General features: G+C 39.5%; 39 protein-coding genes, 1 tRNA gene and 2 pseudogenes. 33 read left to right on the top strand and 9 right to left on the bottom strand.

Annotated elements, in window-relative coordinates; genetic code table 11:
* Positions 1-43: 43 nt before the first annotated feature.
* The 6 genes from I4V44_RS04460 (at position 44) to I4V44_RS04435 (ending at position 8,617) form a co-directional block, all read left to right on the top strand.
* The gene (locus tag I4V44_RS04460) at positions 44-946 is read left to right on the top strand and encodes a carbohydrate ABC transporter permease (RefSeq protein ID WP_118338708.1); all 903 of its coding nucleotides are present in this window, start codon (positions 44-46) and stop codon (positions 944-946) included.
* A 3-nt stretch (positions 947-949) separates the two neighbouring features.
* Positions 950-1,798: a carbohydrate ABC transporter permease gene (locus I4V44_RS04455; protein WP_118338709.1), complete on the top strand. Its 849-nt coding sequence runs from the start codon at positions 950-952 to the stop codon at positions 1,796-1,798.
* Positions 1,799-1,920: 122 nt separating this feature from the next.
* The gene (locus I4V44_RS04450; protein ID WP_196002394.1) at positions 1,921-3,708 is read left to right on the top strand and encodes a sensor histidine kinase; all 1,788 of its coding nucleotides are present in this window, start codon (positions 1,921-1,923) and stop codon (positions 3,706-3,708) included.
* A complete protein-coding gene (locus tag I4V44_RS04445) occupies positions 3,701-5,260 on the top strand; it encodes a response regulator (protein ID WP_118338711.1) in 1,560 nt (519 codons plus the stop codon). The genes I4V44_RS04450 and I4V44_RS04445 overlap by 8 nt, the downstream gene beginning before the upstream one ends.
* An 80-nt stretch (positions 5,261-5,340) precedes the next feature.
* Positions 5,341-7,461, top strand: coding sequence for a glycoside hydrolase family 3 C-terminal domain-containing protein (locus I4V44_RS04440; protein WP_062807252.1), 2,121 nt, complete (start codon positions 5,341-5,343; stop codon positions 7,459-7,461).
* 85 nt (positions 7,462-7,546) lie between these two features.
* Positions 7,547-8,617 carry a hypothetical protein gene (locus I4V44_RS04435; protein WP_196002393.1) on the top strand — a complete coding sequence of 357 codons (1,071 nt, stop codon included), beginning with the start codon at positions 7,547-7,549 and terminating at the stop codon, positions 8,615-8,617.
* A gap of 205 nt (positions 8,618-8,822) precedes the next feature.
* On the opposite strand, the gene I4V44_RS04430 is transcribed toward I4V44_RS04435, so the two are convergent.
* Positions 8,823-10,397 (bottom strand): glycoside hydrolase family 43 protein, encoded by a 1,575-nt coding sequence (locus I4V44_RS04430; protein ID WP_196002392.1) that lies wholly within the window; start codon positions 10,395-10,397, stop codon positions 8,823-8,825.
* Between the two features lie 312 nt (positions 10,398-10,709).
* Between I4V44_RS04430 and glyA the strand changes: the two genes are divergently transcribed.
* The 9 genes from glyA to ade all read left to right on the top strand — a co-directional run bounded on the left by glyA (position 10,710) and on the right by ade (position 21,365).
* Positions 10,710-11,948 (top strand): serine hydroxymethyltransferase, encoded by a 1,239-nt coding sequence (gene glyA / locus I4V44_RS04425; RefSeq protein ID WP_196002391.1) that lies wholly within the window; start codon positions 10,710-10,712, stop codon positions 11,946-11,948.
* Positions 11,949-12,272: 324 nt separating this feature from the next.
* Positions 12,273-13,181: an NAD(P)/FAD-dependent oxidoreductase gene (locus I4V44_RS04420; protein ID WP_022380391.1), complete on the top strand. Its 909-nt coding sequence runs from the start codon at positions 12,273-12,275 to the stop codon at positions 13,179-13,181.
* A 26-nt stretch (positions 13,182-13,207) separates the two neighbouring features.
* Positions 13,208-13,510 carry a thioredoxin gene (gene trxA, locus I4V44_RS04415; protein WP_008705666.1) on the top strand — a complete coding sequence of 101 codons (303 nt, stop codon included), beginning with the start codon at positions 13,208-13,210 and terminating at the stop codon, positions 13,508-13,510.
* Between the two features lie 6 nt (positions 13,511-13,516).
* Positions 13,517-15,193, top strand: a complete 1,677-nt coding sequence (locus I4V44_RS04410) for a B12-binding domain-containing radical SAM protein (RefSeq protein WP_196002390.1) — start codon at positions 13,517-13,519, stop codon at positions 15,191-15,193.
* Positions 15,194-15,332: 139 nt separating this feature from the next.
* The gene (locus I4V44_RS04405; protein ID WP_118592765.1) at positions 15,333-15,929 is read left to right on the top strand and encodes an AIR synthase-related protein; all 597 of its coding nucleotides are present in this window, start codon (positions 15,333-15,335) and stop codon (positions 15,927-15,929) included.
* A gap of 70 nt (positions 15,930-15,999) precedes the next feature.
* Positions 16,000-16,500, top strand: a complete 501-nt coding sequence (locus I4V44_RS04400) for a tRNA (cytidine(34)-2'-O)-methyltransferase (RefSeq protein ID WP_008705660.1) — start codon at positions 16,000-16,002, stop codon at positions 16,498-16,500.
* 27 nt (positions 16,501-16,527) lie between these two features.
* Positions 16,528-17,097 carry a TetR/AcrR family transcriptional regulator gene (locus I4V44_RS04395; protein ID WP_196002389.1) on the top strand — a complete coding sequence of 190 codons (570 nt, stop codon included), beginning with the start codon at positions 16,528-16,530 and terminating at the stop codon, positions 17,095-17,097.
* Between the two features lie 287 nt (positions 17,098-17,384).
* Positions 17,385-19,361 (top strand): oleate hydratase, encoded by a 1,977-nt coding sequence (locus I4V44_RS04390; RefSeq protein WP_182434432.1) that lies wholly within the window; start codon positions 17,385-17,387, stop codon positions 19,359-19,361.
* Positions 19,362-19,640: 279 nt separating this feature from the next.
* Positions 19,641-21,365 (top strand): adenine deaminase, encoded by a 1,725-nt coding sequence (ade, locus tag I4V44_RS04385; protein WP_196002388.1) that lies wholly within the window; start codon positions 19,641-19,643, stop codon positions 21,363-21,365.
* 184 nt (positions 21,366-21,549) lie between these two features.
* Here ade and I4V44_RS04380 read toward each other — a convergent pair whose 3' ends face one another.
* The 3 genes from I4V44_RS04380 to I4V44_RS04370 are packed head-to-tail and all read right to left on the bottom strand — an operon-like array spanning position 21,550 to position 26,053.
* Positions 21,550-22,962, bottom strand: a complete 1,413-nt coding sequence (locus I4V44_RS04380; protein ID WP_118338720.1) for a sensor histidine kinase — start codon at positions 22,960-22,962, stop codon at positions 21,550-21,552.
* On the bottom strand, positions 22,959-23,660 hold the full coding sequence (locus I4V44_RS04375) for a response regulator transcription factor (RefSeq protein ID WP_118592763.1): 702 nt from the start codon (positions 23,658-23,660) through the stop codon (positions 22,959-22,961). The genes I4V44_RS04380 and I4V44_RS04375 overlap by 4 nt, the downstream gene beginning before the upstream one ends.
* An 11-nt stretch (positions 23,661-23,671) precedes the next feature.
* Positions 23,672-26,053, bottom strand: a complete 2,382-nt coding sequence (locus tag I4V44_RS04370; protein ID WP_196002387.1) for an endonuclease MutS2 — start codon at positions 26,051-26,053, stop codon at positions 23,672-23,674.
* Between the two features lie 480 nt (positions 26,054-26,533).
* On the opposite strand from I4V44_RS04370, the gene I4V44_RS04365 reads away from it, so the two are divergent.
* From I4V44_RS04365 to I4V44_RS04330, 8 genes are all read left to right on the top strand, one after another.
* Positions 26,534-26,618, top strand: a tRNA-Leu gene (locus I4V44_RS04365).
* 312 nt (positions 26,619-26,930) lie between these two features.
* Positions 26,931-28,196, top strand: a complete 1,266-nt coding sequence (locus I4V44_RS04360; RefSeq protein ID WP_022380961.1) for a S1C family serine protease — start codon at positions 26,931-26,933, stop codon at positions 28,194-28,196.
* A gap of 84 nt (positions 28,197-28,280) precedes the next feature.
* Positions 28,281-29,228, top strand: coding sequence for a 3'-5' exoribonuclease YhaM family protein (locus I4V44_RS04355; RefSeq protein WP_026649704.1), 948 nt, complete (start codon positions 28,281-28,283; stop codon positions 29,226-29,228).
* Positions 29,229-29,233: 5 nt separating this feature from the next.
* Positions 29,234-30,871: a 23S rRNA (uracil(1939)-C(5))-methyltransferase RlmD gene (gene rlmD, locus I4V44_RS04350; protein ID WP_196002386.1), complete on the top strand. Its 1,638-nt coding sequence runs from the start codon at positions 29,234-29,236 to the stop codon at positions 30,869-30,871.
* 31 nt (positions 30,872-30,902) lie between these two features.
* On the top strand, positions 30,903-31,274 hold the full coding sequence (locus tag I4V44_RS04345) for a TnpV protein (RefSeq protein ID WP_118408759.1): 372 nt from the start codon (positions 30,903-30,905) through the stop codon (positions 31,272-31,274).
* Positions 31,275-31,598: 324 nt separating this feature from the next.
* Complete coding sequence (locus I4V44_RS04340; RefSeq protein ID WP_118408757.1) at positions 31,599-32,360, top strand: helix-turn-helix domain-containing protein; 762 nt, start codon at positions 31,599-31,601, stop codon at positions 32,358-32,360.
* A gap of 427 nt (positions 32,361-32,787) precedes the next feature.
* A complete protein-coding gene (locus I4V44_RS04335) occupies positions 32,788-33,204 on the top strand; it encodes a YjdF family protein (protein ID WP_118247210.1) in 417 nt (138 codons plus the stop codon).
* Between the two features lie 61 nt (positions 33,205-33,265).
* A complete protein-coding gene (locus tag I4V44_RS04330; RefSeq protein WP_019161000.1) occupies positions 33,266-33,646 on the top strand; it encodes a DUF4825 domain-containing protein in 381 nt (126 codons plus the stop codon).
* A 142-nt stretch (positions 33,647-33,788) separates the two neighbouring features.
* Here the strand turns inward: I4V44_RS04330 and I4V44_RS18110 are convergent.
* Positions 33,789-34,160 (bottom strand): annotated as a pseudogene (locus I4V44_RS18110) (MobQ family relaxase); the annotation flags it as partial.
* 526 nt (positions 34,161-34,686) lie between these two features.
* On the opposite strand from I4V44_RS18110, the gene I4V44_RS04315 reads away from it, so the two are divergent.
* The 5 genes from I4V44_RS04315 to I4V44_RS04295 all read left to right on the top strand — a co-directional run bounded on the left by I4V44_RS04315 (position 34,687) and on the right by I4V44_RS04295 (position 39,243).
* Complete coding sequence (locus I4V44_RS04315) at positions 34,687-35,361, top strand: response regulator transcription factor (protein ID WP_118247209.1); 675 nt, start codon at positions 34,687-34,689, stop codon at positions 35,359-35,361.
* On the top strand, positions 35,349-36,527 hold the full coding sequence (locus I4V44_RS04310) for a sensor histidine kinase (protein ID WP_118247208.1): 1,179 nt from the start codon (positions 35,349-35,351) through the stop codon (positions 36,525-36,527). Before I4V44_RS04315 ends, I4V44_RS04310 begins: the two co-directional genes overlap by 13 nt.
* A gap of 116 nt (positions 36,528-36,643) precedes the next feature.
* Positions 36,644-37,714, top strand: coding sequence for an ABC transporter permease subunit (locus tag I4V44_RS04305; RefSeq protein WP_009265790.1), 1,071 nt, complete (start codon positions 36,644-36,646; stop codon positions 37,712-37,714).
* On the top strand, positions 37,711-38,367 hold the full coding sequence (locus tag I4V44_RS04300) for a transporter (RefSeq protein ID WP_227194783.1): 657 nt from the start codon (positions 37,711-37,713) through the stop codon (positions 38,365-38,367). The genes I4V44_RS04305 and I4V44_RS04300 overlap by 4 nt, the downstream gene beginning before the upstream one ends.
* A 3-nt stretch (positions 38,368-38,370) precedes the next feature.
* On the top strand, positions 38,371-39,243 hold the full coding sequence (locus tag I4V44_RS04295; RefSeq protein WP_005362311.1) for an ATP-binding cassette domain-containing protein: 873 nt from the start codon (positions 38,371-38,373) through the stop codon (positions 39,241-39,243).
* Between the two features lie 192 nt (positions 39,244-39,435).
* On the opposite strand, the pseudogene I4V44_RS04290 reads toward I4V44_RS04295, so the two are convergent.
* Together I4V44_RS04290 and cptIN are read right to left on the bottom strand one after the other, a co-directional pair.
* A pseudogene (locus I4V44_RS04290) lies at positions 39,436-40,518 on the bottom strand (Archaeal ATPase); the annotation flags it as partial.
* A 426-nt stretch (positions 40,519-40,944) separates the two neighbouring features.
* Complete coding sequence (cptIN, locus tag I4V44_RS04285) at positions 40,945-41,433, bottom strand: type III toxin-antitoxin system CptIN family toxin (protein ID WP_118587004.1); 489 nt, start codon at positions 41,431-41,433, stop codon at positions 40,945-40,947.
* A 288-nt stretch (positions 41,434-41,721) separates the two neighbouring features.
* Here cptIN and I4V44_RS04280 point away from each other — a divergent pair, with 288 nt between their 5' ends.
* The 3 genes from I4V44_RS04280 to I4V44_RS04270 all read left to right on the top strand — a co-directional run bounded on the left by I4V44_RS04280 (position 41,722) and on the right by I4V44_RS04270 (position 47,385).
* The gene (locus I4V44_RS04280; protein ID WP_196002385.1) at positions 41,722-43,407 is read left to right on the top strand and encodes a recombinase family protein; all 1,686 of its coding nucleotides are present in this window, start codon (positions 41,722-41,724) and stop codon (positions 43,405-43,407) included.
* 236 nt (positions 43,408-43,643) lie between these two features.
* A complete protein-coding gene (locus I4V44_RS04275; protein WP_196002384.1) occupies positions 43,644-45,986 on the top strand; it encodes a DUF262 domain-containing protein in 2,343 nt (780 codons plus the stop codon).
* 457 nt (positions 45,987-46,443) lie between these two features.
* Complete coding sequence (locus I4V44_RS04270; protein ID WP_196002383.1) at positions 46,444-47,385, top strand: Abi family protein; 942 nt, start codon at positions 46,444-46,446, stop codon at positions 47,383-47,385.
* 935 nt (positions 47,386-48,320) lie between these two features.
* Here the strand turns inward: I4V44_RS04270 and I4V44_RS04265 are convergent.
* Together I4V44_RS04265 and I4V44_RS04260 are read right to left on the bottom strand one after the other, a co-directional pair.
* Positions 48,321-49,100: a transposase gene (locus I4V44_RS04265; protein WP_243280203.1), complete on the bottom strand. Its 780-nt coding sequence runs from the start codon at positions 49,098-49,100 to the stop codon at positions 48,321-48,323.
* Between the two features lie 320 nt (positions 49,101-49,420).
* Complete coding sequence (locus tag I4V44_RS04260; RefSeq protein ID WP_055059878.1) at positions 49,421-49,612, bottom strand: hypothetical protein; 192 nt, start codon at positions 49,610-49,612, stop codon at positions 49,421-49,423.
* Positions 49,613-49,780: 168 nt separating this feature from the next.
* On the opposite strand from I4V44_RS04260, the gene I4V44_RS04255 reads away from it, so the two are divergent.
* Positions 49,781-52,753, top strand: a complete 2,973-nt coding sequence (locus I4V44_RS04255) for a TOTE conflict system archaeo-eukaryotic primase domain-containing protein (protein WP_196002382.1) — start codon at positions 49,781-49,783, stop codon at positions 52,751-52,753.
* Positions 52,746-54,230, top strand: a 1,485-nt coding sequence (locus I4V44_RS04250; protein WP_271743601.1) for a recombinase family protein, incomplete at its 3' end; no start/stop codon positions are given. The genes I4V44_RS04255 and I4V44_RS04250, both read left to right, overlap by 8 nt.

Genomic DNA, 54,230 nt, shown 5'->3' with positions numbered 1-54,230 from the left:
CAGATGATCAAATCTCAGAAAGTATTAAAAAGGAGGCACCAAAATGAATGAAAAAGGGATATCTCTGGTTCAGTTAAGACAGAGAAAAACACGTCAGACAGCAGCACTTTTTCTGGCACCTGTTATCATTTTATTAGTAGTATTTATCGCGTATCCGATTATTGATACATTTATTACAAGCGGATACCAGTGGAATGGTATTTCCGCAGACAAGAAGATGGTAGGACTTGCAAACTGGGCAAAACTGATCAAAGATACAAAATTCTGGATAGCATTTAAGAACAACGTTATTATCATGATCGTATCTATCATTATCCAGATTCCGTTAGGACTTGCAATGGCAACATTCCTTGACTTTGGCGGTAAGAAACTTACAATTTTCAAGGTTATCTGGTTTATTCCAATGCTTATGTCTTCTGTTGCAATTGGTTTCCTTTTCACATACGCACTTGCAACAAACGGAGGTATTGTCAGCACAATTTCCGGATGGTTCGGAGGGGGCAACATTGACCTTCTTGGTAATCCGAAATTAGCATTGATCACAGTTATTCTTATCATTGCATGGCAGTTTACACCATTCTACATGGTTTACTTTATGGCTGGTTATACAAACATCCCATATGATGTATTTGAAGCAGCAAGAATTGATGGTGCTACAAGAGGACAGTATTTCTGGAAGATTGCACTTCCACTTCTTATTCCGTCAATTAAGAGTGCAGCTATCCTTTCAATGGTTGGATCTCTGAAATACTTCGATCTGATCTATGTTATGACAGGCGGCGGTCCTGGTACATCTACAGAGCTGATGGCAACCTATATGTACAAAGAATCATTCAAGAACTTTAACATGGGTTATGGTTCAGCCATTGCAGGAGGTATGTTTATCCTGATTACAATGGTATCTATGATTACTATGAAACTTATAAACGGAAAACAGGAGGATTAAGGGATGGACAGCTATAAGAAAAGTAGAAGAAAAAGCATCATAGCCTGGGTCATTGCTTTTGTTCTTGCTATCGGTGCAGCAATTGTATCATTTACACCTTTTATATTCATGGTGCTGAACTCATTCAAAGAGAAATTTGAGATGCTTACCAAGGGTGTATTCCAGCTTCCTGATCAACTGAACTGGTCCAATTACACTGAGGTACTTACAGGAGGGTTTGCAAATTACTTTAAGAACAGTGTGATCGTTCTTGCAATCTCCCTGATCCTGCTGCTGTTTATTTCAGCATGCGCTTCTTATCCTCTGGCAAGATTTAAGTTTAAAATGGCACAGCCGATTTATGCGATCATTGTAGCCTGTATGTCTATTCCTGTACATATTACATTGATCCCTGTATTCAAAATGTCAAAGTCAACAGGACTTTATGATACAATCTGGTCACTGATCGGACCGTATGTCGCATTCGCAGTTCCGATTTCCGTATTTATCCTGACCAGCTTTATGAAAGAGATTCCGAGAGAAATCGAAGAATCTGCTGAAATTGACGGATGTGGAAAGATTCAGATGTTCTTCTCCATGATCCTGCCGCTTTCCAAACCCGGAATGGCGACACTGGCAATTTACAATGGTGTAAATATGTGGAATGAATTCTCATTTGTAAATACACTGACACAGTCTGCCCAGAATCGTACCCTGCCGTTGGCAATCTGGGAATTTCAGGGACAGTATTCTATGAATACACCAATGATCATGGCGGTTCTTACATTAACACTTTTACCAATGGTTATCATGTTTATTATTTTCCAGGATAAACTGGTAAAAGGTATGACTGCAGGTGCTGTAAAGGGTTGATTCTTTCTGCGAAATCTGTTGTATCCATTTACCATTGAACATGGTATGATATTGGGGAGATAAAATCCCCCCCTGATCATGTGGGTATATGTGAAATTATGTGACAGATGAGGAAAGACAACATGAACAAATGGAAAACAAAATTCAGCCACTGGAAATTTGATAAAAAAATACTTTTACTTGTGACCGTCAGTATTCTTATTGTAACGCTGACGGTTGCAGGTGTTTCTCTGACTTTTTCTATAGCATCGATGAAAGAGCAGTCTGTAGAACTTCTGCAGATGCAGAATAATACAGTTGCGGAATCTTTTAAGGGATCAATGGATTCATATAAAGAAATCGTATTGGGTACGATCATGGATGATTCTGTGCAGAATTACTGCAGGCAGGTGCAGAAAAATGAGCTGAAGACAGCAGACATTGATGCAGTTTACAGCAAGCTGGAGAATCTGAATAATATGTATGAGAGTCTGAACTTTGCTGCCATTGTCAGTTCGGATTATAAGAGTTACTACTACAGAGGAAAGGGTTCTTTATCAGTTACGCAGTTTGAAGAAGTGTATCCCCAGGCATATGAGAGAAGCAAATATGCGCAGAAAGGAACGCTGAAAGTTTCCTATAACAACGATTATTATAAAGGGAACAGATATACATTGAGTCTGTATTATCCATTATATGATACCAGAAAAGTATTTGATGCAAGAGGGCTTCTGTGCATGAATTTCGATGATCCGGCAGTACAGAGGATGCTGGCCGTGGGAGATTCTTCAGCAGAAACAAGAGTAGTTGACACAGGTGGAATGATACTGCTTTCGAATGATAAAGAGGAGACAGGCCGTTACGTAAATTACATAGATGAGATGGAAAAAGGGATACAGATATTTACAAAGAATGGGAATATGTATGTATGCCAGAAGATTAAGAACTGGAATTATTATGTAGTCAGTTCGATTTCTTTTTATAAACTGATGGAATCAGGATTCCATATAATGGTTGTTGTGATTCTGGTTCTGATCATAGTGCTGATCATAGTAAGCATTATTATAAGAGCACTGGTCAGGAAAATGTATCAGCCCCTTAATAAGGTAGTATCTAATATGGATTATGTTGCGACAGGTTCCCTGAGAACAAGGATCAATGTTGACAATATGGGCGAGGATTTTGCCAAGCTTGCAATTGGTTTTAACTCTATGATGGATGAAATCGAGGTGTTGATGGAACAGGTAAAACTGGAACAGCATCAGCTGGAGCAGATTCGTTTTAATGCCCTTCAGTCGCAGATTCAGCCGCATTTTCTTTATAATACACTGGAATGTATCCACTGGCAGGCGATTGCCGAAGGAAATAAAGAGATTTCCACAATGGTAAAGGCGCTGGCGAAATATTACAGGATCTGTCTCAGCAAAGGGCATGATGTGATCACGATCAGAGAAGAAGTAGAGCACATCAGGAATTATATGATTATCCAGAACATGAGATACGACAACATTATCGGAAGTGAGATTGTTGTAGAATCTCAGGTGGAAGAAAGCCTGATACCGAAGCTGACCCTGCAGCCACTGGTAGAGAATTCCATTTATCATGGAATGAAAGTAAAAGAGGGAAAAACAGGTACACTTTATCTTACAGCATATAAAAATGAGGATGAAGTTATCATAAAGGTATCAGATACAGGCACAGGAATGAGTCAGGAACAGATAGATGAAATGAATGAACAGCTCTCCAGATACGAGGATTCCTTTGGATATGGAGTGCGAAACGTAAACAAGAGGATTGAACTTCTTTTTGGGGAGGGATATGGTCTTAATTACCAGAAGAATGATTCGGGTGGAGTAACTGTCGTGATCCATCTGCCATATCAGACAGAAATCAAAAAGAACACAGCAGGAGGCGAGCGGACGTGTGTATAGAGTACTGATTGTTGATGACGAAAAGATGATACGCATGGGTATGAAAAATGCCATAGACTGGAAGAAACTGGGAGTAGATGACGTATTTACTGCTGCGTCAGGAAACGAGGCTTTGAAGATTCTTAAAGAAGAAGGTCCTGAAATTATGGTTACAGATATCCAGATGACAGAAATGACAGGACTGGAACTGATTAAAGCGGCCAGAGAATCAGTACCTGAACTGCGTGTGATCGTGCTTACAGGCTTTGATAATTTTGAGTATGCAAGAGAGAGCCTGCGGCTTCAGGTGCAGGATTTCTTCCTGAAACCGATTGATGAAGATGATCTTTTCAATGCGATAGAAAAGCAGATAAAAGAACTGAAAGAGCAGGAAAACAAAGAGCAGAATCAGGCCAGAGTGTGGCGCTCTCAAGGCTCTGTAGTGCAGATGAGACTGGAGCAGTGCATGAGGAATTTGGTGCATACAAAAGCAGATAAAGAGATGCAGTTGTATATTCTCCAGAAAGATTTTCAGTTTGATATTAAGCAGAAAATGAGCCTGATTCTTCTGGAACAGGGAATGTATACAGAACAGCAGAATGACGGGAAATTCCGTGCAATGACTGTTAAAAATGTCTGCATGAGCATGGTGGATTCCCAAAACAGAGGAATCACATTTGTAGATGATGACGGTACGATTGCGATTGTCTGTTTTGAAAAGGATGATGACGACAGCGTTCTGGAACAGATTGAAGAATTGTCGGATGTACTGAAGGATGAATTTGAATATAAACCAAAGATTACGGTTGGAAGTGCTGTGCAAGGATTTGAAAATCTGGCAATTTCCTACAATGATGCCAGATATCTTCTGGAACATGAAAAAAAGAATATTCAGGACATTATACAGACGATGGGGGCTCAGAACAAGAAGAAAATCTTCTGGGAAACCTATGCAGAACTGCGAAATATCATGATTTCCAATATAGGAACTCCAGATTATGTACTAAAGGCATTTAATACCTTTACTAAGGCAACGGAATCCTATAATCTTTCTCCTTCTGCTGTGCGCAGATGTTGTTTCGAGATTGCCTCCTCTTTGATTTTTTCCTACATGGAAGAATCGTGTGAGGTGGAAGAAGGAAAGTTGGATGCACTCTCCAAGAGTCTGTCATCAGCAGGAAAAGAAGAGGCCTGTGAGATTACGAGAATGTTTATTGAGCAGCTTATTGAAAATGATGAAGAGGATGTACATTATACCATTTCCAATGCCAGACACTATATAGATGAGCATCTTGCAGAGGATATTTCGGTTTCCAGCATTGCGGAAAGTCTCTATATCACACCGAATTATTTCTCCAGATTATTTAAGCGGATTACAGGTGAAGGATGTAATGAATACATTGTCAGAAAGAGGATTGAGAAGGCGAAGAGCCTTCTGGAAACTACCAGCATCAAGACTGGAAAGATTGCTATGATGGTAGGATACAGAGATACGAATTATTTCTCACTGGCATTTAAGAAACATACAGGAAAATCTCCGACGAAATACAGAGAAGAAATGCAGAATACATAATGCAGGAGTAGCGGGCTGCGCTGAGGCTTTGTTAATACCTGCTGAATAATTATCAAATTATATAAACAGGAGGATCTGAAATGAAAGATCACAGAAAAGAAAGAGCAGAAGCAAGAAAAAAAGCAGAAAAACTGGTATCACAGATGACGCTTCTGGAGAAGGCTTCCCAGTTAAAATACGATGCTGCTCCCGTGAAAAGACTGGGTGTTCCGGCATACAATTACTGGAATGAAGCACTGCATGGAGTGGCCAGAGCAGGTGTGGCAACCATGTTCCCACAGGCAATTGCGATGGCTGCAGTATTTGACGATGAAGAGATGAAAAAAGTTGGCGATATCATTGCAACTGAGGGAAGAGCAAAATACAATGCATATTCTGCAAAAGAAGACAGAGATATTTACAAGGGTCTTACTTTCTGGTCCCCCAATGTAAACATTTTCAGAGATCCGAGATGGGGCAGAGGGCATGAAACCTATGGTGAGGATCCATATCTGACGTCCAGACTTGGCGTGAAATTCGTAGAAGGAATCCAGGGTGACGGACCTGTAATGAAAGCGGCAGCATGTGCAAAGCATTATGCAGTGCACAGCGGTCCGGAATCGCTCAGACATGAATTTGATGCACAGGCAAGCATGAAGGATATGTGGGAAACATATCTTCCGGCTTTTGAAGCGCTTGTAACAGAAGCGGATGTTGAGGCTGTAATGGGTGCTTATAACAGGACAAACGGAGAACCCTGCTGTGCACATAAATATCTTATGGAAGATGTCCTGAGAGGAAAATGGAAATTCGAAGGTCATTATACTTCTGACTGCTGGGCAATCCGTGACTTTCATGAACATCACATGGTAACTTCCACACCAAGACAGTCCGCTGCTATGGCATTAAATGCAGGCTGTGACCTGAACTGTGGAAATACCTATCTTCATATGATGGGAGCTTATCAGGATGGACTGGTAACAGAAGAAAAAATTACAGAATCCGCAGTAAGACTGCTGACAACCAGATATCTGCTGGGCCTGTTTGACGGAAGTGAATATGATAAGATACCGTATAGTGTGGTAGAGTGCAAAGAGCACATTGATGAAGCTCTTAAGATGGCAAGAAAGAGCTGCGTACTTCTGAAGAATGATGGAGTTCTTCCGATTGATAAAACAAAAGTAAATACTATTGGTGTCATCGGCCCGAATGCAGACAGCCGTGCAGCTCTTATTGGAAATTATCATGGAACATCTTCAGAATATATTACTGTTCTTGAAGGAATCCGTGAAGAAGCAGGTGACGATGTAAGGATCCTTTACTCTCAGGGATGTGATTTATATAAAGACAAAGTTGAAAATCTGGCATGGGATCAGGACAGAATTTCTGAGGCAGTAATTACAGCTGAAAACAGCGATGTAGTCATACTCTGCGTAGGTCTTAATGAGACTCTGGAGGGAGAAGAAGGAGATACCGGAAACAGTGATGCATCCGGGGACAAAGTTGATCTTCATCTTCCGAAAGTACAGGAAGAACTGATCGAGAAAGTAACAGCAGTAGGAAAACCTACCATCGTAGTTCTGATGGCAGGAAGTGCGATTGACCTGAATTATGCGCAGGATAACTGTAATGGAATCCTTCTTGCATGGTATCCGGGAGCAAGAGGCGGACGTGCAATAGCAGATCTTCTCTTCGGAAAAGAATCTCCATCAGGAAAACTTCCGATAACCTTCTATAAAGACCTGGAAGGAATGCCGGAATTTACAGATTACTCTATGAAAAACAGAACTTACCGTTATATGGAAAAAGAGGCACTTTATCCATTTGGATACGGACTTACATACAGTGATACCTGCGTAACAGAAGCAGAGGTTGTCGGTGAAGTATCAGCAGAGTCCGATATCATGTTAAAAGCAACTGTTAAGAACAATGGAACAGTAGATACAGATGAAGTTGTTCAGGTGTATATCAAAGACCTTGATTCTCCGCTTGCAGTTCGTAACTACAGTCTCTGCGGATTTAAGAGAGTATCTCTGAAAGCGGGAGAAGAGAAATCTGTAGAATTTACAATTTCTAATAAAGCAATGAATATAGTTGATGAAGATGGAAATCGTTACATCGCAGGAAAACATTTCCGTTTATTTGCAGGAGTATCCCAGCCGGATACAAGAAGTGCAGAACTGACAGGACATAAGCCGGCTGAGGTAGAAATTGCACTTTAATCGAACGGAGTAAGTATTCTGTTTCAATTGCGAAAAGTAACATAAAATAAAAACCATATTATATATGGACAGGAGGAACACAGACATGAAAAACAAAATTAAAAAAATATTACTTCTTGGAATGACAGCCATGTTTACTGCCGGTGCAGCAGGCACAGCAGTTATATCCTGTCCTGTATGGGCAGATGAAGCAGAACAAAACTCTGAGACTGCAGAAGAGCCAAAAGCAGAAGATGCAGCTGTGGAAGAAGAAATTGCTGATCAGACAGATGATAAAACAGAAAATATAGATTTAAAAACTGTAGAACATCCAAGAATGTCTGTCTATTCCATTCGCAGATTTTCCATTGTAAAGGACGGCGAAGAAGTATTTCAGATCAAACAGGAACCGGCAGATTATAAGATGGATTTCGACTACTGGGAAATTACCAATCCGTATGATGAGACTGCAACAGTAAACACAGAGAATATGTATGAAATGTTTGGAGTGCTGGCTGCTTTTGATCTCAGCAACGGCGTCGATGCAGCAAATACAGATACCGGACTGGATAATACAAAGACATATTTTACAGTAGATTTTGTAAATACAGTTAACGATGACACAGCAAAAGAAACGCAGGATGCAGATGCAACAGCAACGATCCTTATTGGAAATACAGATGAGAATGGTGACTATTATGCATGCGTAAAAGGATACGAAGAGGCTGTTTATATGCTTTCAAAAGAGTCGGTGAACAGTCTTCTGGAGCTGAAACCGTTTAATTTGATCCTGAAGATTCCGGCATTGGTAAATATTGATACACTTGACAGTGTGGATATGAGCATTGGAAAGAAAACCTATACCATGAAGCTGGATGGCAGCGATTATAAATTCGGAAAGAAAACTGTAAAGAAGGAGAAATTTACTGAATTATATCAGGCGCTTCAAAGTATAATGCTTGATTCGGAAGTCGAAGAAACAAAAGATGCAGCAGATAAGGAAGAAGTGCTGACTGTAACATTCCACAGAAACACAGAAGAAGCTCCGGAAGTAACTCTGAAATATTTTGCATATGATGATACTTATGATAGTCTGGAAATCAATGGAACCGAGAGATTTCTTGTGAAAGCGGAAGATGTGGATGCACTGGTAAAACAAATCAAAAAAGCTTTTTAACCGAATCAAGTAAGCTCCTTCTGATAAACTGCGAAGCAGTTATTCGGTGTAGAGCTACGTAGCGAAGCGGATGATTTTATCTGATTGATTAAAGAAATATAGATATTGCAAACAGCAAAAACGGATTGCGGGTTCACGTTGAACGGCAATCCGTTTTTGGGTTATATTTTAAATTTTTTATAGCTTTGTTAATTGTAAACAGTGATTATTCTCCCTGATAGTTAAACCAGTCAAAGTCAGCATAATTAGTACTTGGCTGATGGTTGGAACTTGTATACATACCGATGTATGTTCCGGTAAATCCGTTATTTACTACAGAACTTAACAGAGAAGCATCCAGTCCTCTGACAAGCGGGAGCATTTCCTGATCTGTGTATCCGTAATAGAAGTCATAATCAGTAGTATTACCCTGAACACTGAGGTAGAGGCGTTTTACATCTTTGATTTCAGTTTCTGCAAGCAAAGATTTTGTACCATTTTCTGTTTGGTAAGCCTGAAGGAATGGCTTTCCGTCTTTCTGAACTAATACCATAAGATAATGGAAACGGTCATCCTGTACAAGAGCAATTCCGGCCTCTTCATTCTCGTTTGCAGGAGTAAATTCCATAGCTGTTTTTGCCAGGAATACTTTGTGACGTTGTCTGCGTCCTATGAAAGAAGGAAGACAGATTTCGTTCAGAACTTCTTTTCTTGTATACAGACGCAGATATCCGAAGCGGTCTGTCAGAGAATAAATTTGTTTAACTGGCGGATGAATGGTATTCCACTGCATCTGCAGAGTATCACATTCGAAGTTATCAGATTCAGGCATTAATGGATAAATGGTCTTAGGTAGATCCGGAAGACGGTCTTCTGTCTGGACAAGTCCTGTTTCGTTATCAACCATAGGCCATCCGTCCTCGGCCCATATAATTGGAACCATAAAGGTCTCGCGGCCAAGATTATAATGTCCTCCTTCATATGGACGCACAGCCAGAAGGACCATCCACCATTCACCATTCTGAGTTTCTACGATATCAGCATGTCCTGTAACAGAAATCGGGTTCAACAGAGGCATGTGTCTGTGACTAACAATCGGATTTCTCGGGCAGATTTCGTAATCTCCCTGAATTGTACGGCAGCGGGCCATCTGTACACTGTGATTTACGAAAGTACCACCTTCTGCAACAAGGAGATAATACCATCCGTCCTTCTTGTAAATATGCGGAGCCTCAATCCATTTACTGCGTGTTTTTACACCATCCCAGATAATGTAACGAGGTCCCTTGAACTGGAAGGTTTCCGGATCAAGCTCGTTCAGATAGATACCATGATGTCCTTCATAAAGGCAGTCAGGACTGATGTAGTTGCCTACATACCACAGAGAACCGTCATCATCAAAGAAAAGACTGGAGTCGATGCCGTCTGCACCTTTTACAACAATCGGATTACTCCACGGGCCGGCAGGATTTTTTGCTGTAATAATATAATTGTCACGTTCTGCTTCACGTCCTGCAGATACGAAAGTGTTAATGATGTAATAAGTTCCGTTATGATAACGGATACTTGGTGCCCATAATCCTTCAGAAGTTTCGCAGTTTTTATAGTCAAGCTGCTCTGGTCTGTGGATTCCATGACCAACCTGTTCCCAGTGAACCAGATCCTTACTGTGGAAAATCGGCAGTCCCGGATAATAAACGAATGAAGAAGTAACCATATAATAATCATCTCCTACCCGGCAGATAGAAGGGTCAGGATAAAAACCGGGAAGAAGCGGATTGTGATATGTATTTTGAAGCATAAAAAGAACCTCCTTAAAAAAACTATAATCATTTTAACTATAGGGCAAAATTATAAGAAGTAAAATAGAAATAAGTTTCTATCTGATGGAAAAAACAGCACAGTTTTTGCTGTTTAACCGAATCAAATAAGTCCCCTGTGGAGGTTGCGAATATCCGCTTGACGCAAATTAATCTGTATAATCTGTAGTATACGGATTTATACATAAAATATTTTGACACACGGACAAATGTCTTTTGATGATTGACATGATGGATAGAATTGGTTATAATCGGAATAATTACTGAGCGTATAACAAAGGAGGAGCACGAAGATGTATTCAATCGACGACGTAGCAAAGACAGACAAGGATATCGCAGATCTGATCGAGGCGGAGCTTGCACGCCAGAATTCCCATATTGAGCTGATCGCTTCAGAGAACTGGGTAAGTAAAGCAGTTATGGCAGCAATGGGAAGCCCTCTTACCAATAAATATGCGGAGGGATATCCGGGGAAGAGATTTTACGGCGGATGTTCCTGCGTGGACGAGGTAGAAGCTCTTGCAATCGAACGTGCGAAAGAATTATTCGGATGTGAATATGCAAATGTACAGCCACACTCCGGAGCACAGGCAAACATGGCAGTTTTCTTTGCAATGCTGCAGCCGGGAGATACTGTAATGGGTATGAATCTGGATCATGGTGGACATCTGACACATGGAAGTCCTGCAAATATGTCCGGAACCTACTTCAAGCCAGTATATTATGGAGTAAATGATGACGGCGTGATCGATTATGAAGAAGTCAGAAGAATTGCAATTGAGAATAAACCAAAGCTGATCGTAGCAGGTGCAAGTGCCTATGCCAGAGTTATTGATTTTAAGAAATTCCGTGAGATCGCAGATGAAGTTGGGGCTTATCTGATGGTGGATATGGCGCATATCGCCGGTCTGGTAGCAGGTGGACAGCATCCAAGCCCGATTCCTTATGCAGACGTTGTAACAACAACCACACACAAAACCCTGCGCGGACCAAGAGGCGGCCTGATCTTAAGCAGCGCAGAGAATGCAAAGAAATTCAATTTTAATAAAGCAGTATTCCCGGGAATCCAAGGTGGTCCTCTGATGCACGTGATCGCTGCCAAGGCAGTATGTTTCAAAGAAGCGCTTCAGCCGGAATTTAAGGATTATGCAAAGATGATCATTGAGAATGCGCAGGCACTTTGCAAAGGACTCCAGAAACGAGGAATTGATATCGTTTCCGGTGGTACAGACAATCATCTGATGCTTGTAGATCTCAGAAGCCTGGGCGTTACAGGCAAGCAGATGGAGAATCTTCTTGATGAAGTAAACATTACCTGTAATAAGAATGCAATTCCAAATGATCCCCAGTCTCCATTTGTTACAAGCGGTGTACGTCTCGGAACAGCAGCAGTTACTTCACGAGGCATGAAACCGGAAGATATGGATAAGATTGCAGAAGCAATTGCTATGACCTTAAAAGAAGAAGGCAGCCAGGAAAAGGCAAAGGCAATCGTCAAAGAACTTACAGACAAATATCCTCTGGTTGGATAAATAAATCATACAAAATAATGTATAAAAGCGAAATGCATGGTTCATGAGTGAACAGCACTTCGCTTTTATTTATTATGTCGCTGAATCGAGAAACTTATTTAACCGAATCAAGTAAGTCCCCTGCGGAGGTTACAAAAAGCAATAAGCAGTGGGTGGTGATCTTAACCAAATTATACCAAAATTATCCAAATAAAATCATGGATTTTTTTCAGAAAACGTAGTATAGTAACAATAGCTGATAATAAGTTACTGAGAACAGAGTGAACAGTAACGATGATATATCACAGTATATTGAAAACAATAACAGAGAGCAGGTGACAGAATTTGGAAAAAGTGATAATCATAGGTGCCGGACCTGCAGGAATTTCCGCTGCGCTTTATGCAGTTCGTGGAAATCTGGATCCCCTGGTGATCAATAATGGGATCGGTGCTTTGGAAAAAGCAGAGAAAATAGAAAATTATTACGGACTGGAACATCCGTTGTCCGGTCAGGAATTATATGATACAGGAATCGCTCAGGCGAAAGCACTGGGCGTACGAATATTGGATGCACAGGTTCTGGGAGTCGGCGGGTTTGATACTTTTGTGGTAAAAACTACAGAAGGTGAATTCGAGACTCAGAGTCTGATTCTTGCAACAGGAAGTAAGCGCGCTGCACCGAAGATCCCGGGTGTTAAAGAATTTGAGGGAAAAGGTGTCAGCTACTGTGCAATCTGCGATGCCTTCTTTTACAGAGGCAAGGATGTAGCAGTTCTTGGAAACGGTGATTTCGCCATGCATGAAGCAAAGGAATTGTCAAATACTGCTTCTACAGTAACCATTTATACAAACGGTGAAGAACCGAAATTTACACCTGAAGAAAATATCAGTGTAAACACAATGAAGATCCAGTCTGTAGAGGGCGATGATCTGGTATCCGGAATCCGTCTTGAACCTGATGTGCAGGCAGAGGAAATAAAGGCAGAAGCAGGTCAGCAGGCAAATGATTTCTGTCCTGCAGAGGGTGTATTTATTGCAATGGGAACTGCAGGCAGTACTGAGATTGCCCGCCAGATGGGAGCTGAACTTACGGAAAAAGGAAACATTAAAGTTAACGAAAATATGGAAACAACCATCCCGGGACTCTATGCGGCAGGTGATTGTACAGGCGGGCTTCTTCAGGTGGCGAAAGCTGTATATGAGGGAGCACAGGCAGGTATTAATGCAGGGAAGTATGTAAGATCTTTAAAATAAAAGAATAAGCAAAGGAGATATAAATCATGGCAAAAGAGATTACAACAGCAAACTTCGAAACAGAAGTATTAAAATCTGAGAAACCGGTTCTTATAGATTTCTGGGCAACATGGTGTGGACCATGTATGCGTCAGGGTCCGGTTGTAGAAGAACTGGCAGAAGAGGGATACGCAGTGGGAAAAGTAGATGTAGATCAGAATATGGCACTTGCACAGCAGTTTCGTGTAGTCAGCATTCCGACACTGATCCTGTTCAAAGACGGTGCGGAAGTGAAACGCTTCGTAGGTCTTACTTCCAAAGAAGAGCTGAAGAGTGCACTGGAAGGCTAAAGATTTATGAAGATTTTATTAGTGGCATGCAATGCAAAATATATTCATTCTAATCTTGCTGTTTATGATCTGCAGGCATATGCATCTGATTACGCAGATCATATTGTATTAAAGGAATATACCATCAACCAGCAGAAAGATGATATCATGCGTGATATTTATCTGGAGCATCCTGATGTGGTATGCGTGTCCTGTTATATCTGGAACCTTTCTTTTGTAAAAGAACTGATGGCAGATCTGATAAAGATTCTTCCGGGCGCCGACTTTTGGGCCGGCGGTCCGGAAGTTTCTTATGATGCGGAGAAATTCCTGACAGAAAACTCAGAATTTAAAGGTGTTATGGTCGGGGAAGGTGAAGAAACATTTAAAGAACTTGCCGGATATTATGTGGAAAAAAATCCGCAGGATCTGAAAGATATGACAGGAATCTGTTACAGAGACGGAGATCAGATCATACATAATGGATGGCGCCAGATTATGGACTTAAGCAGTATTCCGTTCATTTACAAAGATCTGTCTGAGTTTAAGAACAGGATCATTTATTATGAAAGCAGCAGAGGATGTCCTTTCTCCTGCAGTTACTGTCTTTCTTCCATTGATAAGAAACTGCGTTTCAGAGATACAGAGACAGTAAAGAAAGAGCTGCAGTTTTTTATAGACAATAAGGTTCCGCAGGTAAAGTTTGTAGACCGTACCTTTAACTGTAAACACGATCATGCAATGGCAATCTGGAAGTATATTAATGAACACGATAATGGTGTGACAAACTTCCATTTTGAGATTTCAGCAGATTTGTTAAGAGAAGAGGAACTGCAGGAAATGTCCACCATGCGCCCGGGTCTGATTCAGCTGGAGATCGGAGTACAGTCAACAAATCCGGACACGATTAAGGCAATTCACAGAACTATGGATTTTGAAAAATTGAAAGGAATTGTTGACAGAATCCACAGCTTTGGAAATATCCATCAGCATCTGGATCTGATTGCAGGACTTCCCTATGAAGATTACGACAGCTTCCGGCATTCCTTTAATGATGTTTATGCACTGAAACCACAGCAGCTTCAGCTGGGCTTTTTGAAGGTGTTAAAGGGTTCCCATATGATGGAGATGTGCAGGGAATATGGTATTGTATACAAAACACAGGAGCCTTATGAGGTACTTTCCACGAAGTGGCTGGATTATGACCATGTTTTGAAGCTGAAAACTGTGGAAAATATGGTGGAAGTGTATTATAATAGTGGACAATTCCAGAATACACTTGAATATCTGGAAAACTTTTTCCAGGATGCTTTCTCGATTTATGAGAGACTGGGCAGCTTTTACATGGAAAAGGGCTATGGTGATGTTTCTCACACAAGAATGAGAAGATATGAGATCCTGCTGGAATTTCTGGAGGATGTGCCGGAGATTTCCATGGATCAGGTAAAAGACCAGATGGTATATGATCTCTATCTGAGAGAAAACTTGAAAAGCCGTCCTGGCTTTGCCAGAGATCAGAAGCCTTTTGAGAGACAGATATGGGACTTCAGAAAACGGGAAAAAGTGGCAAAGAATGCACATGTGGAAGTATTTGCAGATGGAACAGTGCTGCTGTTTAACTATGCAGACCGTGATCCGCTGACTAACAATGCTCATGTGACAGATGTGACGAAAGATGTGTTTGAGAACCTGAACAGAGATTAAAGAGGTGAAGAGAAATGGGAATGTTTAATCCAAAGAACCGTAAAGTGATCACAGCAATTATTGCAATCATTCTGGTACTGGCAATGGTAGTGCCGACAGTTCTGTCTCTGATCGTATAATAAATTTTCGGAGGAAAAGAATGAGACTGGGACAGGCGGCAATGGAGGCTCTGAGGGCAGAAATAACCGGATGCCTGAAACCGGGAGATGAACTGGTGGTGGCATGTCCGGTGGCTCTGAAAGGAACCTCTGTAATAGCAAAAAATAAAAAGGACAAACTGGCAGAGAGATTCTCTGCCGGTTTTATTCAGAATTGCGTTTCACTTTGGGATGCTTATGGAGCCGGCAGTATTGTCTGGAAAATTGCGCAGGAGGCAGATGCCAGCGCATTATATGCTATGGGCGAGGGCGGTTTTTTAAGTGCGCTCTGGAAGATGGCAGAAGCCTCAGAAGTAGGACTGGAAGCAGACTTCCGTAAGGTACCGATTCGTCAGGAGACCATAGAAGTGTGCGAGATTTTTGACCTGAATCCATATAAGCTTCAGGCAGATGGAGCAGTATTGATTGGAATCCGCGGAGGTGAAGCACTGGTACAGAGACTTCGCAATGAGGGATTTATGGCAGAGGTCATCGGTCAGACAAACAGTGGCAATGACCGGCTTCTCTACAGTGGCGGCAGTGCCCGATATCTGGAACGTCCGACAGAGGATGAACTGCAGCAACTTCTCAAAGAGTAACTGCAGGAAACTTAAGAGACAATTTTCTAAGAAAAGACAGACGATTAATAACAAGAGGAATAAAAACAAAATGGCAAAATTAAATATTGTACTTCATGAGCCGGAGATTCCTGCAAACACAGGAAATATCGGCCGTACCTGTGTGGCAACAGGAACCAGACTCCATCTTATCGAGCCTCTGGGATTTTCCTTAAGTGAGAAAGCCTTAAAGAGAGCAGGAATGGATTACTGGAAAGATCTGGATGTAACTACATATCTGGACTTTGAGGACTTTCTGGAGAAGAATCCCGGGGCAAAAATTTACTATGCAACAACAAAAGCACCTCAGACTTATACTGATGTTCATTATGAAGAAGACTGCTACATTATGTTTGGAAAAGAGAGCGCAGGAATCCCGGAGGACATTCTGGTCAACAATCAGGAAACCTGTGTAAGAATCCCTATGATCGGAGATATCCGTTCTCTGAACCTGAGCAATTCCGTAGCAATTGTTCTGTACGAGGCACTGCGCCAGAATAATTTTGACCACATGAATCTGGAAGGACACCTGAGAAACTACGACTGGAAATAATCACAGTAAGCAGACAGGAGGAGTTATATGCCAAATACCACAAAAGCAGCTCTGGAAGAATCCCTGAAACGGCTTCTTCTGAAGAAACCTCTGGACAAGATCACGATAACAGATATTACCACAGACTGTGGAATAAGCCGCATGGCTTTTTATTATCATTTCAAGGATATTTATGATCTGGTTGAATGGTCCTGTGTGGAAGATGGGACAAAAGCCCTTCAGGGCAAAAAGACTTCTGAGTCCTGGACAGAAGGGCTGACCCAGATATTTGAGGCAGTGCTGGAAAACAAACCGTTTATTATGAATGTTTACAGAAATGTGGACAGGGAGCGGATAGAAAATTATCTTTTTAAATTAACCTATGATCTGATCGTGGGTGTGGTGGAAGAAAAAAGCAAGGGTCTGAATATCACAGAAGAGGATAAGAAATTTATTGCAGACTTCTATAAATATGGTTTTGTGGGAATCATGCTTGAGTGGATCAGGGAAGGAATGAAAGAAAATATTGAAGATCTGGTAAGAATGATGGATCTGACACTTCGCGATACAGTGACCACATCCATTCATAACTTTCAGAAAAATAATATGGAAAAATAATCATATAAAAATTCTTTACAAAAGCCGCAGGGTGATAAAAAACTTATCATTCGGCGGCTTTTGTAAATTGTAGAATCATATTTTAACTGTTAATATACAGCCATAGCAACAAACAAATCATTCAGACGGATGAAATGCTTATGATATGGGAAACATACAGATAAGAATGTAAAAGTCAGGAAGATGTCTTGACGGGAAATGGGTAAAGCAGAGAGAACGAAAAGCATTTAAAATCACAGAGATGAAAGAATTTCTAAAGAAGAATTGAAGAAAGGTGGATGTGTATTATGAGTAAAAATAAAGGTTTAGGACTTGTATCCGCATTGGCAGTTGGAGCAGGTGTGGCAGCAGTGGCAGCAGGAAAGAAGTATAAAACAGCTGAGACAAAGAAAAAAGAAGATTATGACGCACTTCATAATACAAGTGAATATCGCAATACAGAACGTGGAAAATATGAGAAAAACAGTAAGGGAATTTATTATACAAACGGTAACTATGAAGCATTTGCACGTCCAAGAAAGCCGGAAGGCGTAGATGATAAACATGCTTATATCGTAGGAAGCGGACTGGCTTCTCTTGCAGCAGCCTGTTTCCTTGTACGTGACGGACAGATGCCCGGAAAGAATATCCACATTCTGGAAGCAATGGATATTGCAGGCGGTGCATGTGACGGTATCTTTGATCCGAGCCGCGGATATGTGATGCGTGGGGGACGTGAGATGGAAAACCATTTCGAGTGCTTATGGGATCTTTTCAGAAGTATTCCATCCATTGAAACACCTGGTGTATCTGTACTTGATGAATACTACTGGCTGAATAAGGAAGACCCCAACTATTCTCTCTGTCGTGCAACAAAAGAGAGAGGCAAGGATGCTCATACAGACGGTAAATTCAATCTGAGCCAGAAGGGCTGCATGGAGATCATGAAGCTGTTCATGACAAAGGATGAAGATCTTTATGACAAGACAATTGAGGATGTATTTGACGATGAAGTATTTGATTCCACATTCTGGTTATACTGGAGAACTATGTTCGCATTTGAGAACTGGCACAGTGCACTGGAAATGAAACTGTACTTCCAGAGATTTATCCATCACATTTCCGGACTTCCGGATTTCAGCGCCCTGAAATTTACTAAATACAATCAGTATGAATCCCTGATTCTGCCAATGCAGAAATATCTGGAAGAAGCAGGCGTTGAATTCCAGTTCAATACAGAGGTTACAAACGTACTCTTTGAGTTTGAAGGCAATAAGAAGATTGCAAAAGCAATCGAGTGTAAGGTGAATGGCGTAGAAAAGGGAATTGTTCTTACAGAAAACGACTTTGTATTTGTGACAAACGGAAGCTGTACAGAGGGAACCATCTATGGCGATCAGAATCATGCACCGAACGGAGATGCAGAAGTTCGTACAAGTGGATGCTGGAGTCTCTGGAAAAATATTGCAAAACAGGATCCGTCCTTCGGACATCCTGAGAAATTCTGTTCTGATATTGCTAAGACAAATTGGGAGTCAGCAACAGTGACTACTCTGGATGATAAGATCATTCCTTATATTACAGATATCTGCAAACGTGATCCGAGAACAGGCAAGGTTGTTACAGGCGGTATTGTAAGCTGTCAGGATTCCAGCTGGTTATTAAGCTGGACGATCAACAGACAGGGACAGTTCAAGGATCAGGACAAAGACAAGGTTTGTGTATGGGTATATGGTCTGTTTACAGATGTACCTGGTGATTATATCAAGAAGCCTATGAAGGAGTGTACAGGTAAGGAAATCACAGAAGAGTGGCTCTATCATCTTGGCGTTCCGGTTGACCAGATTGAAGACATGGCTGAGAACAGTGCAGTTTGTGTACCGACCATGATGCCTTATATTACAGCATTCTTTATGCCGAGAACAAAGGGTGACAGACCTGATGTTATTCCGGATGGCTGTGTAAACTTCGCATTCCTCGGACAGTTTGCCGATACACCAAGAGATACTGTATTTACTACTGAATATTCCGTAAGAACTGCTATGGAGGCTGTATATGGACTTCTTGGTGTTGACAGAGGTGTGCCGGAAGTATGGGGCAGTGTTTATGATATCAGAGAATTACTGGATAGCAGTGTGAAGCTGATGGATGGAAAATCTCCACTGGAGATCGAACTTCCGGGACCACTGGATATGCTGAAGAAACCGCTTTTGAAAGCTGTTAAGGGAACTGTGGTCGAGAAAGTACTCAGAGATCATGATGTGATCAAAGATTATATGATGTAAATATAGAGATGTAAGTGATATGAAAAGGCTGCAGGAGATATCCGGCAGCCTTTTTGTAAAGCCGTTAAAAGTTGATGGAAAGTTGCGTTGGTAAAGAAAAAACAGGTTGCAAATTAAAAAGACAGATGATAATATATAATGAAATATATAGAAAAAATTGATTGGGACAATAAAAAGTCTGAAAAAACAAGTAAATATGATAATATATTGGAAGCTTTACTGTAATAATGAATGTGTGGCGCAGGGAGGGCTTTCAAGGGAGCGAAAGGAGGTTTTTTTATGGAACTTGAGATGTATCGCAGGTATTCGCAGATGGCAAGAGGTATTGAGAAGGCTGAGTTGGTGTTTAAAAATGGGTGTGTGTTCAGTTCTGGTACGGGAGAATTTATTGATGGTGATGTGGCTGTTGCAGATGGAATTGTGATCGGAGTCGGTACATACGAAGGAGAGACAGAGATTGATCTGGAAGGAAAAGTAATCTGTCCGGGATTTATCGACAGTCATCTGCATCTGGAATCTACTCTGGTGACGCCGGGTGAGCTGGTCCGGCAGGCTGCACAGTGTGGAACTACAACATTTATTGTAGATCCTCATGAGTCTGCAAATGTATCCGGTACGGATGGAATTGATTATATCCTGGATCAGACAGAAGATGCACCGGCGAATGTATATGTAATGATGCCTTCCTGTGTTCCGGCGACTCATGTGGATGATAACGGGTGTATTCTTACAGCAGGAAAGATGAAGGGATATCTGGAACATCCGAGGATTCTGGGACTTGGTGAAGTGATGGATGCGCCTTCTGTGATTAACGGAAGTGTTGCCATGCATGAAAAGCTCCAGCTGTTTCAGGACAGAGTGAAGGATGGCCATGCACCGTTTCTGGCACCTGGAGATCTGGCAGCATATGTACTTGGCGGAATTGACACAGATCATGAGTGTGTGGATTATGAGTATGCAATGGCTGAGGCAAGAAATGGAATGCAGGTATTGATACGTGAGGGAAGTGCTGCAAGAAATCTGGATGCTATTGTGAAGGGGATTGTGGAACACCATACAGATACGTCAGGTTTCTGCTTCTGTACTGATGATAAGCATATTGAAGAAATCCGTAAAGAGGGACATATCAATTATAATGTAAAGCGTGCAGTACAGCTTGGACTTCCGGTTGAGAAAGCACTGCAGATGGCAACGATCCAGCCTGCAAGATGCTATGGTTTATACAGACTTGGAATGATCGCACCCGGAAGACAGGCAGATTTTGTCATTCTGGATAATGTGGCAGATCTGAATGTTGTAGATGTATATCATTGTGGTAAGAAGATCATTAAAGATGAGAAAGCAGAATTGAAACCATGTCCTCCATATCTGAAAAATACAGTTCATGTATCTGGGTTCAGTGAGGAACGTCTGAAAATGAAACATCCGGGAACAAAGGCAAGAGTGATTCAGATGCTTGAAAAACAGATTGTGACAAGGGATGTTCTGGAAGAGGTTCCATGGATAGAATCGGATGGTGAGAAATATTTTGCTCCGGACGGGGAATATCAGAAGATTGCAGTGATCGAGCGTCATAAGAATACGGGCAAGATGGGAGTGGGCATTGTAAAAGGCTATGGAATCCACGGCGGAGCCATTGCTTCCAGTGTTTCCCATGATTCCCACAATATTATTGTAGTAGGAGATAATGATCGTGATATGGCTATTGCTGTAAAAGAAATGATGCGGACGCAAGGTGGTTATACTCTGGTATGCAATGGAGAGATTTATGGAACCTTACCACTTCCTGTCATGGGACTGATGAGCGATGCCGGCTACGAGAGTGTAAACGAAGCACTTGCAAAAATGATTCCGAAGGCCTATGAGATGGGAGTGAAAGAAGGATTTGATCCGTTTATCACCTTGTCATTTATGGCACTTCCTGTGATTCCTGAAATCAGGATCACACCGAGAGGAATCTATCTCGTAAATGAAGACAGAATGCTGAGAACACCGTTTAGTTAAGGTGGGTGAAATGTCTTAAATGCATTATTTACGAGGATTGCCATAGAATAAAAAAATACCGTAATAAAAGTAAATGATATATACTTTTGTTACGGTATTTTTTATAGCAGTCCTCTCAGACACGCTCCAGGTAAGAGGGTTGTTACAGGTATATTTAAGACAATATTTTTCAAGTGAAAGAAATTTATTTCGTTTTCTCCAGAGTAAAGATAAATTCGGTTCCCACACCTTCTGTACTGATCACATCAATATTCTGGTTATGTGCATTGATGATCTCTTTGACTATAGAGAGTCCGAGTCCGGTGCCTTTACGGTCTTTTCCGCGGGAAGCATCAATCTTGTAGAAACGATCCCAGATTTTGCCCAGACTTTCTTTGGGAATGCCGGTTCCGTAATCTTTTACAGAAACAAAGACCTTACCACTTTTTACAGTTGTTTCAATCTGAACAGAAGAATTATCATTGCTGAATTTAATGGCATTATCAAGAAGGTTGTAAAGGACCTGCTGAATCTGTTCCATATCAGCTCTGACATAAAGTTCATGTCCGGAGAGAAGCAGCTCCAGGCGGATCTGGTGGCTGGTGCAGATGCCTTCAAATGTAGCTGCTGTGTTTTTGATGGTATCATTGATATCAAAACGCTGAATGTGCATCATCCGTTTTTTCATATCCAGTTCATTCAGAGTCAGAAGACTGCGGGTGAGTTTTTCAAGACGTTCAGATTCAAAAGCGATGATCTTCAGATACCGTTCCTGCATCTCATAGGGGATGGTACCGTCCAGTATGGCATTGACATATCCCTTGATGGAGGTAAGGGGAGAACGGAAATCATGAGAGACATTTGCAATGAATTTACGCTGATATTCTCCGTTTTTGTTCAGTTCATCGGACATATAATTCAGAGTTTTGGCAAGATATCCCATTTCATCATCAGAAGTAACGTCTATTTTATATGCAAGATTACCTCCTGCATATTCACTGGCACCTTTCATGATCCTGGCCAGGGGCTTACGTATGTAGTGGCTGTAAGCCCAGAGCAGAAGACTGGTGGCTGCATAGCACAGGAGAAAGATTACCTGCATGATAAAAAGAATACTGCTTCGGCTCTGATAAAGGTTTGTCATCGAATAATGGATTGCCACGTAACCTTTGGTTTCCATATCAGAGGTGATCGGGGCAATAACACTCAAATGATCTGTTTTAAAGAAACCATAAAACTTTCCAATCTGATAATAGTTGCTTCCCCATTTGGAAGCATCGAATTCTTCCAGTGGGATTGGATCCCGGACGTCAATATTTTTCTGTGTACTTACAATGATTTCACCATTACTGTTGATGATCCACAATACAGCATCCTGAAAATCGGAAATTGCACATAAGTGTTCCTGAAGAGTATCTACTGTACTGGAAGAGATATTGCTTTTAACTGCTTCGTTAGATGCAATATTGTGCGCTTCTGTATAGAGTGCGGCACTTAAAGAGTGTTCCAGATGCTTTTCCACCATATAAGAACCGCCGAGGGTTATGAGGAAAAATCCCAAAATCCCGATGAGAATATAAAATCTCAGGAATTTTGTGGAAAGATGATGCTGTTTCATGGATTTTTTACCTCAAATTTGTATCCGATTCCCCATACGGTGGCAATGGACCAGTGAGGATTGTCTTTGATCTTTTCACGAAGACGTTTGATATGAACGTCTACAGTACGGGTATCACCGATGTATTCATAACCCCAGATGTGATCCAGAAGCTGTTCACGGGTAAATACCTGGTTTGGTGATGCTGCAAGGAAATAGAGAAGTTCCAGTTCCTTTGGCGGCATATCAACCTGACGACCCATATATGTGACTGCATAGTTTGTCAGATTAACGGTCAGATCCGGGTAAGTAACACATTTTTCACTGGAAGAAGGCGCTGGCTGTTTAACCTGGAAACGGCGCAGGACAGCACGTACACGGGCAATCAGTTCCTTGGAATCAAAGGGTTTGATCATATAGTCATCTGCACCCAGTTCAAGTCCGAGAACCTTGTCAAAGGTTTCGCCTTTTGCTGAAAGCATAATGATGGGAACATCAGAGGTATGTCGGATTTCACGACATACCTGATAACCGTCAATTCCGGGAAGCATCAGATCCAGAATAATCAGATCCGGGCGGAAGGAGACAAATTCCCTTAACGCTTCTTCTCCGTCATTTACGATTTTTGTCTCGAAGCATTCTTTGGTAAGATACAGGGCAATAAGCTCTGCGATATTGTTATCATCATCAACAATAAGGATTTTCTGTTTGGAAACCATGGCGGTCCCTCCTATTTCTTAAATTCTACAATAGTAACACCTGCATCTCCTTCGCCGAATTCTCCAAGGCGGAAGGATTCCACATGCTTCTGGCGCTTCAGATAATTGTGTACACCTTTTCTCAGAGCACCGGTTCCTTTACCATGAACAATACGGACAGATTTCAGATGAGCGATATAAGCATCATCCAGATATTTGTCAAGCTCTGCAACTGCTTCATCTACCGTTTTGCCAAGCAGGTTGATCTCTGTGGATACATGGGCTGCTTTTGACATGCGGATTTTACCTGCACCTGTACGCTGCATGGTTGGTGTGGTGATCTCTGCTTCATCGATCAGTTCCAGATCAGAGATGTGAACCTTGGAACGGATGATACCCATCTGCACGAAGAGGAAACCTTTGTTGTCCGGACGACTGCTGACAGTCCCTTTCAGATTCATGCTGAGAACCTTAACTGCATCGCCGAGGGAGATATCTTTGGCTGTGAGTTCCTTCTTCGGTTTCTTTGCAGCAGTTTTCTGAGTCATGCCTTTCTCTGCTTTATTCATATGTTTGCGCAGATTCTGGCGTTCTTTTTCCACAGCAGAGAGATCCACATGGTCTTTCTGGAATTTGTGGAACATCCTCATAGTCTGGTCTGCATATTCCTTGGCTTCGCGGAGAACTGCATGAGCTTCCTCATTGGCCTGACGGATGATGCGGTCTCGCTGCTCGTTCAACTTCTCCTGTTTGGATTCCATTTCGGATTTCAGAGAGGTAATTTCCTGTTTATACTGTTCAATCTCGCGACGTTCATTTTCAATAATTATACGGCTGCTTTCCAGGGAACTGAGAACATCTTCGAAAGATTCATCCTGTTCACTGATCTGTTCTTTGGCCTTATCGATGATATAGTCCGGAAGTCCAAGCTTGGAAGAAATGGCGAATGCATTACTTTTCCCGGGAACACCGATCAGCAGGCGGTAGGTCGGGCGGAGCGTTTCCACGTCAAATTCGCAGCAGGCATTTTCTACACCTGAGGTGGAGAGTGCATATACCTTCAGCTCACTGTAATGGGTGGTTGCCATAGTGCGGATTCCCTGTTCATGAAGATGGGAAAGGATCGCAATGGCAAGGGCAGCACCCTCTGTCGGATCTGTACCTGCACCGAGCTCATCGAAAAGGACAAGAGAGTGACGGTTGGCTTTTTTCAGGAAAGAAACCACGTTGGTCATATGTGAGGAGAATGTACTTAATGACTGTTCAATACTCTGTTCATCACCGATATCAGCATAAACTTCTTCAAACAGTGCAAGCTCTGAGCGGTCCAGTGTGGGAATATGAAGACCGGACTGGCCCATGAGAGTGAGAAGTCCGACAGTCTTTAAAGATACAGTTTTACCACCGGTGTTCGGACCGGTGATAACAAGCAAGTCGAAATCATCGCCGAGACGGATATCAATGGGAACAGCTTTCTTCTTATCAATGAGAGGGTGGCGTGCCTGTTTCAGACGGATGCGTCCTTCATCATTGAAGATTGGTTCTGTTGCATTCATATCCATGGCAAGGGATGCTCTGGCAAAAATGACGTCAAGCTGTACCATGATATTAAGATCTGCGCGGATAGAGTCGGTCTGTTCTGCAGTTTGCTGGCTCAGGGTGGAAAGGATCACTTCAATCTCTTTTTGTTCTTCCAGTTCCAGCTCGCGGATGTCATTATTTAGTTTTACGATTGCCATAGGTTCGATAAATAAAGTAGAACCTGTGGAGGACTGATCGTGTACCATACCCGGAACCTGTCCTTTGTATTCTGCCTTGACCGGAATGCAGTAGCGTCCGTTTCTCATGGTAATAACGGAATCCTGCAGATAATTGCGGGCACTACCGTTTACAAGAGAGGAGAGCTGTGTATGGATCCTGTCTCCGGTAATCTTCATGTTTCTTCGAATCTGGCGGAGGTTGCTGCTTGCATCATCACTGATCTCATCTTCTGAGAGGATGCATCTGCGGATCTCTGTTGTAAGAGGAGTCAGTGGTTCCAGTGCCTCGAACATCCCGTCCAGAGAGTCCGGGAGAGAATCACCGCGCTCACTTCTGGAATAAGCTTTAACACGATTGGTGTTCTCAAGAAGGCTGCAGATGGCAAGAAGTTCACCAATCCCCAGAGAACTTCCGATTTCCAGACGTTTCAGAGAACCACGCACATCTTTGACGCTGCCAAAGGAAATATTTCCTTTCTGGAAAAGACGGGTAAGTGCATCTCTGGTCTGAGTCTGCATATGTCGGATTTCATCAATATCTGTGGATGGCTCCAGCTTCCGGCAGATTTCTTTTCCCATGGAAGAGGAAGCCTTGTCTGTCAGCATATTGATGATTTTATAATATTCAAGTGCTTTATATGCTTTCTGATTCATTGTCTGTTTAAATCTCCTGATAGATATCTTTATAATTTGCTGTCCCTGATATTATAGCATTTTTTGTTATGGAAATGTACTCCGGGATTATAGCAATTCTAAAAAAATAATTGTGTTACTGTTCACTCCGTTCACAGTAACGTAGCCAAAATTCATTCCAGATTGCCTGCGGCAATGGAATTTTGGCTTGTATGTCTCGGGATTTTGGCATATTCATGCCAAAACACCTCGCGGAATAGTGGTGTGTGAACAGTAACATAATTGTAACTGTGTTACTGTGAAATAAGCAGTTACAAATACTTTTCCTATTATATATGATTTTGGAATCTATGGAAAGCAAAAAGGATAGAAATACATAAAAATGATAGTTTTTACAAAAAAATAAAAAAAAATCAAAAAAGCTATTGACAGTTTATATAGTTTTTGGTATAGTACCAATTGTCGCAACAATAAGTAAAACTTATAACAGAAATGCGATATGCGGAAGTGTCGGAACTGGCAGACGAGCAAGACTAAGGATCTTGTGAGCATTGCGCTCGTGTGGGTTCAAGTCCCATCTTCCGCATGAAAAACGGTTTGAATGCTATCATATGTGCATTTAAGCCGTTTTTTTGTGTCATCATAATAACCTGAGCTACAGTGTTTCGCTGATACGATAAGTGTTTCAGTAGGAGCTTCTTTTTTGTACTGTGGGAAATTACTTATAGTATATTCATAAAAAATTCATATCTTTTTGTTAAAATAATGTGTAGATTGTTACGATATAATTTGTTTGAATACAAGCGATATTGAACCTGAATGGTAACTGTTTGGCAGATTGCTGTTTTGTATGACACTGGGCAGTTATCCTGAATGGAGTGCGGCAGGAGAATCAGGTATGAAAAAAAACAAAATGGACACACAGGAATATCAGTTTATAAAAGAAACGGTAAAAAAACAGCCAAAAGAGAATGGCAGTCTGTTGCGCAGGCTGCTTATGATAGCAGGATGTGGCGTTTTGTTTGGAGGCTGCGCAGCCGTAACCTTTGCCAGTGTGTTTCCGGTTATGGCGGACAGAGAAGAGAATACACAGCAGAAAATCGAATTGACAGGATCGGATGTAGCGGAGACGATATCTGAAGAACAGGCAACAGAGAGGGAATCTGTCGCTTCAGTTTCTGAACAAGAGGAGAAGAGTCTTCTGGCAATGCGTCAGGAGATGTATAGGGAAGTGCTGAAGGTTTCCCAAAAATCCCGAAAATCTCTTGTAAACGTGAGAGGAATTTCAAAGGATGAGGATTTGCTGAATAATTCTTATTTTCAGCAGGAAGATACGGAAGGTCTTGTCTTTCTTGAAACAGAGACGCAATTTTATATCCTGACCTATGAGGAAGAACTGGAAAATCTGCAGGAACTGCAGGTGACTTTTGCAGATGGTTCGACAGTGCAGGGAGAGATATGCAGGGGAGATGCAGATTCCGGATTTGCAGTTGCAACTGTGAGAAAAAATCTTCTCAATGACAGTACAAGAGAAGGTATCGTGGTATCTGATCTGACAGACACAAAGAAACTGGGACAGAGCGATATAGTAATTGCTATCGGAAGTCCTGCCGGTGACAGTGATGCGGTGGTTTATGGAATGATCACTTCTGTTTCTGAAAAACTATCGGTAGCGGATACGGAGTATAATGTGTTGGCTACAGATGTGCAGGGGAATGAAGATGGAAGTGGTGTGCTGCTTGATTCTGACGGAAATGTGGCAGGTATGATACTGAAGAAGAATGAAAACGATGGAGATAATATTCATGCAGTTTCCATTTCGCAGATTCTTCCGTTGGTAGAACATCTGGCTAACAAAGAGACAATCAGATATACAGGTATTTATGGAACAGAGATAACTCAGGCACAATGTAGAAAACTGGGAATTGATCAGGGACTTTACGTGGAGCGTACACAAGAAGAATCTCCTGCGATGAAGGCAGGGATACAGTGTGGAGATATTATAAGTAAGATTGATGGAACTCCCACAGAGAGTATGCAGTCTTACTATACATATCTTCAGACAAAAAAGCAGGGAGAAAATCTTACCATAACGGTTCTTCGCAAAAATTCCGATGGTGAGTATGCGGAGAAAGATTATAAGGTAACAGTTGGAGAGAGATAGTGACAGGCGGAGAATCCTACAAGCGGGATTCTTTCTTGTGGAATTGTTATAATACTAAAAATAAAGGATAGAGAGGCAGGCTTTATGCGTTTTTTAAATGAGTTACATGAGGGAGACAGAATTAATGGGATTTATCTGTGCAAGCAGAAACAGTCTGCGGTAACAAAGAATGGAAAACCCTATGAGAATATTATCCTCCAGGATAAAACCGGAATCATGGATGGCAAGATATGGGATCCAAATTCTCTGGGAATTGATGATTTCGATGCCCTGGATTATATTGATGTTGTAGGAGATGTGACCAGCTTTGCAGGGGCTATGCAGCTGAATATCAAGCGTGTGCGCAAGGCTGCTGAAGATGAGTACAACCCGGCAGATTATCTTCCTGTAAGTGAGAACAGCACAGATGATATGTACAGCCAGCTGAGAGCATTTATTGACAGTGTGGAGAATACTTATCTGTCTGCACTTCTGAAGAAATTATTTGTGGAAGATGAAGCTTTTGTGAAAGCGTTTGAAGGACATTCTGCAGCGAAGACAGTACATCACGGATTTATCGGCGGTCTGATGGAGCATACTCTGGGAGTGACCAGACTCTGCGATTATATGTCAAAGGCATACCCGGTCATCAACAGGGATTTACTGATCACAGCATCACTTCTTCATGATATCGGAAAGACAAAAGAATTATCTGCATTTCCGTTAAATGATTATACAGATGAAGGTCAGCTTCTGGGACATATTTATATGGGAGCGCAGATGATCAATGATCTTGCGCGCCAGATACCGGAATTTCCGGAGGTGCTTAAGAATGAACTGATCCACTGTATTCTGTCACATCACGGAGAGCTTGAATATGGTTCCCCGAAGAAACCTGCACTGGTGGAGGCTGTAGCTCTCAATCTTGCAGATAATACAGATGCAAGAATGGAAACCATCACAGAGATTTTTGCAGCAAACAAGAGCAAAAAAGAGTGGCTTGGATATAATAAATTGTTTGAATCCAACTTAAGAAGAACAGATGAGGTGTAATCTTTATGGAATTTCGTAAGAACGATCTTGTTACGTTAGAGATAGAAGATTGCGGAATTGACGGTGAAGGTATCGGAAAAGCCGATGGCTTCACCGTTTTTGTCAAGGACGCAGTGATCGGAGATACAGTAACAGCCAAAATTATCAAGGCAAAGAAAAATTATGGTTACGGCCGTCTTATGGAGGTGCTGAAGCCATCTCCGTACAGAGTTGAGCCCAAGTGCGAATTTGCCCGTCAGTGTGGCGGATGCCAGCTTCAGGCACTTTCCTATGACCAACAGCTTGTATTTAAGACAAATAAGGTGAAGGGACATCTGGAACGTATCGGTGGCTTTACAGATATCCCCATGGAGCCGATCATTGGCATGGATGAACTTTTTCATTACAGAAATAAGGCACAGTTTCCTGTAGGCAGAAATAAAGAGGGAAAAATCGTTACAGGTTTCTATGCGGGAAGAACCCACAATATTATCGAAAACCGTGACTGTGCACTTGGTGTAGTTGAGAATAAAGAAGTTCTGGACCGTGTAATCGCACATATGGAGAAATACAGGATTGAACCATATAATGAAGCAACAGGCAAAGGGCTGGTGCGCCATGTCCTGATCCGTTACGGATACTTCACAAAAGAAGTGATGGTCTGTCTGATCCTGAACGGAAATAAGATTCTGAAAGAGGAACAGCTTGTAAAATCTCTGTGTGAGATTCCGGGAATGACAAGCATCACCATCAATGTAAATAAGAAACACAGTAATGTAATCCTTGGTGAGGAAATTCGTCTGCTCTGGGGCCAGGAATATATCACAGACAGGATCGGAGATATTTCCTATCAGATTTCACCTCTGTCTTTCTATCAGGTAAATCCTATGCAGACTCAGAAGCTTTATGCAAAGGCACTGGAATACGCAGATCTTCACGGCGAGGAAACAGTATGGGATCTCTACTGTGGAATCGGAACTATTTCCCTGTTCCTGGCACAGAAAGCAAAATTTGTCCGTGGTGTGGAAATTGTTCCTGCAGCTATTGAGAATGCGAAAGAGAACGCAAAACTTAATGGTCTGGAAAATACAGAGTTCTTTGTGGGCAAGGCAGAAGAAGTGCTGCCGAGAGAGTATAAGAAAAATGGTGTTTATGCAGATGTTATCGTCGTAGATCCGCCAAGAAAAGGCTGTGATGAAACCCTGCTGGAGACCATGATCGAGATGAACCCGGAGAGGATTGTGTATGTAAGTTGCGACAGTGCGACGTTGGCAAGGGATCTGAAGTATCTGTGTGCGAGGGGATATGAGCTTAGAAAGGTATGCCCGGTTGATCAATTTGGGATGACGGTTCACGTGGAGACGGTTGTTCTTTTGTCCCAACAAAAACCAGATGACACGATAGAGATCGACTTAGACTTAGATGAGCTGGATGCAACCAGTGCAGAGACGAAAGCGACCTATCAGGAAATCAAAGATTATGTGCTGAAAGAATTTGGCTTGAAGGTTTCAAATTTATATATTTCTCAAATCAAAAGGAAATGTGGAATCGAAGTAGGAGAGAACTATAATCTGCCAAAGACAGAAAATCCAAAAGTGCCACAGTGTCCGAAAGAGAAAGAAGATGCTATCAAGGCTGCCCTGAAATATTTTGCGATGATCTAAGGATATCGCTGATTTCAAGGAGGAATAACACATGAAAAGCACATTTGAAAAAATGGGTGGAACCTACACACTGGGAGCAGACGGAATTTACTATCCGAATCTTGTCAGTACAGATGAAGAACCGCATTATGGAAAATATGGAATGCTGCGGAAAACGTATCTGAAAGAGCATCGTCCGGCAATGTATTCTCTGTATATGTTGGAAGACAGATTGACAAAACATCTGAATGCTGTGGATGATGAAGCACAGGAGAGGATGGGTATTCTGGTGCGTCAGATGATGGAGAAGCAAGGCGTTACGGAAGAATTGAAAGCTCGTGATCAGATGGTGTGGGTTGGAGTTGTAAATAACATCCGGAATACAGCAGAAGAGATTGTGTTAAAAGAATTGATTTATAGGTAGTAGAATAAGAGCTGAACAAGTAGGACGAAAACTCCTGTTTGTTCAGCTTTTATGTTTATAAGGGGTCAAAGAAGAAGCAAATTACAATTCTATAGCAAGTGATCTTTTCTAAGTTTCGGAAGGCTGGTTTTTTCCGTCATAGTTATAAGTTGCCGATTTAATTATTCCATAGTATGGCTTAAAAAATATTCGAATATAACTTTATAGAAATAATCATGATGGGGAGATTATTTGATGAATTATGTGCTAATATTCTGCGATTCTACTGCTAGTCGATTGATTTATGCACGCTCTCATTATAATATGTGTGCAGGAGGTGGATATATGTATCAGATTAGTAATGAAAAATTTGGTTTATTTGTAACCGAATTAAGAAAGGAAAAGAATTTAACTCAAAAGGATTTGGCTGAAAAATTATATGTATCAGATAAAACAGTTAGCAAATGGGAACGTGGTCTTAGTATGCCCAATGTCGTATTACTCATACCAATAGCTGATATATTAGATGTTACCGTTACAGAATTGTTACGTGGAGAAAAAATAGATACACAGAAAAATATTGATACAAAAGAAGTCGAGGAATTGGTAGTAGGCTCTCTCGATATGGCTGTTAGGAATTCTATTCATCAGCATAGAAAAAACTGGATATTAGCATATTTGCTATGCTTTTTAATATCTATTACAGAAATTATTATGTTAGTCGTATCTGGGAATTCAATAGCTGAGATGAAAGATGATATATTGCTGGTTACAGGGTTAATGCTTTTATTTGGTGCATGGTTTTGTTTCTTTGCCAAAGACATATTACCAACATATTATGATGCAAACAAGATAAATTATGTTTCACAAGGAATTTTTAGAATACATCTAGTTGGTTTATCCTTTAACAACGGAAATTGGATGTACATCTGCACAACTTTAAAAATATGGACACTTGCAACGGTTGTTCTATATCCTCTTGCAGGTATTATAATAATCAATTGTTTCAATATAGCTTTATGGGATATTTCGAATAAAATTTTCTTAATTATGATATTAGGTGGTATGGTAATTTCGATTTACATTATCGGGAAAAAATACGAATAATTAAATTACCTGTTATCGTTGTGGATAGTACTAATTTACAACATTCTTCATGGGAAATATGGAATGATGCAGAAGAGGTTGTGTTAAGAGAATTAGTGTACATTTAAAACGTGGAAAGCTCCTTCGAGGCTTTTGGCTGATTATAAAGAAAGTATATAGAAAATGCATTAATCATATGGTATGATTTGAACAAAAGATAGAATCTTATGAAGTAAGAAGAATATTTTTGAGGAACGCAACTTAGAAGTTTCTGAATTAAGTTAATCGTGCCATATGGCTTGATTATAAAAGCAAAGATAAAAACGCAACGTACATCTTTGATGTGCCAGAGCCGGTAGGTAGCCCGGCCGTCCTATATAAATAGGGTAAGTAACCTGCCCCTCCGGGTTGTCCATTCTTTGTTCAATCAATTTTAGGAGGGATTCTTATGGACAAAGTAAATGGAAAGCTGACAGTATTTTTTGAAGAGCCGTTTTGGGTGGGAATCTTTGAACGCATCGAAGATGGCAAACTATCTGTGGCAAAGGTAACATTTGGTGCAGAGCCAAAAGATTATGAAGTACAGGAATATATTCAAAAGTGCTATTTCAGTTTGAAATTCAGTCCGGTTGTTGAAACTGTTGTAAAGGATATCAAAAGAAATCCGAAACGGATGCAGCGGGAAGCAAAGAAGCAGATGCTGGAAATAGGCATTGGTACAAAATCGCAACAGGCGTTGAAATTACAGCAGGAACAGAACAAGCAGGAACGCAAAGAGAAAAGCCTCAAGAAAAAAGAGGCAGAAGAGCAGCGAATGTTTGAACTGAAACAGCGAAAGAAAAGAGAAAAGCATAAGGGACATTAAAGTCCCTTGGACTTTTACTCAAATCGAAAAGTGTTGAATAAAGCTTTCGTGAGGTGTTTCTATGAAGAAAAAAGTACTTGCAATTATGTTAGTTGCCGTATCAATCATGTTGATTTCAGCGTGCGGAAAAAAAGAAAAATTGTACGAAATTCCTGATTTATCGCAGTATAAGACAGATTATGTAGGAGATTCTTCAAATGTTATAAATATTGTAAGCGGTCAAGAGTATCCAGAGGGATACTCATATGACAGTATAGAGATACAGTCTGAAACAGAGCCTTATGGATTAACAGTTTTTCTAAAAGATGAGCCGTCGGCAGTCAAACTTGAAGATGAATTGCAGGTTAATGCAGATATGACATTTGACTTGATTGGTAATTTGGGAACAATTGATTATAAAACAGCAGATAGCAAAGAAATTATTGTATCATATGAACGGTGATATATTTTTAGTCAACTTTTAGACAATTTGAAGAGCAGAATATAAAAAGGCGTATGGAAGTTTTGATTTCCATACGCCTTTTTGAAAGGAGTTTATTTTTGAACAAGAGATTTGTAAGAGCATGTTATCTACTCGAAGATGATTACAATTCCATATCATAGGACTTTTTCTTAGCTCTTGCAGGCTGATTTCGCCGCATTTCCTGTTCTAGCTGATATTTAAGTTCCCATGCACGATGGGAGAAGACATCCGAATCTTCCACATTGAGATAATCCACCTCATTGGCGGCAATATCACGGCGGTGATAGTCATAATACTTACCAAAAGTACCTTTGAGCTGCTCGATCAGCTTATCCCGGAAATCAGGACGTATCTGGATTCTGGTGTCCAGCAATTCTGTATACTGTTCAGATTCAGGACGAAATTTTTCTTCCCGGAAAGCGGCGGCATCTTTTTCAAGCTGTTTTTTGAGCGAGATGTCCTGAGAATCTAGGATATCAAGATTGTTATTCATCCATGTCAGAGGAAGTCCGACAGCCAGATGGACATCTGCTTCACGGATGGAAAAGACATTCAGTTCCTTTGCAATAGCCATTAGCGTCAGAAGATAATATTCTTCGTCCATAGCCTTATCCGGGATAAATTCTTTGTGTCCTTTGCCAATCCGGTAGTAAATGCCGTTATATTCTAGAATATTTCCGGTGAAGATTGGTTCTGTTTCATAGGCTTTGATTCCGGTTGGCGTGACGGTGTTTGCTGTTTTCATATTGCTATAGCCATGATCTACAGCGATGATTTTTGTGTTTCTGAGTTCTCGCATAAAAAATACCTCCGTTTTCGTATTGATTGATTCAGCAGGTCATACCGGTGTGGTACTGCTTTGCTGTGAGATAAGCATACGAAAATCGGAGGTAAAAGACATTGAGTGGAAATTGAGCAGGAATTGAGAAAAAAGATATATTATGCGTACGTTCTTCATGTACTCTTGTTGTGATTTCATTGTTTTTTATCGTATAATATGGATACTGGAGGTGGTTTGGATGAACTACAAGATTTTAGTTGTCGATGATGATAAAGAATTGGTGAAAATGCTTTGTAGTTATTTTAATATGAAACAATATGAAACCATTACGGCTACAGATGGAATGGAAGCATTAAATAAAATAAAAATGAAACCGGATATTATTTTATTGGATATCAACATGCCACGTATGGATGGGATTGAAGTATGTCGTCTGATACGCAGTAAAGTGTTATGTCCGATTTTGTTTCTAACAGCAAGAGTTGATGAAGATGATAAAATTAATGGGTTGCTTTCGGGTGGGGATGATTATATTACGAAACCATTTAGTCTTCGGGAGTTGGAAGCAAGGATTGTCACAAACATAAAGAGAGAAGAAAGGCATCAACAAAAAACGGAATACCGTTTCATGGATGAAATGCTGATTGATTATTCTGAAAAAATAGTAGCTATAGCTGGACACAGGATAGAGTTCACAAAAATTGAATATCAGATTATTGAATTCTTATCCATGCATCCAGGGCAGGTGTTTGATAAAGAACGTATATATGCACAAGTCTGTGGATATGATGCGGAAGGGGACAGTAGAACGATAACGGAATTAGTACGGCGTATAAGGAAAAAAATAGCGGATTATTCAGAAAAAGAATACATAGAAACTGTATGGGGGATTGGATACCGATGGAAAAAATAAGAAACTTGTCACTGAAAAAAACAATTCTGCTTTATTTTGTGATTAGCTTAACGGCAGCATTTCTGTTATCTGGATTTACAGTTCATTTTGCAAGAAATATGCAGAATAAAATATGGGAAAAATATATTGATTATGCAGATTATACGGACGTGTTTCAGCAATATGGAAAGAAATACGAGATTGAGATATCAAGACCTAATCAATCGCAGATGAATCGTTTGGACTATCATTTTTCGGAAATGTGTGACTTTATGGAAACATATTCGGTACTTATTTTTTCGATTGTTGGGAGTGTTGCTGCGGTATTCTTTTTTTATAAAAATAAGTTAAAGACACCTCTACAGGAACTAAAAGATGCCTCACAAATGATTGCAGATAATGAACTGGATTTTCATGTGTCCTATGAAAATAAAGATGAGATGGGAACTTTGTGTAAAGAATTTGAAATGATGCGAAGTGCTTTAGCAGATAACAATAGAAAGATGTGGCGAATGATTGATGACGAGAAGGCTTTGCGGAATGCAATTGCACATGATATACGTTCTCCACTTTCCATATTGCGTGGGTATCAGGAAATGCTCTTAGAGTTTGTTTCTGCTGAGAGTATAAAAACAGAGGATGTTATTGATATCTTACAAACAGGCATGTATCAGATTGACCGTATAGAGCATTTCACGGAAAACATGAGAAAAATGTCCCATTTAGAACAGAGGGAACTGCAATGCTCAGAGATAGAATTATCGGAACTGGCAAAAAAGATTGAGGCAGAAGCTGCCATGCTGTCCAAGAAGGAAAGTAAATTATGTAAGGTAGAAAGAGTGCAGGAACAAAACATTGTGAAAGTGGATGAGGAACTTGTCATGGAAGTGGCAGACAACTTACTGGAAAATGCGGTTCGATATGCACAAAAAAGTATTGTTTTGCAGATAAAGAAAAAGGATGGTTTTCTTATAATTTCTGTTGAAGATGATGGAATAGGATTTGTGGATACTGAGGAAAAAGTAACAGAACCATTTTATCATAAGAATCCACAAGATGATTTAAAGCATTTTGGCCTTGGTATGTATATTTCTCGTATTTTCTGTGAAAAGCATGGAGGAAATTTGAAAATATATAATGCCAGACAAGGCGGTGCTCATGTAGAAGCTCTTTTCAAAGCTGAATAAAAATACTTTATAAGGCTGAAATCACAAATAAAGTGGTTTTAGTCTTTTTTATTGTGAATTTATTGAGAATTGATTTGTATGATGTTGTTAAAGAAATAAAGAAAGGAAGAGATACAATGAAAACAATCATAAAAAGAAGTATACTTGATTATTTAAAGAACCCTGTTTTGTGGATTGGCTTGATTATTATAGTTGCCAGTATGTATCAATGTCTGTCATCGTATTTGCAAATTCATTATATCAAACAGAATGAACAGATCACACAAAATGACGTAGCATTGGAAGATGCTGATGTCATGGATGGGTACATTCCCACATCTGATGATAAAGAAAGAAGAAGGGAGTGGGAAGATACGATCAAAGAGACGTTAATGGACACCTCCAAAAATGGTTTTGGATTTAGCAGGCAGGAAGCAGATCATGTAATGAAAGAAATTCAGAATATGGATGTAAAGACTGCTTCTGAGTTTTTGGAATCCCAATATGGCTATTATAATGCAATATATGCTTATGAGGACCTTGAAATTCATAAGGGGACAGCAGAAGAAATCAATCATTATATCGAGCGGAAATTATCCGAACATTCTTTTTCCTGGTACTTTGCCAAAAAATTTACGGATTTTGCAGGATTGCATATGGCCTTTTTTGCAACCGTATTGCTATCATTTTTATTTATTCAGGATACACGAAAAAGTACCTATGAATTATTACATACAAAGCCTGTTACGGCAATCCAATATATATGTGGGAAAGTAATAAGCGGATTCATTAGTATGCTGGGAGTATTAGTGATTTTGAATGTTATATTCTTTATGCTGTGTTTGAAAACGTCTTTAGAATCGGGCTTTCCAGTAACACCAATTGATTTTTGCGTGAATTCTCTGATCTATATTGTTCCGAATCTTTTGATGATATGTTGTGTCTATACAATTACAGCATTAATATTTAAAAATCCGCTTCCGGCAGCACCAATCTTGTTTTTACACATTATATATTCAAATATGCTGACCATGAAGAATGATATTTATTATATGAGACCGTTCTCTATTATGGTGCGATTCCCTGGCAGATTTTTTGAAACACATGTAGCCAAAATGTCAAACATAAATCAGATTATTCTTGTAATTTCATCAGTTATATTAGTATGTATTTCTGTTACAATCTGGAAAAGGAGGAGGGTTCATTGAAAACGGAACTAAAAAACTGCCTGTCGTTATATAAGATTTTTTATTCATGTGCATTTATACTGATATTGTGTGCTATTCATCCGATTATATACTATGAAGAAATCGGTTCAGCGATTCAGTCTCCAATAGCATTTTTAACAATTATTTTTTGTAGTGACACATATTTGATGGAAGTAAAAAGTAAGCGTGCCGATGTATTTCATTTGTATGATCAAAAAAAGCAGTTAAAAGTAATATCACAGAGAGTGTGCGTTCAAATATTATATTTATTAATACTTTCCTGTGTTGGATATGTTTTGTTTTTCTGGCAAAAACCGGGCAGTGTAAACGAAGGCATTTCGGGTATTCAGATATTTCTTTTATATTTCATTGCAATGTTTGGAACTATCTGGTTTTGGAGCATATGCACTGTGATTTTGTGTACATTGCTTCGAAATATGTGGGCAGGTATTGGATGTTTATTTGGAATTGTCATTGGACTTATATCAAAAGCGGGAAGTTCATTTTTCGGAAATCTGGGATTGTTTTCTTTCAGCTTTTGTGAACCTACTCAATTAATGTCCGAGAGTTGGATTTATGGAACGCTTGTGTCTTTTATAGCGGGGCTGTTTTTATTTGCAGTATTACCAATGGCTTTAAAGAAAAGAGGATAGATTATGAGTATTAGAATAAATGATTTAACAGTTAGATTTAAAAATGGTGTAGTTGCAGTAAATAAGGCATCTCTTGAAATACCTAAGGGAATTTACGGACTTTTGGGTGAGAATGGTGCTGGAAAAACCACTTTGATGAGGGTTCTTACAACTGTTTTAAAACAAACGGAAGGAATGGTTTCCCTTGATGGAATTCTGTATAACGAGGGAAATTATGAGAAAATACAGAAAAAGATTGGTTATCTTCCACAGGAAATCGACTTATATCCGAATCTTACGGTGAAAGAATGTCTTGTATATATGGGGGGACTGTCAGGAGTATCCAGAAATGACCTCGAACAAAGAATTACCTATTATCTGGAAAAGACTTCTCTTACAGAGCATCAGAATAAAAAAATGCGACAATTATCTGGTGGTATGAAGAGACGTGTCGGACTCATACAGGCACTTCTTAATAATCCGGATTTTTTGATTATTGACGAACCAACAACTGGGTTAGATCCGGAAGAAAGAATCAGGATCCGCAATCTTCTGGTTGATTTTTCAAAGGATAGAACGGTGCTGTTTTCCACTCATGTAGTAGAAGATTTAGCAGCAACCTGTACACAGCTTGCCATTATGAAAAAAGGAAGTTTTTTATATTCCGGAAGCGTGAGTGGATTGCTGGAAAATGCAAAGGGCTGTGTTTGGAATTGTACGGTACAAAATGCAGAAGAAGCCCGTTTGTTAGAAGCCAATTATTCTATATCATCTAAGCAGTATGTAGAAAATGGAATTCATATGAAAGTATTAAGCAAAGGAAAGCCAAATGAGAATTGTGTCCTAGATAATGATATCACTTTGGAAGATGCATATATTTATTTGACGAATAGCTGAATATAACGGCGGGCAAGTTGCCCGCCGTAAATTATGCTTGTTTTGTTAAAAGACCGGATAGAGTTTTTCCATGTGTTCTCTTGCAAGATCGGGATAACCGTTCATGCGGTAAAGTCCTCCAAGGTTGGCATGAAGGTTAGAAACGAGGCGAGCATTGTCAGCAGAGATATTTTCTATCTTGGCAAGTGCATCTTTTTCTACCTGAAGTCTTGTTAATAACTGGTCTGGAGTCGAGATTCCATTTTCCAGAAGTTTTGCTGCCAGTTCCACGGCAAAAGTATGAGAGTGAACAGTTTCGATGATCTTTTCAACTGTTGTCCGGTACGTGTCTGCCTCTGAATAAAATGCTGATGCCAGCTGGAAGAGAGCGTTCATGTCCTCTATTTCTTTTAATGGCAGAGTACAGTATTCATCCAGTTTTCTTCTGGTTGTAAACAAAATCTGGCAGCGATATTTTAATACTACTGACAGAAAGCTGTCCTGTGTGGCAGTGACATTAAAATTATCTATGATAAACAGAGTATCAGATTTCAGGGAACGCAGGAAACGGTTATGTCTTTGAAACCGTTCCTGTTCAGTGCTTTCCGGAAGATCGTCAATAAAATCCATGTCAGTAATATCCTGATGAAGATTGCCGGTATATTCTACATAAAGGATATTGGTGTATTGCTTTATGTACCGCTTTGCGTAGGCTTTGGCAAGTTCACTTTTTCTGATTCCGGCGATTCCGCAAAGAAAAACATGACGGTTTTCCTCAAGCATGGTATATAATTCTTCCAGTTCTTTATCTCTTCCGATAAAATGACGGCATGGTTTCGGAACCTCATTGTCCATAATATAATCCAGCACAATGGGGGATAAAGCGCCTCCGGCGAGCAGCTTCTGATTTTTGGTATTACGTTTGATGAATTGGCGTTCCATGCCAAAAGAAATCAGTTTTGCAAGAAACAGCAATCTTGAACTGGCTGGTTTATATAAGGGAGTCAGATTTTTCTTTTTCGCATCTGAGATGCTGTCATCCTGAATGAATAAAGTGTAAATATCTTGTATAGCCATATTACAGTCAGACATCAGTGGAAGAAGATTCTGGTGGATGGTATGGGCTAATTTTTCCTGATTGGATGGCTTGGAATAGTAAGCGGATATTTTAGGACTGATTTTAGCCTGACCAGTCATCCAGCGGCAAACCAGACCGTTGTCCATTGAAAAATCCTGATTTGCCGGATCATCCATAAAATCTTCAAATAATTCGTATAAAAAATCAGGCTGACTCATTTGATTACTTTCGCTGATATGATTTTTTAAGCAAGTGCTAATAGAAGAAAAATCGCATCGATTCAATAGAAATTCCCCTTTCGTAGTTAAAATTGAGTATATCTATCATCATAACACGAACATATATTCGATTCAAGAAAATGCGGATATTTTTAAAGTGATTGTGTCAATTTACAATCAATTTCTATTCAATGTGGTTTTCAGGCAGGTTCTGTAAAATAAGCTCAGAACAAACAATAACGGGAGGAGCTTATGTAACAGAATATTGAATTTGAGCGGTGCATTGATTTTCTGGTACGGATGATTGATACGTACGGCGAAGAAGTCCTCCGGGAGTTGGAGGAAGAAAAACAGAATAAACAAGAAAAAGAAGCGGCAGTTTTCTGAAATACAAAATGTAAATCAGACTGTCGCTTTTTTGAGAAATTATTCGGCTGTGTTATCTTTTACTTCTGCAAGCATAATTTGCTCAAGTCGGTCAATATCTGGAAATACAACTTTTTTGCCTCTGGAATGAAGTTGACGAATTTTTTTCATACGTGTTGTTACTTCCTTGTGAATGGAATGCTTAACAGGAACCGGATTATTATTTCGAGTATGTATATGGTCAAGATAGTAATCTCTGATTGGAAACATATTCTGGAGAAGAAAAGCAGCTTCTTTTCCATCAAATTCACCTAAAACAATCGTTAGGCACTTTCCGTATTTAGCCACCTGTTTATCGTGTATTGCTTTAAACTTTTCTACACGAGAACTGAGTGGAACCATCCATAACAGAGAAGTTTTATTGTCACGCAGACAGTAAAAAGTAGGACGGTATGTACCACCTTCTTTGTTCTGCATTAAGTTGGAATCCCGTACTTTTTCAAAGTATTCATCTTTAATATGGTAAACGTACCCTTCTTGATATATCATGTTCATCACCTATAAAAAAAGCCCTGCCATGCGGCAGGGCCGAAATTTTCGAGCCGGACATTTATTAGACGCTTCCGGTGAGCGAACAGTATTTTCGAGCCGATCACTTATAAGCCGCCAACGGTGGGCGAACAATATTTTCGATGACAGAAATCCTGTCTCTATCATTATTATATGGTTGTAACGAAAATATGTCAATAAAAAATAAAAAGAAGTATTGAAAATAGTTGGAACAAGTACTAAAATGAAGTTGGGACAATAAAACAGAGTTGTATTGCGAGGAAGATTATGAAGAATAAAAAGATTAAATGCGATATATATACCAGAGTATCCACAACCATGCAGGTGGATGGCTACAGTCTGGATGCTCAGAAAGAAAAACTCAAGAGATATGCAGAATTTCAGAATATGGAAATCGTAAATGAGTATTCCGATGAAGGTAAATCTGGAAAGAGCGTAGAGGGCAGACCGGAATTTCAGAGAATGTTGGATAATATTGAGAATGGAACAGATGAGGTTCAGTTTGTACTGGTGTTCAAACTTTCCAGATTCGGTCGTAATGCGGCAGATGTATTAAACTCTTTGCAGAGGATGCAGGATTTTGGAGTGAATCTGATCTGTGTAGAAGATGGAATTGACAGCTCAAAAGATAGTGGAAAGCTGATGATTTCTGTTCTGTCTGCGGTGGCAGAGATCGAACGAGAGAATATCCTTGTTCAGACAATGGAAGGACGTAAGCAGAAAGCCAGGGAAGGAAAATGGAATGGTGGATTTGCTCCGTATGGTTATGAATTAGTAAATGGAGAATTGCAGATTGCAGAGGACGAAGCAGAGATTATTCGTCTGATCTATGACAAATTTATTCATACCAATATGGGAATCTCTGCGATTGCCGCATGGCTGAACCAGCATGGATATAAAAAGAAAAAACGACAGAATAATACACTGGACGCATTTGCCGCATCATTTATAAGAGGCGTTCTGGATAATCCGGTATACTGTGGAAAGCTGGCTTATGGACGAAGGAAGAACGAGAAAGTTTCAGGAACAAGAAATGAATATCGCATTGTAAAACAGGAAAATTATATGCTGCATGATGGTATCCATGAAGGGATTATTTCAGAAACAGACTGGGAGCTGGCGCATCAAAAACGGGAAAAAACGGGTGTGAAATATGAAAAGACACATAGTCTCGATCATGAGCATATCTTATCTGGAATATTGAGATGCCCGTTATGTGGAAGCGGTATGTATGGGAACGTGAATCGAAAGAAAAAGAAAGACGGAACCTTATATAAGGATTATTTCTATTATGCGTGTAAACATCGTCGCCTGGTAGATGGTCATAAATGTGGATATCGTAAACAATGGAGCGAAGAGAAGATTAACAATGCAGTGGAAGAAGTTATTCGGAAGCTGGTGAAGAATCCGAAATTTGAAGAAGCAATTCTGAATAAAATCGGTTCAAGAATAGATACAGAAGAAATAGAAAAAGAGATTGAAGGACTGGAAAAACAGCACAGACAACTGACCGGAGCAAAAGCAAGGCTTGGACAGCAGATGGATAGTCTGGGCATCATGGATAAATTTTATGAAAAGAAATATCAGGATATGGAGACACGCTTATATCGTCTGTATGATGAGATTGAAGGCGTGGAGAACAGTATAGAAGAAGTCAAGAATCGCCTGCTGAATATCCGGCAACAGAAAATATCAGAAGAAAACGTCTATCAATTTCTTTTATATTTTGATAAACTATATGATAAGTTCACCGACTTGGAGAAGAAAGAATTTCTTAACAGCTTTGTAGAACAGGTGGACATTTATGAGCAGGAGCAGCCGGATGGCAGATTCCTGAAGCACATAAAGTTCCGTTTTCCGATGTATTTTAAAGACAGAGAAACAGATGCGCTTTGTTGGGACAACGAAAGTACCATTGAGACTGTTGTCTTGATGTCAAGAGTAAGTAAATAAAGGGCAAAATGCCCAGAAATAAAGGGAGCTCTACTATCCAGGCAAGCAACTGCAGAATGAATGGGGGAGCGGATATTCAATGTAGGAAACCAATCAATCGTTGTTAAATAGATGGGTTGAGAATACAGATTCGCTTTCAGTAGGTCTAGGATACAAATTAGTTGTTTTTGATGGCGGGATGGAAGATACAGATTAACTGTTGTAATGAAGGAAAAGCACGAAAGAAGGGATACGAAATGGCGGGATGCACTTGTGAAAATTGGAGTCTACAGGATTTATCAAGTGCTTTGCAGGATATGCATAAAGATAATAAACGAATTGTTGTACCTATGTTCCAAAGAGGAAAACGTTGGAAGAAGACTCAGGAACAGAAGTTCATCGATTCTTTGATTAAGGGCTACCCTGTGGGTACAATGCTGTTCTATGAAACATATGAAGATAATAAGCGTACATATATCCTGGTCGATGGATTGCAACGTGGTAATAGCATCAAGAAATACATGACAAATCCGACAGAGTTCTTTTATGATGACAGCATTTCGGATGAGTTTTGTTCCAGTGTATTAAAATTGGTTCATCAATCCAACGAGAAGGAATTGTATGCGAAAATACGCGGAATCTTGACTGCCTTTATCAAATCTCAGAAAACTTTTAAAAATCTCCAGTATTTTTCTGTGGCAAAACAGATTACTGATGAGTTTTCGGCTGGATTTGAACCAATTGAACAGCTTATTGAGGTAATCAAATTGTTTTTTGAGGAACGCCAGGATTTATACGACAGAATTGCTAGTACTATTATTCCAGTTATCGTATATACAGGAGACGAAAATAATCTGCCCGAAATCTTTGATAGAATCAATTCGCAAGGCACTCCGCTCGACCAATATGAGGTATATGCCGCCGCATGGCCTGTTAAGCAGAAATTCGATATTAAGAATTCAGAAATCATAGAACATGTGATACGCAAGTATGATACCTTTGAGGAGGATGATTTTAAGATTCATGGATACAATCGCGAGGAAATGCGTACTCAAAAGACTGTGAATGCCTTTGAATATCTCTTTGGCTTGAGCAAGCACCTGGTAGAAAAATACGATATTCTTGCCTTCAATAAAAATCTTGCGGAAGATACTGTAAATCCATTAGCGTTTGAACTGGTGAATGCCTGCCTTAATGATACGGATAGAATAAAGACTTTATACCAGAATCTATATGTTTTGGATGTAAATGCCTTTGAAAACGCTTTATATAGAGCAATCGAGTTTGTTCGGGATTCTATTCTTGTTATTACAAAGTTCAAGGGTAATTCTCGAAACGCAAACAAAATATTCCATTCCAAGTATCAAATACTTTCAATGATTTCCACTACATTCAAGGAGATGTATGAAGGAACGGATTATACCCGTTTTTCGGATACTTGGTTGGTACGCAAACAAAAGATTGCCAGAAACCTTGTCCAGTATTATGTGTATGATATCATCACGAATTATTGGTCTGAGGGCGGTACTGGAAAAATACACAGCGCAGCTAAGCCTAATCGCTACATGATGGAAATTCCAAGCCGTGCATGGATGGTAGCTATGGATGGCTTCTTTGAACGTTCAATGCTTCGTGCTGAGAAGAAGAATATCGCTAATCCGAGAAGTGAAGAATATGTCATTCTGAACTGCATTTATTTGAAAACTTTTACGGCTATGGATCAGCTGTCTATTGAGCGTTTTGATGTAGAACATATTGCACCGAAAGAGCAGATGAGAAAGTTGATAGAGGCTTGTAATGGTGAGGGGCTTCCAATCAGTTGCATTGCCAACCTTTGTTATTTGCCGGAATATGTGAATCGAAGTAAAGGCGCAAAAAACTTTTATCAGGATAAAAAATACTTGCAGCACATCAATCTTACAGAAGTCGAGGCTAAGTATAGTTTCACTGAAAGTGATGATCTTGAGTGGATGGATATGCCGTATGAAAAGCCGGAAGATTTTGCAGTCCTTCGAGAATATTACACTGATTATTGTACGAAGAGATTTGACAAGCTGAAGCATCTTTTGTGCGATTCTTTGGGAATCAAATATGAAGAAATCGAATCGCAGGAAATGGAAGTGGTACAAAAGGTAGTTGTTGCTCAAAAATTTGATGAAAAGCCGAGTAAACAAGTACGTTTTGCAGATAAATGCATAGTACGACTGGCGAAAATATTGAATACCGATTTAGTGAAAGTTGGTCGCAGCAGTTATAAATCCACTGATGGAAAAAGAGGCTATGTGGTTACAACCTCTAAAATGTATACACAGGGTAAACGGGAGAAGTATTGGTTTGCGTACAGAAAGAATCCTTTTGATGAACTGTCTGACTGTGAAGAAAAATTTGTGGTGTATGGCTGTAAAGACGAAAACACAATGGTAGTATTGCCTGTTACGATAATTGAAGAAAAATTGAATCGCATGAATGCTTCTTGTGATGAAGATGGCAGTATTTCACACTGGCACATAGTGTTCTTCAGAGAAGTAAACGGAAAAATGACGTGGATGTTATCGCGTCCCAATATTGAAGAGATAGAAATAGATAAATATATTGTATAGTGGTTATAAAGGGGATGTGGTTTTCCAGCAGGTTCTGTAAAATAAGCTCAAATCAAAACAATAACGGGAGGAGCTTATGCAACAGAATATTGAATTTGAGCGGTGCATTGATTTTCTGGTACGGATGATTGATAAGTACGGCGAAGAAGTCCTCCGAGAGTTGGAGGAAGAAATAGAAGTGGCAGTTTTCTGAAATACAAAATGTAAATCAGACTGTCACTTTTTTATGTGCTTTCAATCAGATAAATTTCAAAAGTTGATGAAAATGGATGATAATTTGGAAAAAAACAGCATAGAATACTTCTGAGCGGGTATGGCTAAGAATGTTTTGGCATATTGACAGGACATTTAAAATGACGTATACTAAGCTCAGTGATCGTTCTGTAGAAACTTGAGAAGCCTACAGGCGGGGGAGAGCCTGCGGGTCTCTCCCTCTTTTGTTTTAAGGAGAAATGAGATGCAGACACCGAAAAAATTCTCTTGTTTTAGTGACCAGGTTTCTTGGATCAGTGATGAAAAGGGAATAAAAATAAAAGACAGAGAATATGCGGAAGAGATGTTACGTCAAATAGGATATTTTCCTCTTATGGGAGGATATAAACATCTTTTTAGAATATCGAATACAAAGAAATATAAAGTAGGAACAAGTTTTGAAGAAATAGTCAGTCTGTATAAGTTTGATGCAGAGCTTAGAGAGTTGTTCTTTAAATATTTACTGCAGATTGAGCGACAGATGCGTTCTTTGATGTCATACTATTTTACTGAAATGTATGGAGCAGAGCAGAAGCAGTACCTGGATGCTAATAATTATAATAATACAAAAAGAAATCATGCAACAATCGTAAAGTTGATAGCGACCTTGAAACGGGCAACAACGACCACAGATTATACATATATCAACTATTACCGCAAGACATATGGTGAAATTCCATTATGGGTTTTGGCAAATGTACTTACGTTTGGAAACTTATCAAAAATGTTCCGAGTATTTCCTCAATCTTTAAAATCAAAAGTATCAAAAAACTTTGAACCTTTGAATCAGCATCAGATGGAGCAGTTTCTATCTGTTCTCACGAAATATAGGAATGTATGTGCCCATGGGGAACGACTGTTTACATACAGAACAGTAGATGCTATTGCGGATACACCGCTTCATAAAAAACTTTCATTACCACAGAGCGGTAATCAGTACGAAAAAGGAAAACAAGATTTGTTTGCTGTGGTGATTGCTTTTAGATATCTATTACCGGGAAAAGATTTTCTGGAATTTAAAAGAAAGCTCATAAAGGAGATTGACCGAGTAAACAGAGAGGTAGAGCATATAAGCGAAGTTGAATTATTGAATAAAATGGGTTTCTCGGAAAACTGGAAAAGTATTACCAAATATCATTTAAAGTAAAGAAATATCCTCTAAGAGATAGTGAAATACCTATTGTTTTAGCAATGTCATTAACTTTAGCAAAAAGCAGAAATCGTAAGTATTTATAAAACTATGATTCCTGCTTTTTGTTTTTTTATATGGGCATACTTATCCCCTTCTCTTTGTACTCGTATTTTCTAGATTAGTATGCTCTTTTATGAGTATTTGAATATTTCCCTGCTAACCGCCCTTTCGTTCTGGTATAATGCCGATTGATCAGGACGAATAGGAACCAGATTCTTACTGATGTCTTCATATATTTGCTGAAATAATATATTTTTCTTTTGATCATCCGTTTCAAGAAGTATATAAATCAGATCGTTTTTTAAGATTCCAATACTAACTGTCTGATTGATCATCATTTTATGTTTGTTTCCTTCTGATCCAGTTCACGCTCTGCGTCTAATATGATATCTTCGACTAAATTGCTCAGATATATGGTGCTGTATATATCTTGTAATAACAGAATAGGTTTTGTACCTGTAAAATTTTCTAACTGCAACCGATTCTTTAGTGTTTCATACGCAGTCTCTATTCCCCATATGCCGATATTTTAGAAATGCCGATTTTTGACTTTCTGAAATATTGGATTTATAAGACTTTGTAAATATATCGGCATTTCTCACTATAGAGACGTAATCAGTCATTATTATAGTATTTCTTTTGATGAGTATAAGACAATCTATGAGATAAGCGATGTTGATGATGAAAACACGGTATAAACTTAGCGATAGTGACAGTTCCATCTTTAAGGATGATATGATGTTCAAGTATGCCAATGACGAAGATACTATCAAGCGACTTTGTGGATTGAAATAAATGCCGATAGTTCATTACTCGTGCCTGACATTGGGTCAGGCATGGAATCTTATAGAAAATTTATCGGCATTTCTAAAATATCGGCATATGGGGAATTATGCCGATATCTGCATAATTCCCCACCTCATATGATATAATTCTTTTATTTCTTCTGTATGAAATTCCGTTTGTGAAAGATTTGTAGCTAAAACTTCCAGATTTCCATTTTCTAATAGGATCTTTACCATACGCAATGAAATTTCACCCAGTTCTTTCATACGTTCTCCATCCGGCGTCCCCTCGTAATGTCTGATTCTTGATTTATCAAGTTTTATTTTAACCAGCTGATCATTTTCTGTTAAACTGCTTTGCTCTTTTTTGTAATCACTGCTTTTTAAACGTACGATAAACTTAAAATCCTTATCCATCATATGTATAAACGCTGGCGTAGAAGGATAGCCTCTGTCCATGATAATAATATAGGGAATGTTACCTATTGTTTCCGGTATTCGTTCCATCTGTTTTTCGGCCAGGCGCATTTCATCAAATTTCACCTTATTACAGTCACTTTCCAGTATCATACGATTCATTACATCATAAATACAGCCTAATCCTATTTGTGCTTGGGGTTTTGTGTTTTTTCGGCTTGCAGAACCATACAGTTTCAGTGTTTCAGTAGTGGTAGGAATATTAATATCTGAGCCGTCAGCAGCTAATATTAAATGATTTTTGTAAGTTGAAAAGGTGGAATCTGCATAAAAGTTACGGTTATGATATTTATACAATTCCAAAAAAGCATCTGGATTAAGTTTCATACGCTGTTTCAGATATCCTGGTTTTGAAATAGACACACCAGGATGAGCAAGTTTCATATAATTTCTCAGTTCCAATGCCAACGTCAGCCCCTTTCTGTTTATCATTGTGAAAAGAAGATCCTGAAGAGGCATTTTTCGGATTCTGGTAAAATGATTTTTATTACCTAATCGGCAAAATGCCTTAAATTCATCAGAACTCATTTTTTCTATATCCATGAATGTACGTTTCTGAGAATGTTTCATGTATAATCACATCCTTTTTTTGAGCAGGTTCATGGCTTCTTTTTACAATATAAGCATATCAAAAAAAGCAGAAGATATCTAATCCTTTTAGGAATAAATATCTTCTGCTTTTAAGTTAATGACATTGATTGTTTTAGAGGATTTTTTATTGAAGAATTTTAATATTTAAGAGTTTGTTTTTTCCTCTTTGACATTAAAGCTAAGATTTCTTGTGGGTTTGTCAACTGACGTCCGGGAAGTGTCTGCTTTGGTGTGCGGTCACGGTCAGCTTCATCAATCGCTGCGATAAAATGTTTTACGCTATTTGGATTGGATATGACAAAATTATGAGTAATACTTGAAGTAGCCATACGAACACCTCCTCTTTTCGTTTTTTTGTGTATTAATTATACGATTGACAGAGAAGTGCGTCAATAAGAAAAATAAGTATTGAAAATAGTTGGAACAAATACTAAAATAAAGTTGGGACATTGAACGGAAGTTATGTTACGAGATAATAAGAATTGTAGGTGGAAGGTTTGAACATAGAAGCATATGATGCAGATTCATTGAGAAAGATGGTTAGGTTGCTTGAATATGAGAACAAGATATTAAAAGATAAATTGAAGAAAGCAGGCATTTCATATGAAGAGGTGAATCCTTTTGAAGAAAAAATAGAAAGTGCAGAAGAATATGACCTGGATCAAGGGAATCGTATTGTAAATCCACCGTATATTACAGAGAAAATGGCAATACGTTTCTTTTCGATGTTTTGGGGAAGAGAAGATGTATATGCCAGACGGGGAAAGAACGGGGGCTATTTTCCACAATGTGCAAATCGTTGGAATGACCGGCTTTGTCCTAAACAACGTAAAGAGAAGGTAACTTGTGATGAATGTGAAAATACCAAATGGATTAGTTTGGATGTAAAAAAAATAATTGCTCATTTGTTAGGCACAAAAGAAGATGGATCAGATGTAATAGGTGTATATCCTTTATTACCAAATGGTACATGCAGATTTATTGTATTTGATTTTGATAATCACGAAAAAGGAGCAGAGGTTACGGACTTTGCAAATACGGATAATGAGTGGCATAAAGAAGTAGAAGCACTTAGAAAAATGTGTGAGCTTAATGGTATCAGACCTTTAGTTGAGAGATCTCGATCTGGAAAAGGTGCCCATGTATGGATTTTCTTTAAAAAGGCAATACCTGCGGCAACAGCAAGGAATTTTGGATTTCTCCTGTTAGATAAGGGTTCAACTTCCATCAATCTGAAATCGTTTCATTATTATGATAGAATGTATCCTTCGCAGGATGTGGCAAGCAGCATAGGTAATTTGATTGCATTGCCATTACAGGGGCAGGCGCTTAAAAATGGAAATAGTGCTTTTGTAGATGAAAATTGGAATGCATATCCTGATCAATGGGATGCTCTTTTTAATAAAACAAGAAAGCTGGGAATAGAAGATATTGAACAATGCATGGCAAAATGGCAGAGAGAATTAGCAGAAGTCAGAGGATTGCTTACTAATATTGAGAAGAATGTCAGACCGAAACCATGGAAGAAGAAATGCGAGTTTTGTAATTCAGATATTGTCGGCAAGCTGCACATGGTATTAGGAAATGGAGTTTATATAGATACTCTGAATCTTATGCCAAGAATACAAAATCAGATTCGTAGTTTGGCGGCATTTGATAATCCGGAATTTTACAAAAATAAAAGGCTGGGATATTCTAATTATTATAATTTTAGTGCTGTATATTTAGGTAAGGATATAGATGGATATATACAGATTCCGAGAGGACTGCGGGAAAATATTATACAGGAATGTGAAAAAGCAGGCATTTCAGTTGATGTTTCAGATCAAAGAGAAACAGGACAACCTATCAGAGTATCTTTTAAAGGTGATTTGCGAATGCAACAGGAATTAGCAGCAGAAAAATTATTATCACATTCAGATGGGGTTCTGAGTGCGGCAACTGCATTTGGAAAAACAGTAGTATGTAGTTACCTTATTGCAGAGCGAAAAGTAAATACGCTCATTTTGCTGCAAAGTAAAGATTTGCTTAATCAGTGGGTTGATGAATTGAATCATTTTTTAGAGATAAGAGAAGAACCACCGGAATATGAAACAAAAACAGGAAGAAAGAAAAAAAGGAATAGTGTGATAGGCGTTTTGCACGGAAATAAAAATACATTGACGGGGATCATAGATGTTGCAATGGTTGGTTCGATGTACAGCAGAGGAAAATTTAATGAACGAATTAATTCTTACGGAATGGTAATTATGGATGAATGTCATCACGCAGCTTCTAATACATCTATGGAATTATTGCAGAAAATAAATGCAAAATACGTGTATGGTGTTTCTGCTACGCCTAAACGTGGCGACAGTCTTGATCGGATTATCTATATGCTGCTGGGACCTTTGAGACATAGATTTACTGCGTTGGAGAGGGCTAAGGAACAGGGGATTGGACATTATTTTGTCCCAAGATACACAAGAGTAGTTGATACTGCAGAAAGCAAGGATAATATTAATAAAGCATATAATTTGATAAGTACCAGTAAGGTGCGCAATGAAATGATCATAGATGATGTTATAACTTGTGTTGCAAGAAAACAAACTCCTGTAATTTTGACAAGATTTAAGGAACATGCAAAATTTTTACATGATGCCTTAAAGGAAAAAGCAGATCATGTATTCCTTCTGTATGGGGATAATTCGGATAAGGAAAATGCTGAAATAAGAGTAAAATTAAAGCAGATACCTGAAAATGAATCGCTTATTTTGGTGGCAACTGGTCAGAAAATAGGAGAAGGGTTTGATTTTCCAAGACTGGATGTATTAATGCTTGCAGCACCTGTATCTTTTGAAGGACGCCTGGAACAGTATGTAGGTAGATTAAACAGAGATTATGTCGGAAAAGAAGCCGTTTATGTGTATGATTATATCGATTCGCATGTGCGTTATTTTGATAAAATGTATGCAAAAAGATTGAGAACATACAGGAAGATGGGATTTTCAATCTGGACGCAAGAGTTGCAACCTAAACAAATAATAAATGCAATATTTGATTCTGTAAATTATACTGAAAAATTCGAGCAAGATATTGTAGAGTCAGAAAAAATGGTGGTAATTTCCAGTCCGGATATCAGACAGGATAAAATTGACAGATTTTTATTACTAGTCAAGAAGAGACAGGAAGTAGGGGTAAAGGTCACAGTTATTACAACAGATCCGGAAGATATTACTTACGGAAAGTCAGATGTATGTTATGAATTAATCAGAACAATGCAATTGGTAGGAATAAATGTGATAACAAGAACAGAAGTAGAAGAATGTTTTGCTGTTATTGATGATGAAATAGTATGGCATGGTGGGATGAATCTACTTGGAAAAGCTGATGTCTGGGATAACTTAATGCGTATCAGAAATTCACAAGTTGCAACGGAATTGTTGGAAATTGCTTTGGGATGTTCTGAGGAGAGGAGAAAATGTGAATAAGAAGATTAAATGCGATATATATACCAGAGTATCCACAACCATGCAGGTAGATGGCTACAGTCTGGATGCTCAGAAAGAAAAACTCAAGAGATATGCGGAATTTCAGAACATGGAAATCGTAAATGAGTATTCCGATGAAGGTAAGTCTGGAAAGAGCGTAGAGGGCAGACCGGAATTCCAAAGAATGTTGGATAATATTGAGAATGGAACAGATGAGGTTCAGTTTGTACTGGTGTTCAAACTTTCCAGATTCGGTCGTAATGCGGCAGATGTATTAAACTCTTTGCAGAGGATGCAGGATTTTGGAGTGAATCTGATCTGTGTAGAAGATGGAATTGACAGCTCAAAAGATAGTGGAAAGCTGATGATTTCTGTTCTGTCTGCGGTGGCAGAGATCGAACGAGAGAATATCCTTGTTCAGACAATGGAAGGACGTAAGCAGAAAGCCAGGGAAGGAAAATGGAATGGTGGATTTGCTCCGTATGGTTATGAATTAGTAAATGGAGAATTGCAGATTGCAGAGGACGAAGCAGAGATTATTCGTCTGATCTATGACAAATTTATTCATACCAATATGGGAATCTCTGCGATTGCCGCATGGCTGAACCAGCATGGATATAAAAAGAAAAAACGACAGAATAATACACTGGACGCATTTGCCGCATCATTTATAAAAGGCGTTCTGGATAATCCGGTATACTGTGGAAAGCTGGCTTATGGACGAAGGAAGAACGAGAAAGTTTCAGGAACAAGAAATGAATATCGCATTGTAAAAAAGGAAAATTATATGCTGCAGGATGGTATCCATGAAGGGATTATTTCAGAAACAGACTGGGAGCTGGCGCATCAAAAACGGGAAAAAACGGGTGTGAAATATGAAAAGACACATAGTCTCGATCATGAGCATATCTTATCTGGAATATTGAGATGCCCGTTATGTGGAAGCGGTATGTATGGGAACGTGAATCGAAAGAAAAAGAAAGACGGAACCTTATATAAGGATTATTTCTATTATGCGTGTAAACATCGTCGCCTGGTAGATGGTCATAAATGTGGATATCGTAAACAATGGAGCGAAGAGAAGATTAACAATGCAGTGGAAGAAGTTATTCGGAAGCTGGTGAAGAATCCGAAATTTGAAGAAGCAATTCTGAATAAAATCGGTTCAAGAATAGATACAGAAGAAATAGAAAAAGAGATTGAAGGACTGGAAAAACAGCACAGACAACTGACCGGAGCAAAAGCAAGGCTTGGACAGCAGATGGATAGTCTGGGCATCATGGATAAATTTTATGAAAAGAAATATCAGGATATGGAGACACGCTTATATCGTCTGTATGATGAGATTGAAGGCGTGGAGAACAGTATAGAAGAAGTCAAGAATCGTCTGCTGAATATCCGGCAACAGAAAATATCAGAAGAAAACGTCTATCAATTTCTTTTATATTTTGATAAACTATATGATAAGTTCACCGAC

It is taken from the genome of Blautia sp. 1001283B150304_161114_C9, from assembly GCF_015668165.1.
Taxonomy (GTDB): Bacteria; Bacillota; Clostridia; order Lachnospirales; family Lachnospiraceae; genus Blautia_A; species Blautia_A wexlerae.
Note: the sequence above shows the minus strand (reverse complement) of the source record. Positions and strands in the feature narration are given on the sequence as shown.

Bases quoted from the DNA above. Each gene is read 5' to 3' on its own strand.
- I4V44_RS04460 (WP_118338708.1), top strand. From the start codon at position 44: ATGAATGAAAAAGGGATATCTCTGGTTCAGTTAAGACAGAGAAAAACA.
- I4V44_RS04455 (WP_118338709.1), top strand. From the start codon at position 950: ATGGACAGCTATAAGAAAAGTAGAAGAAAAAGCATCATAGCCTGGGTC.
- I4V44_RS04450 (WP_196002394.1), top strand. From the start codon at position 1,921: ATGAACAAATGGAAAACAAAATTCAGCCACTGGAAATTTGATAAAAAA.
- I4V44_RS04440 (WP_062807252.1), top strand. From the start codon at position 5,341: ATGAAAGATCACAGAAAAGAAAGAGCAGAAGCAAGAAAAAAAGCAGAA.
- I4V44_RS04435 (WP_196002393.1), top strand. From the start codon at position 7,547: ATGAAAAACAAAATTAAAAAAATATTACTTCTTGGAATGACAGCCATG.
- I4V44_RS04430 (WP_196002392.1), bottom strand. From the start codon at position 10,397: ATGCTTCAAAATACATATCACAATCCGCTTCTTCCCGGTTTTTATCCT.
- glyA (WP_196002391.1), top strand. From the start codon at position 10,710: ATGTATTCAATCGACGACGTAGCAAAGACAGACAAGGATATCGCAGAT.
- trxA (WP_008705666.1), top strand. From the start codon at position 13,208: ATGGCAAAAGAGATTACAACAGCAAACTTCGAAACAGAAGTATTAAAA.
- I4V44_RS04410 (WP_196002390.1), top strand. From the start codon at position 13,517: ATGAAGATTTTATTAGTGGCATGCAATGCAAAATATATTCATTCTAAT.
- I4V44_RS04405 (WP_118592765.1), top strand. From the start codon at position 15,333: ATGAGACTGGGACAGGCGGCAATGGAGGCTCTGAGGGCAGAAATAACC.
- I4V44_RS04400 (WP_008705660.1), top strand. From the start codon at position 16,000: ATGGCAAAATTAAATATTGTACTTCATGAGCCGGAGATTCCTGCAAAC.
- I4V44_RS04395 (WP_196002389.1), top strand. From the start codon at position 16,528: ATGCCAAATACCACAAAAGCAGCTCTGGAAGAATCCCTGAAACGGCTT.
- I4V44_RS04390 (WP_182434432.1), top strand. From the start codon at position 17,385: ATGAGTAAAAATAAAGGTTTAGGACTTGTATCCGCATTGGCAGTTGGA.
- ade (WP_196002388.1), top strand. From the start codon at position 19,641: ATGGAACTTGAGATGTATCGCAGGTATTCGCAGATGGCAAGAGGTATT.
- I4V44_RS04380 (WP_118338720.1), bottom strand. From the start codon at position 22,962: ATGAAACAGCATCATCTTTCCACAAAATTCCTGAGATTTTATATTCTC.
- I4V44_RS04375 (WP_118592763.1), bottom strand. From the start codon at position 23,660: ATGGTTTCCAAACAGAAAATCCTTATTGTTGATGATGATAACAATATC.
- I4V44_RS04370 (WP_196002387.1), bottom strand. From the start codon at position 26,053: ATGAATCAGAAAGCATATAAAGCACTTGAATATTATAAAATCATCAAT.
- I4V44_RS04360 (WP_022380961.1), top strand. From the start codon at position 26,931: ATGAAAAAAAACAAAATGGACACACAGGAATATCAGTTTATAAAAGAA.
- I4V44_RS04355 (WP_026649704.1), top strand. From the start codon at position 28,281: ATGCGTTTTTTAAATGAGTTACATGAGGGAGACAGAATTAATGGGATT.
- rlmD (WP_196002386.1), top strand. From the start codon at position 29,234: ATGGAATTTCGTAAGAACGATCTTGTTACGTTAGAGATAGAAGATTGC.
- I4V44_RS04345 (WP_118408759.1), top strand. From the start codon at position 30,903: ATGAAAAGCACATTTGAAAAAATGGGTGGAACCTACACACTGGGAGCA.
- I4V44_RS04340 (WP_118408757.1), top strand. From the start codon at position 31,599: ATGTATCAGATTAGTAATGAAAAATTTGGTTTATTTGTAACCGAATTA.
- I4V44_RS04335 (WP_118247210.1), top strand. From the start codon at position 32,788: ATGGACAAAGTAAATGGAAAGCTGACAGTATTTTTTGAAGAGCCGTTT.
- I4V44_RS04330 (WP_019161000.1), top strand. From the start codon at position 33,266: ATGAAGAAAAAAGTACTTGCAATTATGTTAGTTGCCGTATCAATCATG.
- I4V44_RS04315 (WP_118247209.1), top strand. From the start codon at position 34,687: ATGAACTACAAGATTTTAGTTGTCGATGATGATAAAGAATTGGTGAAA.
- I4V44_RS04310 (WP_118247208.1), top strand. From the start codon at position 35,349: ATGGAAAAAATAAGAAACTTGTCACTGAAAAAAACAATTCTGCTTTAT.
- I4V44_RS04305 (WP_009265790.1), top strand. From the start codon at position 36,644: ATGAAAACAATCATAAAAAGAAGTATACTTGATTATTTAAAGAACCCT.
- I4V44_RS04295 (WP_005362311.1), top strand. From the start codon at position 38,371: ATGAGTATTAGAATAAATGATTTAACAGTTAGATTTAAAAATGGTGTA.
- cptIN (WP_118587004.1), bottom strand. From the start codon at position 41,433: ATGATATATCAAGAAGGGTACGTTTACCATATTAAAGATGAATACTTT.
- I4V44_RS04280 (WP_196002385.1), top strand. From the start codon at position 41,722: ATGAAGAATAAAAAGATTAAATGCGATATATATACCAGAGTATCCACA.
- I4V44_RS04275 (WP_196002384.1), top strand. From the start codon at position 43,644: ATGGCGGGATGCACTTGTGAAAATTGGAGTCTACAGGATTTATCAAGT.
- I4V44_RS04270 (WP_196002383.1), top strand. From the start codon at position 46,444: ATGCAGACACCGAAAAAATTCTCTTGTTTTAGTGACCAGGTTTCTTGG.
- I4V44_RS04260 (WP_055059878.1), bottom strand. From the start codon at position 49,612: ATGGCTACTTCAAGTATTACTCATAATTTTGTCATATCCAATCCAAAT.